The 57,671-nt window shown below is 59.9% G+C and carries 43 protein-coding genes, 3 tRNA genes and 3 pseudogenes (2 of these 49 running past the window's edge); 4 read left to right on the top strand and 45 right to left on the bottom strand.

The genetic code is table 11. The annotated features are described in order from the left end of the window. From XARJCFBP2528_RS02430 to thrS, 13 genes are all read right to left on the bottom strand, one after another. On the bottom strand, window positions 1–857 hold the 5' portion of the coding sequence (locus XARJCFBP2528_RS02430) for a hypothetical protein (RefSeq protein ID WP_026064514.1). It extends 430 nt beyond the left edge of the window; only the first 857 of its 1,287 coding nucleotides appear in the window; it begins with the start codon at window positions 855–857; its stop codon lies off the left edge, out of view. Between the two features lie 94 nt (window positions 858–951). Continuing rightward, complete coding sequence (locus XARJCFBP2528_RS02425; protein ID WP_026064515.1) at window positions 952–2,406, bottom strand: undecaprenyl-phosphate glucose phosphotransferase; 1,455 nt, start codon at window positions 2,404–2,406, stop codon at window positions 952–954. 243 nt (window positions 2,407–2,649) lie between these two features. Next, the gene (locus XARJCFBP2528_RS02420) at window positions 2,650–4,089 is read right to left on the bottom strand and encodes a GumC family protein (protein ID WP_026064516.1); all 1,440 of its coding nucleotides are present in this window, start codon (window positions 4,087–4,089) and stop codon (window positions 2,650–2,652) included. Next, on the bottom strand, window positions 4,071–4,769 hold the full coding sequence (locus tag XARJCFBP2528_RS02415; RefSeq protein ID WP_016903310.1) for a polysaccharide biosynthesis/export family protein: 699 nt from the start codon (window positions 4,767–4,769) through the stop codon (window positions 4,071–4,073). The genes XARJCFBP2528_RS02420 and XARJCFBP2528_RS02415 overlap by 19 nt, the downstream gene beginning before the upstream one ends. Window positions 4,770–5,242: 473 nt before the next feature. After that, window positions 5,243–5,319: transfer RNA gene (locus XARJCFBP2528_RS02410), tRNA-Pro, on the bottom strand. A gap of 60 nt (window positions 5,320–5,379) precedes the next feature. Continuing rightward, window positions 5,380–5,736, bottom strand: a complete 357-nt coding sequence (locus tag XARJCFBP2528_RS02405; RefSeq protein WP_005995911.1) for a MerR family transcriptional regulator — start codon at window positions 5,734–5,736, stop codon at window positions 5,380–5,382. After that, window positions 5,717–6,016 carry an integration host factor subunit alpha gene (locus tag XARJCFBP2528_RS02400; RefSeq protein ID WP_002811076.1) on the bottom strand — a complete coding sequence of 100 codons (300 nt, stop codon included), beginning with the start codon at window positions 6,014–6,016 and terminating at the stop codon, window positions 5,717–5,719. The genes XARJCFBP2528_RS02405 and XARJCFBP2528_RS02400 overlap by 20 nt, the downstream gene beginning before the upstream one ends. Window positions 6,017–6,037: 21 nt before the next feature. Beyond that, on the bottom strand, window positions 6,038–8,416 hold the full coding sequence (pheT, locus tag XARJCFBP2528_RS02395) for a phenylalanine--tRNA ligase subunit beta (protein WP_016903311.1): 2,379 nt from the start codon (window positions 8,414–8,416) through the stop codon (window positions 6,038–6,040). A 118-nt stretch (window positions 8,417–8,534) separates the two neighbouring features. Beyond that, the gene (gene pheS, locus XARJCFBP2528_RS02390; RefSeq protein WP_016903312.1) at window positions 8,535–9,530 is read right to left on the bottom strand and encodes a phenylalanine--tRNA ligase subunit alpha; all 996 of its coding nucleotides are present in this window, start codon (window positions 9,528–9,530) and stop codon (window positions 8,535–8,537) included. Between the two features lie 263 nt (window positions 9,531–9,793). Beyond that, window positions 9,794–10,153: a 50S ribosomal protein L20 gene (rplT, locus tag XARJCFBP2528_RS02385; protein WP_016903313.1), complete on the bottom strand. Its 360-nt coding sequence runs from the start codon at window positions 10,151–10,153 to the stop codon at window positions 9,794–9,796. A 10-nt stretch (window positions 10,154–10,163) separates the two neighbouring features. Beyond that, the gene (rpmI, locus tag XARJCFBP2528_RS02380; RefSeq protein WP_002811096.1) at window positions 10,164–10,361 is read right to left on the bottom strand and encodes a 50S ribosomal protein L35; all 198 of its coding nucleotides are present in this window, start codon (window positions 10,359–10,361) and stop codon (window positions 10,164–10,166) included. Between the two features lie 240 nt (window positions 10,362–10,601). Then, complete coding sequence (gene infC, locus XARJCFBP2528_RS02375) at window positions 10,602–11,144, bottom strand: translation initiation factor IF-3 (RefSeq protein ID WP_080591364.1); 543 nt, start codon at window positions 11,142–11,144, stop codon at window positions 10,602–10,604. Window positions 11,145–11,192: 48 nt separating this feature from the next. Further along, window positions 11,193–13,097 carry a threonine--tRNA ligase gene (thrS, locus tag XARJCFBP2528_RS02370; RefSeq protein WP_047124270.1) on the bottom strand — a complete coding sequence of 635 codons (1,905 nt, stop codon included), beginning with the start codon at window positions 13,095–13,097 and terminating at the stop codon, window positions 11,193–11,195. A 325-nt stretch (window positions 13,098–13,422) separates the two neighbouring features. Between thrS and XARJCFBP2528_RS02365 the strand changes: the two genes are divergently transcribed. Then, the gene (locus XARJCFBP2528_RS02365; protein ID WP_016901025.1) at window positions 13,423–14,544 is read left to right on the top strand and encodes a LacI family DNA-binding transcriptional regulator; all 1,122 of its coding nucleotides are present in this window, start codon (window positions 13,423–13,425) and stop codon (window positions 14,542–14,544) included. Window positions 14,545–14,691: 147 nt separating this feature from the next. Here XARJCFBP2528_RS02365 and XARJCFBP2528_RS02360 read toward each other — a convergent pair whose 3' ends face one another. The 3 genes and pseudogenes from XARJCFBP2528_RS02360 to XARJCFBP2528_RS02350 form a co-directional block, all read right to left on the bottom strand. Continuing rightward, window positions 14,692–16,353, bottom strand: coding sequence for an alpha-amylase family glycosyl hydrolase (locus XARJCFBP2528_RS02360; protein ID WP_162200816.1), 1,662 nt, complete (start codon window positions 16,351–16,353; stop codon window positions 14,692–14,694). An 11-nt stretch (window positions 16,354–16,364) separates the two neighbouring features. Continuing rightward, window positions 16,365–17,843, bottom strand: a complete 1,479-nt coding sequence (locus XARJCFBP2528_RS02355) for an MFS transporter (protein ID WP_047124268.1) — start codon at window positions 17,841–17,843, stop codon at window positions 16,365–16,367. Continuing rightward, window positions 17,840–20,025 (bottom strand): annotated as a pseudogene (locus XARJCFBP2528_RS02350) (alpha-L-rhamnosidase-related protein). The gene XARJCFBP2528_RS02355 and the pseudogene XARJCFBP2528_RS02350 overlap by 4 nt, the downstream one beginning before the upstream one ends. Before the next feature lie 242 nt (window positions 20,026–20,267). On the opposite strand from XARJCFBP2528_RS02350, the gene XARJCFBP2528_RS02345 reads away from it, so the two are divergent. Both XARJCFBP2528_RS02345 and XARJCFBP2528_RS02340 read left to right on the top strand, forming a co-directional pair. Beyond that, complete coding sequence (locus XARJCFBP2528_RS02345; RefSeq protein WP_047124267.1) at window positions 20,268–22,346, top strand: glycoside hydrolase family 97 protein; 2,079 nt, start codon at window positions 20,268–20,270, stop codon at window positions 22,344–22,346. Window positions 22,347–22,658: 312 nt separating this feature from the next. Continuing rightward, window positions 22,659–25,418 (top strand): TonB-dependent receptor, encoded by a 2,760-nt coding sequence (locus XARJCFBP2528_RS02340; RefSeq protein WP_047124266.1) that lies wholly within the window; start codon window positions 22,659–22,661, stop codon window positions 25,416–25,418. Between the two features lie 873 nt (window positions 25,419–26,291). Here the strand turns inward: XARJCFBP2528_RS02340 and XARJCFBP2528_RS02335 are convergent. From XARJCFBP2528_RS02335 to uvrB, 24 genes and pseudogenes are all read right to left on the bottom strand, one after another. Beyond that, window positions 26,292–27,908 (bottom strand): alpha-amylase family glycosyl hydrolase, encoded by a 1,617-nt coding sequence (locus XARJCFBP2528_RS02335; RefSeq protein WP_047124265.1) that lies wholly within the window; start codon window positions 27,906–27,908, stop codon window positions 26,292–26,294. Window positions 27,909–27,966: 58 nt separating this feature from the next. Next, window positions 27,967–29,069 (bottom strand): IS3-like element IS1403 family transposase gene (locus tag XARJCFBP2528_RS02330; RefSeq protein WP_102596355.1). Its coding sequence is split into 2 segments (ribosomal slippage): window positions 27,967–28,811 and window positions 28,811–29,069, totalling 1,104 coding nucleotides; the frame shifts between segments, so codons are not numbered across the junction. 319 nt (window positions 29,070–29,388) lie between these two features. Next, window positions 29,389–29,741: pseudogene (locus XARJCFBP2528_RS24040) on the bottom strand (hypothetical protein); the annotation flags it as partial. 39 nt (window positions 29,742–29,780) lie between these two features. Then, window positions 29,781–31,070, bottom strand: a complete 1,290-nt coding sequence (locus XARJCFBP2528_RS02320) for a peptidoglycan-binding domain-containing protein (RefSeq protein WP_047124454.1) — start codon at window positions 31,068–31,070, stop codon at window positions 29,781–29,783. 148 nt (window positions 31,071–31,218) lie between these two features. Then, window positions 31,219–31,986 carry a hypothetical protein gene (locus tag XARJCFBP2528_RS24035; RefSeq protein WP_230724083.1) on the bottom strand — a complete coding sequence of 256 codons (768 nt, stop codon included), beginning with the start codon at window positions 31,984–31,986 and terminating at the stop codon, window positions 31,219–31,221. A 39-nt stretch (window positions 31,987–32,025) separates the two neighbouring features. Further along, a complete protein-coding gene (locus XARJCFBP2528_RS21910) occupies window positions 32,026–32,526 on the bottom strand; it encodes a DUF4189 domain-containing protein (RefSeq protein WP_047124263.1) in 501 nt (166 codons plus the stop codon). Between the two features lie 13 nt (window positions 32,527–32,539). After that, the gene (locus XARJCFBP2528_RS02310; protein WP_047124262.1) at window positions 32,540–33,589 is read right to left on the bottom strand and encodes a TrbL/VirB6 family protein; all 1,050 of its coding nucleotides are present in this window, start codon (window positions 33,587–33,589) and stop codon (window positions 32,540–32,542) included. Window positions 33,590–33,628: 39 nt separating this feature from the next. Further along, window positions 33,629–34,924 carry a peptidoglycan-binding protein gene (locus tag XARJCFBP2528_RS23155; protein WP_146011206.1) on the bottom strand — a complete coding sequence of 432 codons (1,296 nt, stop codon included), beginning with the start codon at window positions 34,922–34,924 and terminating at the stop codon, window positions 33,629–33,631. 105 nt (window positions 34,925–35,029) lie between these two features. Continuing rightward, a complete protein-coding gene (locus XARJCFBP2528_RS21905; RefSeq protein WP_231103929.1) occupies window positions 35,030–35,722 on the bottom strand; it encodes an FG-GAP repeat protein in 693 nt (230 codons plus the stop codon). A gap of 322 nt (window positions 35,723–36,044) precedes the next feature. Beyond that, a complete protein-coding gene (locus XARJCFBP2528_RS21900) occupies window positions 36,045–36,539 on the bottom strand; it encodes a DUF4189 domain-containing protein (protein WP_231103930.1) in 495 nt (164 codons plus the stop codon). 23 nt (window positions 36,540–36,562) lie between these two features. Continuing rightward, window positions 36,563–37,642, bottom strand: a complete 1,080-nt coding sequence (locus XARJCFBP2528_RS02295; RefSeq protein WP_016901055.1) for a TrbL/VirB6 family protein — start codon at window positions 37,640–37,642, stop codon at window positions 36,563–36,565. A 96-nt stretch (window positions 37,643–37,738) separates the two neighbouring features. After that, on the bottom strand, window positions 37,739–38,488 hold the full coding sequence (locus XARJCFBP2528_RS02290; RefSeq protein WP_016901057.1) for a hypothetical protein: 750 nt from the start codon (window positions 38,486–38,488) through the stop codon (window positions 37,739–37,741). A 64-nt stretch (window positions 38,489–38,552) separates the two neighbouring features. Next, window positions 38,553–40,925 (bottom strand): annotated as a pseudogene (locus XARJCFBP2528_RS02285) (VirB4 family type IV secretion/conjugal transfer ATPase); the annotation flags it as partial. A 54-nt stretch (window positions 40,926–40,979) separates the two neighbouring features. After that, entirely contained in the window at window positions 40,980–41,390 is a 411-nt protein-coding gene (locus tag XARJCFBP2528_RS02280) for a TrbC/VirB2 family protein (RefSeq protein ID WP_016901064.1), read from the bottom strand. A gap of 58 nt (window positions 41,391–41,448) precedes the next feature. After that, a complete protein-coding gene (locus XARJCFBP2528_RS02275; RefSeq protein WP_016901068.1) occupies window positions 41,449–42,276 on the bottom strand; it encodes a lytic transglycosylase domain-containing protein in 828 nt (275 codons plus the stop codon). Window positions 42,277–42,338: 62 nt separating this feature from the next. After that, complete coding sequence (gene virB11 / locus XARJCFBP2528_RS02270; RefSeq protein ID WP_016901071.1) at window positions 42,339–43,379, bottom strand: P-type DNA transfer ATPase VirB11; 1,041 nt, start codon at window positions 43,377–43,379, stop codon at window positions 42,339–42,341. 14 nt (window positions 43,380–43,393) lie between these two features. Next, complete coding sequence (locus XARJCFBP2528_RS02265; RefSeq protein WP_016901074.1) at window positions 43,394–44,563, bottom strand: TrbI/VirB10 family protein; 1,170 nt, start codon at window positions 44,561–44,563, stop codon at window positions 43,394–43,396. Further along, entirely contained in the window at window positions 44,560–45,327 is a 768-nt protein-coding gene (locus XARJCFBP2528_RS02260; RefSeq protein WP_039516403.1) for a TrbG/VirB9 family P-type conjugative transfer protein, read from the bottom strand. Before XARJCFBP2528_RS02260 ends, XARJCFBP2528_RS02265 begins: the two co-directional genes overlap by 4 nt. Next, window positions 45,324–46,343 (bottom strand): VirB8 family type IV secretion system protein, encoded by a 1,020-nt coding sequence (locus tag XARJCFBP2528_RS02255; RefSeq protein WP_047124261.1) that lies wholly within the window; start codon window positions 46,341–46,343, stop codon window positions 45,324–45,326. The genes XARJCFBP2528_RS02260 and XARJCFBP2528_RS02255 overlap by 4 nt, the downstream gene beginning before the upstream one ends. Before the next feature lie 127 nt (window positions 46,344–46,470). Continuing rightward, window positions 46,471–46,881, bottom strand: a complete 411-nt coding sequence (locus tag XARJCFBP2528_RS02250) for a TcpQ domain-containing protein (RefSeq protein ID WP_016901077.1) — start codon at window positions 46,879–46,881, stop codon at window positions 46,471–46,473. 353 nt (window positions 46,882–47,234) lie between these two features. After that, window positions 47,235–48,908, bottom strand: coding sequence for a type IV secretory system conjugative DNA transfer family protein (locus tag XARJCFBP2528_RS02245; RefSeq protein WP_047124260.1), 1,674 nt, complete (start codon window positions 48,906–48,908; stop codon window positions 47,235–47,237). Between the two features lie 35 nt (window positions 48,909–48,943). Continuing rightward, on the bottom strand, window positions 48,944–49,186 hold the full coding sequence (locus XARJCFBP2528_RS02240) for a hypothetical protein (RefSeq protein WP_047124259.1): 243 nt from the start codon (window positions 49,184–49,186) through the stop codon (window positions 48,944–48,946). 527 nt (window positions 49,187–49,713) lie between these two features. Continuing rightward, window positions 49,714–49,788 (bottom strand) — tRNA-Val (locus XARJCFBP2528_RS02235). 104 nt (window positions 49,789–49,892) lie between these two features. Further along, on the bottom strand, window positions 49,893–51,914 hold the full coding sequence (uvrB, locus tag XARJCFBP2528_RS02230) for an excinuclease ABC subunit UvrB (protein WP_016901080.1): 2,022 nt from the start codon (window positions 51,912–51,914) through the stop codon (window positions 49,893–49,895). 140 nt (window positions 51,915–52,054) lie between these two features. Between uvrB and XARJCFBP2528_RS02225 the strand changes: the two genes are divergently transcribed. After that, window positions 52,055–52,597: a GspH/FimT family pseudopilin gene (locus XARJCFBP2528_RS02225; protein ID WP_026064032.1), complete on the top strand. Its 543-nt coding sequence runs from the start codon at window positions 52,055–52,057 to the stop codon at window positions 52,595–52,597. A gap of 51 nt (window positions 52,598–52,648) precedes the next feature. On the opposite strand, the gene XARJCFBP2528_RS02220 is transcribed toward XARJCFBP2528_RS02225, so the two are convergent. The 5 genes from XARJCFBP2528_RS02220 to XARJCFBP2528_RS02205 all read right to left on the bottom strand — a co-directional run. Further along, window positions 52,649–52,725, bottom strand: a tRNA-Asn gene (locus XARJCFBP2528_RS02220). 70 nt (window positions 52,726–52,795) lie between these two features. After that, window positions 52,796–53,218, bottom strand: coding sequence for a type IV pilin protein (locus XARJCFBP2528_RS02215; RefSeq protein ID WP_026064033.1), 423 nt, complete (start codon window positions 53,216–53,218; stop codon window positions 52,796–52,798). Window positions 53,219–53,226: 8 nt separating this feature from the next. Continuing rightward, window positions 53,227–57,006 (bottom strand): pilus assembly protein, encoded by a 3,780-nt coding sequence (locus tag XARJCFBP2528_RS21895; RefSeq protein ID WP_080591286.1) that lies wholly within the window; start codon window positions 57,004–57,006, stop codon window positions 53,227–53,229. A 9-nt stretch (window positions 57,007–57,015) separates the two neighbouring features. Next, window positions 57,016–57,543: a pilus assembly PilX family protein gene (locus XARJCFBP2528_RS21890; RefSeq protein WP_039526527.1), complete on the bottom strand. Its 528-nt coding sequence runs from the start codon at window positions 57,541–57,543 to the stop codon at window positions 57,016–57,018. Beyond that, window positions 57,533–57,671, bottom strand: the 3' portion of a protein-coding gene (locus XARJCFBP2528_RS02205) for a PilW family protein (protein WP_039526525.1). The gene runs 1,001 nt beyond the window's last position; only the last 139 of its 1,140 coding nucleotides appear in the window; the start codon falls outside the window, past its right edge; it ends in the stop codon at window positions 57,533–57,535. The genes XARJCFBP2528_RS21890 and XARJCFBP2528_RS02205 overlap by 11 nt, the downstream gene beginning before the upstream one ends.

The raw sequence follows: 57,671 nt of genomic DNA, 5'->3' as shown, positions 1-57,671 counted from the left end.
GCCGTGATCCCGGTGATCCACACCAGCAACCACGCCGTCATGATCACGAGCAGAAAGACCAGGAACGCCAGCCGTTGATCCAGGCGTTTCAATAGCGGCGACAGCAGCACCATCAGCACGCAGGTACCCGCCGCAAGTCGGCCGTCGGAGGCCACGACCATGAAACCGATCAAACCGACCGACAGGATCAGCATCGCCGGCCGCATCCAGCGCCAGAACACCAGCACGATCGCGGTAAAGAAGCAGATGTAGTTACCCATCGTCACCGGCTCGATGAACATCGAGGAGGCGCGGGGAAGATTGGAGCCGGGCAGGAAGTTACGCTCGCCCGGTCGCGTGGCGCTGACGAACAGGTTGCTGTCTTCGTTCCAGAACCCCTCCGCGCTCATGCCGCGCGCGTTGACGAAGAAGCTCTTCGGGTTGACCAGATCGCCATAGGCGCTGGGCATCGCCAGTTCGAACGCCGCAACCAACGACACGATGATGGTCATGCGCACGAACAGCTTGGGCACCGACCCGGTGTAAGCCGAACCAAGCACCACGAACGCAAACACCACCAGCGCGTCGCGAAAGAATTTCGGATCGATCTGCCAGTTCACCAGGAAGCGCACGAACATCAAGGTGACGATCAGCCCCAGGCCGCTGATGATCAATGCAATGCGCTTGCGGCTCATTGAGCCCAAGCCGAGCAGGAAACACGCGGCGTAGACCATGAACTCGACTGCGTAGGTGATCACCGGACGTACGGTGAACACGTTCGCGTTGATCAGCGCCAGCACCAGGTTGTAACCGACGCCGACCAGCAGCGTCAGCTCGATCAACAGGTTGTGCCAGCGAACGCGGGCCTCGTCGCTCATTCGGATCAGCATGCAGACGCCTGCTTGAGAGGGGCGGCTGCGATGCAGCCGCCCGCGGCGCTCGGCGCGCCAGGTCGCACACTCCCCGCCATCATCAGTACGCGGTCTTCTGTCCGAGCACACGCACTGCGGTCAGCACGATGATGCGGATATCCAACCACAGCGACCAGCGACGGATATAGTCCAGGTCGTACTGGATGCGCTTCTTCATCGTACGCAGCTCCGGGGTTTCGCCACGGAATCCATTGACCTGCGCCCAACCGGTGATGCCCGGCTTGACGTAATGGCGCTGCATGTAGTGATTGATCAGCTTTTCGTAATGGGTGTTGTGCTGCGCAGCATGCGGTCGCGGACCCACGATCGACATGCTGCCACCGAGCACGTTGAAGATCTGCGGCAACTCGTCCAGGCTGCTGCGGCGCAGAAACGCACCGAAACGGGTGATACGGGTGTCGTTCTTGGTCGCCTGCTGGATGGTGGTGCCATGGTCGTCATGCACACGCATCGAGCGGAACTTGAACATGTAGAACTCGCGCCCACCCAGGCCATGGCGACGCTGGCGGAAGAACACCGGACCCGGCGAGCTCATCTTCACACCAACCGCAATCGCAGCCATCAGCGGCCACAGGCCCATCAGCGCGATCACCGCCAGGATCTTGTCCTGCAGCGCCTTGGCGACCACGAAGTAGTTGTCGCGGTCCACACCGCCCTGGCGCAGGTTGATCACCGGCACGTTGCCGATCTGCTCGCCGGATTGGTTCAACAGACCGAAGTCGAACAGGTCCGGCACCAGCTTCACGTTGATCGGATAGCGATCCAGGCGCTGCAGCAACTGCTTGATGTGGTCACGTTCGCCCAGAGGCAACGAGATCCACACCTGCTCGACCTGGTTTTCCTTCAGGTACTCGATCAGCGCGTCCGGATCGCCCAGGCACGGCAGCGACTGACGCTGCTCGGTCACGGCGATGTCGTACGGCGTGCGGAAGTAGCCGACCAGGTTCATGCCGACCCAGGGATTGCGGCTGAGGTAGTGATTGATCTTCATCACCGGGTGACGCAGACCGACCACCACCACCCGCTGCACATCCACACCCTGGGTGCGCAGGTGATTCAGGAAGCCGCGCAGCACCGTGCGGGCCGCCACCAGCGAGGCCAGGCCACCGACGAACCACAGGCCGATCCAGCCGCGCGAGACCTGCTCGCCAACCTGCACGATCAGCGCATGCACCGCGAACAGCGCAAACACGCCACCGAATGCACCGCCGAGCACCATCAGCTCGCTCAACAGCCCGCGACCGCGCCAGCTGCGATACAACGGGAACAGCGCAAAGCAGATCACCGAGTACAACAACGTGGTGGCAATGGCGACCCGGTACGGTGCCGCAGGCACCCAGGAGCCGAAGACGATGCGATAGGCGATCAGCCCGGAGACCACGACCATGGTGAGGTCGAAGACGCGCAGGACCAGATCGGCTGCAGCCGAATACTTGGACAACAATCGCGGCGAGGATGTGGTGTAAGTCGCGCTACTCAAGTCTGCCAAAAGCATGGGGATGTCCTCCAAACTCGATACGGCGCATGCGGGGGAACATACGAAACGCACGCGAGCTTTCAATCATCTCCGTCGAACAATCACCGCGGTAATACCTACCGACCCCAGATCGCACGACAGCCCTTTGTTTCAACAGAGACAAACTTTCAAACGAAGGAGCCCGAAACATACGGGATCCAACCTTTTCCACGCTGAATCGGTTGTCACTTCAATTAACCATCGTTGTGCAACACGACGATGTCAGTCCAACCGCGTCTGCGCTGCCGTGCCCCGCAGGAAGTAGCGCACAAGAGCCACAGCCACGCCCAGGAATACGCCAAAGATGAAGCCTAAAGCGAGGTTCAATTTGAGTTTCGGCGAAGTCTTAGACGTAGGCACGTCTGCGGTATCGATGATGGTCACGTTGTTGGCGCCGACGTTGCTCGCCACACCGATCTCCTTGTAGCGCTGCAGGAGCGCATCGTAGAGCTGGCGGTTGGTATCGACGTCGCGCTTGAGCATGTTGTAGCGGATGCTGCGGCTCTGCAGATCGAGCTCATCGTTACGCAATCCGGCGATGCGCTGGTTGAGCAACTGCTCCTGATGCACCGATGCGTCGTAGGTCGCCTTCAGCGACTGGCGGATATTGAGGACCTCGCCATTGATCTGGCGACGCGACTCTTCGATCTGCGCCTTCAGGCGCTGCATTTCCGGATAGTCCGGCTTGAAGGTCGATAGCTTCTGCTGATACTCGGTGTTCAAGCGGATCTGTTCGCCGCGCAGGCTCTGGATCAGCGGGTTGCTCAGCACCTGCGGCAGCGACATCGCGTCACCGCTGCTGACCTGACGCCAGGCTGCCTCGGCCTTGATGCGGGTGTCCTGCGCCGATGCCAGCATCGCATTGAGGTCGCTGAGGTTCTGCGCCGGAAGCGATGGCTTGTCGTCGCCCACCGACACGATCTGCTCGTCGGTGGAATAGGAGACCAGATTCTTCTCCGAGTCCTCTACCTTGTCGCGCAACTGCTCCAGGCGCTCGGCCAGGAACTTGGTCGCGAACGAGGACGCCTTGATGCGGCGTTCCTGCGTGCTGACGATGAAAACCTTGGTGTAGGTGTTGGCGATCTTGGCAGCCAGCACCGGGTCCGGCGAATCGTAGTTGACGTAGACCAGGCGCGAATTGAGGATCGGCTCGACCACCAGCCCGGCCAGCAGCGTATCGGTCAGGCTGCGCTCGATGATGGCTTGGCGCGAGTCGACCGACTTGCCGGCTTCCGGATTCTTGGCAGCAGCCTTCTCCAGTGCTTCGTCGACCTGCTGCTTGAACGCCGGTTCCTGATCGAGCTTGGCTTCGCGGATCACCGCACGAGCCAGCGAGCGGCTCTGCAGCAGCTGGTACTGGGTCTGGTAGAAATCGCGATCCTGCGGCGATTCCACCGGCATCAGGTTGTCGACATTCACCACATTGAGCGAGTCGCGCTCGATCTGCAGCGTGCTGGTGGCGCGGTACTTTTCCGGCATCAGCAGAGTGACGCCAAACGCCAGTGCCACTGCCGCGACGGTGATCAGAATGATCAACCAGCGCTGCGACACCAGTGCGCGCCAGTAGTCGAGCAAGCCAACGTCGGCCAGCTCGAGATGCCCATGACGATGAGACGGGGAAGAACGATTGTCTGAATTCATACTCATCGGTAAGCGCGCCACACCATCACAAGGGGGGTCAGTTCCAGCATGGTGCGCAGCCAGACGCGTGCGTCCGAGCGGTACACCACAACGATGTCGCCGCCGTAGATCTCAGGGTCCGGGTTGGCCCCCTTCTCGATCTGGGTCAGATCGAATCTGGCGATCATCTTTTGACCATTGACGGTGCGAAACACGATGACGTTGCCGCGGCTGGCCACCGTGCTGACGCCCTTGGCCTGCGCGATGGCCTGCTGCAGGGTCAGGTTGGCGCCGATCACCGGATAGATGCCCGGCTCGTCGACCGCACCGGTCACCGTGACCCGGCGACCATTGGATTCCTGCACGAACACCGACACCTGCGGCTGCTGCAGATAACCGGCGGCGTAGCGTTCTGCCACCAGCTTTTCCAGCTCGCCGACACCCAGGCCGGCTGCCTTGACGTCGCCGATCAACGGCAGCGAGATGTGGCCGTTCTGATCGATGCGGACCTGCCGCTCCAGATCGTCGACCTGGAACACCTTGAACAACAGCAAGTCGCCTGGGGCGAGTCGATACTCCGGTTGCACTGCTGACATCGCGAGCGGATCCGGAAGCGGCAGGGAATCCGCCATCTTCGGACCGGTGCTGCATGCGCCCAGTGCCATCGAGCAGATCAACGCCAGGCTGAGGCCTTGGCAAAATCGTCCGATCAGTTTTTTCATGCGTGTGGCTGGCTGCCTCGGTTGGGTGGGACAGGACCTCGCGCAGCATTCAACCGGCCAACACGCCAGCAAGAACGTACGACAGAGAAATTCATCCCAAGACGCTTGGGATCACGACAGGTGTGACGTGTTGCAGTGCACTATGGCATAGAACCAACGCATCGCAAGACGCTGCTCGCCATTTTTTTGACGGCGTTGGACTATTGATTCAAGTTCGTCGTTGCGGCGTTAACAAAACGTGATCCAGTTACTAATCCAGCGCTAATGATCTGGAGCATTTTCGGATACTTAGCAGCGTTCCGTGACCCAGGTCCATAGCGAGCGGAACCGCAAACAACCGGGCTCGGCCGGTCGTTTCATGCTGCTCTGCAATATGCCGATGGACATATCGTGTCACCCACATGACAGGCCAGGAATTGCATGTTGCGGCGCAACAAAAAAGCCCACGTCCGTGAAGACATGGGCTCCGTGTTTGGTCGGGGTAGCCGGATTCGAACCGACGACCACTAGTCCCCCAGACTAGTGCGCTACCAGGCTGCGCTATACCCCGAAGATGCTGCATCCGCCGCGAGGGCGGCCTGCGATTATAGCGGCTTTGTGAAGCGTTTTCCTAGCGGCGCAGCAGTTGCAGGACCTCTTCCAGTTCCATGCGCACCTGTTTGATGATCTGGTTGCTCAGCGCCGACTCGCTCTTGGCGCCATCGCCCTCCAGGCGCAGGCGTGCGCCGCCGATGGTATAGCCCTGCTCGTACAGCAGGCCACGGATCTGGCGCACCATCAGCACGTCGTGGCGCTGGTAGTAGCGCCGGTTGCCGCGCCGCTTGACCGGTTCCAGGCTCGGAAACTCGGTTTCCCAATAGCGCAGCACATGCGGCTTGACGTCGCACAGCTCGCTGACTTCGCCGATGGTGAAGTAGCGCTTGGCCGGGATTGGCGGTAGTTCGCGATTACTGCCCGGATCCAGCATAAGCCTCCACCCGCTCCTTGAGCTTCTGGCCCGGACGGAAGGTCACCACCGTGCGCGCCGAGATCGGAATTTCCTCACCGGTCTTGGGATTGCGACCGGGCCGTTGATTCTTGCGCCGGAGATCGAAGTTGCCGAAACCGGACAGCTTCACCTGACGGCCCTGCTCCAGCGCATCGCGCAGCACATCGAAGAACGCGTCGACAAATTCCTTTGCCTCGCGCTTGTTCAGACCGACCTCGTCGAACAGACGTTCGGCCATCTCCGCTTTCGTCAATGCCATGCCAATCCCCTGGTTACCGCCTCAACTCCGGATCCGGGCGCGGTGCTCGCGCTCGATCACGGCCACCACATCGGCAACGACTGCGTCGACGTCCCGGTCGGTGAGAGTGCGCGAGTTATCCTGCAAAATCAAGCCCATAGCCAGACTCTTGAAACCTGGCTCGACCCCCTGCCCGACGTAGCGGTCGAACAGCTGCACCTCGCGCAGCAACGGTCCGACGGTGGTGCGTACGCTGCTCGACAGCGCCGCCCAGCTCACCTCTTCCGGGACCAGGAAGGCCAGATCGCGACGCACCGAGGGGAACCGCGACAGCTCGCCGGCACGCGGCAGCGCACGCTTGACCAACGCCGTCAGTTGCAGCTCGAACGCGATCACGTCCACGTCGATGTCCAACGCCTTGGCCAGGCGCGGATGCACTTGCCCGATCCAGCCGATGCAAACGCCATCGCGATGGATGTCGGCCGATCGCCCCGGATGCCCGAAGGGCTGGGCAGAGGGCTGGAATTCCAGCACCGCGCCACTGGCCGCGGCCAGCGCCATCAGGTCGCCCTTCAGATCGTGGAAGTCCACCTTGCGCGCGGGCTCGCCCCATTGCAGCGCCAGGGCATCGCCACACACGGCCGCGGCAACATGCTGCGACTCCTGCGGGGCAGCGCCGGCGTCGGACGCAGCCCTGAACACCTTGCCGAGCTCGAACAGGCGCACGCGCCCGGCCTGACGGGCGGCATTGCGGCCCAGCGTCGCCACCAGGCCCGGCAACAGGCGCGGACGCATGATCGCCAGCTCGGCGCTGAGCGGATTGGCCAACGGCACCAGGCCGTCGGTCAGCTGCCAGCGCTCCAGCAAGGTGGCGTCGACGAAAGCGTAATTGATGGTTTCCTGCAGCTCGCGCGCCACCAGCTGGCGCCGCACGCTGAGCTCATCGAGCTGGGTTTCGCTCGGCATCGCAATCCGGCTTGCGCCGCCCGGCAGCGTGGTCGGCACGCGCTCGTACCCGTGGATGCGCGCCAGTTCCTCGATCAGATCCTCTTCGATGGCGATATCGAAGCGACGGCTCGGTGCCATCACCTGCCAGCCTTCGGTAACCGCCTCCAGCTGCATGCCAAGCGCACTCAAAATGCGCACGACCTCACCATCGTCAATCTGGATACCGAGTACGCGCGCGATCCGTGCACGCCGCAGCAGGATGCGCGCCGGCTGCGGCAGATGCTCCGGCAATTGCGCATGCACCACCGGGCCCGGCGTACCACCGGCCAGTTCCAGCACCAGCCGCGTCGCCACTTCGATCGCTTGCGGCGGCAATGCCGGATCCACACCACGCTCGAAGCGATGACCGGCATCGGTATGCAGACCGAACTTGCGACCACGCCCCATGATTGCGGCCGGATCGAAGTACGCCGACTCCAGGAACACGTTGCGCGTGGTTTCGGTAACGCGGGTATCCAGGCCGCCCATCAGGCCGGCCAATGCGACCGGGCGGTCGGCATCGGTGATGGTCAGGAAGCTGTCGTCCAGCGTGACCTGACGCCCGTCCAGCAATGCCAGCTGCTCGCCGCTGCGCGAATGGCGCACGCCGATCGGGCCTTGCAGGGTGTCCAGATCGAACGCATGCATCGGCTGGCCAAGTTCCAGCATCACGTACTGGGTGATATCCACCAGCAGCGAGACCGGACGCACGCCGCTGCGACGCAGCCGCTCGGCCAGCCACACCGGTGTTTTTGCGGCCGGGTCGATGCCTTCGATCACCCGTCCGCAATAGCGCGGCGCGGCGTTGCCGGCATGCAATTCCACCGCCAGCGTGCGCGTGGACACCGGCGCCACCGCACCGGCGTCGAAGGCCACCACTGCGCTGGCGCATGCGGCCGCCACATCGAAGGCGATACCGCGCACGCTGAAGCAGTCGGCGCGATTGGGCGTCAGCTTGATCTCGATGCTGGCATCGGGCAGGCCCATGTACTCGGCCAGCGCCTGACCCACCGGCGCATCGTCGGGCAGCTCGAACAGGCCGGACGCATCGCTGTCCAGCCCCAGCTCCTTGGCCGAGCACAGCATGCCGTTGGACGCCACCCCGCGCAGCTTGGCCGCGGTGATGGTCAGCGCGCCGATCTGCGCACCGACCAGCGCCAGCGGTGCCACCAGACCGGCACGCGCATTGGGCGCGCCACACACGATCTGCAGCAACTCGCCCTGCCCTGCGTCGACACTGCAGACCTGCAGACGATCGGCTTCCGGATGACGCACCGCCTCGACGATACGCGCCACCACCACCTGCCCCAGCGCCTCGCCCAGCGGCGTGACTTCTTCGACCTCCAGACCGATCGCCGTCAGCGTCGCGGCAAGCTCGTCGCGGCTCGCCTGGATGGGAACGTGGCTGCGCAGCCAATTTTCAGAGAATTTCATGAGGAGCCGGGAATCGGGAATGGGGAATGGGGAATCGCAAAAGCGGGGCACCGGGGCTTAGAGATGGGATCCGCAAAGCGCGTGGCTTTTGCGATTCCCCATTCCCGATTCCCCGCCGTCAGGCGAACTGCCTAAGAAAACGCACATCGTTTTCGAAGAATGCGCGCAGGTCGTTGACGCCGTAGCGCAGCATCGCAAAGCGCTCCACGCCCAGGCCGAACGCGAAGCCGGTGTAGCGCTCCGGGTCGATGCCGACGCTGCGCAGCACGTTCGGGTGCACCATGCCGCAGCCGAGCACTTCCAGCCAACGCGTGCTGCCGTCCGGCTGCTGCCAGGCGATGTCCACTTCCGCGCCTGGTTCCACGAACGGAAAATAGCTGGGGCGGAAGCGCATTTCGAAATCGCGCTCGAAGAACGCTCGCACGAACTCGGACAAGGTGCCCTTGAGATCGGCGAAGTTGGAGTGCTCGTCGACCAGCAGGCCTTCGACCTGATGGAACATCGGCGAATGGGTCTGGTCCGAATCGGAGCGGTACACCTTGCCGGCCGCGATCATGCGCAGCGGCGGTTTGTGCGCATCCATGTAGCGCACCTGCACGCCGGAGGTATGCGTGCGCAACAGGCGGCCATCGCCGAAATAGAACGTGTCGTGCATCGCGCGCGCCGGATGGTGCGGCGGAAAGTTCAGGGCTTCGAAGTTGTGCCAGTCGTCCTCGATCTCCGGACCATCGGACAACTCATAGCCCAGGCGCGCAAAGATCTCGACGATGCGCTCGAGCGTGCGCGTGACCGGGTGCAATCCACCGCGTTCGCTGCGGCGGCCCGGCAAGGTGACATCGATCCGCTCCCCGGCCAGCCGTGCATCCAGCGCGGCGTTTTCCAGCGTGTGCTTGCGCTCGGACAACGCAGCGGTCAGCGCATCGCGCGACAGGTTGATCGCTTCGCCAGCGGCCTTTCGCTGATCGGCCGGCAGCGTGCCGAGCTGCTTGAGCTGGGCGGTGATGCTGCCGCTCTTGCCCAGCAATGCGACGCGCAAGGCTTCCAGTTGGTCCGGCGTCTGCGCGGCGGCGACATCGGCCAGCGCACGCTCGGTCAGGGATTGAATCTCACTCATTGCACTCGCGCCTCAACTGCGTCAACCGAACGGTGTTTCCGGATGCACCGGAACGCATTGCCACTCAAATCTGGTCTAGCCCGGCATCCAGTCAGCAATGCCGGCCATCTAAAAACGCAAAAGGGGAAGGACTCGCGCCCTTCCCCCTGCATATCTGCTTGCCCTCGCCGGAGACCTGCACACGAATGCGCAAGCTCCCTCGAGAAACTACCCCTCCAAAAGCCCGCACATGGATGTGCAAACTCTTGCGAAGGGACCTGCATTTACGCCGCCAGCGCGCCCTTGGCCTTCTCAGCCAGCGCGGCAAAGCCGGCGGCATCGTGCACGGCGATATCGGCCAGCACCTTACGGTCCAGGGTGATACCCGCCTTCAGCAGGCCGTTCATGAAACGGCTGTAGCTCAGGCCATTGATGCGGGCAGCCGCGTTAATGCGGGTGATCCACAACGAACGGAACACGCGCTTCTTCTGCTTGCGGCCAATATAGGCGTACTGCTGCGCCTTGATGACCGCCTGCTTGGCGACGCGGAAAACCTTGCGACGGGCATTGTAGTAGCCCTTCGCCAGGGTCAGAATTTTCTTGTGGCGGCGGCGCGCCTGCACACCACGCTTTACTCGTGCCATGGTTCAGTCCTCAGAGATAGGGAAGCATACGATCGAGACGGCCTGCATCCTCGGCGCGGACGTGGTTCGTCTGCCGCAGGTTGCGCTTCCGCTTGGTCGCTTTCTTCGTGAGGATATGGCTACGGTTTGCGTGGCCGCACTTGTACTTGCCGGAGGCGGTCTTGCGGAAACGCTTGGCCGCCGCCCGGTTGGTCTTGATCTTGGGCATTGCAATGTCCTTGATGGTCTTTTGTCACTGACCCGGGCGGCAGTCTTGCGACCACGCTTTCCATCCTTGCCCTTGCCTGCTTGTAAGTCCTTGATCGAACACGATCCGGACAGGTCCTGTACCGCTTGCGCGGCGCCCCGGCAAAACCGGGCCGCGCAGTATGCCCGTTACCGGGAATTCTTGCAAATGGCTGCTGTCGCCGGCCTGGCGGACCCATGAGGGCCCGTCCTGGCGCGGGAATCAGATCTTCTTCTTCGGCGCGATCATCATGACCATCTGGCGCCCTTCCAGGCGCGGACGCGACTCGATGACGATGTCGTCGCCCAGGTCGGCCTCGATCCGGGACGCCATCTCGCGCCCAAGTTCCTGGTGGCTCATTTCACGGCCACGGAAGCGGATATTGACCTTGACCTTGTCGCCCTCCTCCAGGAAGCGGCGCATGTTGCGCAGCTTGATCTGGTAGTCGCCCTCGTCCGTGACCGGACGGAACTTGAGTTCCTTGATCTCGACCTGCTTGGTCTTCTTCTTGGCCTCATTGGCCTTTTTCTGCTGCTCGAACTTGAACTTGCCGAAATCCATGATCTTGCAGACCGGCGGATCGGCCTGCGGCTGGATTTCGACCAGGTCCAGGCCTTCTTCCTCGGCCTTGGCGAGCGCTTCGTCGCGCGACAACACGCCGACCATCTCACCGTCACTGCCGATCACGCGGACGCGCGGCACACGGATTTCTTGGTTCTTGCGGTTCTGTTTGTTGTCAGGGGTACTGATATTGCAATCTCCCAGGGGAATCGAACCGGCGCATCCGGATCATCCAGACCGGCCGGGGTTGGCTCACGCTGCCTGCTCTGCCTGCAGACGTTCGATGAAGGCCGAGACCGTCATGGTCCCGAGGTCCTCTCCCGAACGTGTCCGCACGGCGACGGCGCCGTTTTCCTTCTCGCGGTCACCGACGACGAGGAGATAAGGCACGCGTTGCAGCGTATGCTCGCGAATCTTATATCCGATCTTCTCGTTACGCAAATCGGCGTTCACACGGAAGCCTTGATTTGCAAGGGTTTTCCGAACCGAGTCGACATAGTCTGCCTGGGCATCGGTGATATTTGCGACAACGACCTGGACCGGGGCGAGCCAGGCCGGGAAGGCGCCGGCGTGGTGTTCGATCAAGATGCCGATGAAACGTTCCATCGAGCCAACGATCGCCCGGTGCAGCATGACCGGATGCTTCTTCTGGCTGTGCTCGTCAACGTACTCGGCGCCGAGGCGACCCGGCATCATGAAATCGACCTGCATGGTGCCCAGCTGCCAGGTGCGGCCGATGGCGTCCTTGAGGTGGTACTCGATCTTGGGGCCGTAGAAGGCGCCCTCGCCCGGCAGCTCCTGCCACTCCACCCCGCACACGCCCAGCGCGCTGCGCAGCGCGGCTTCGGCCTTGTCCCAGGTGACGTCGTCGCCCAGGCGCTTTTCCGGGCGCAGCGCGATCTTGATCTCGATGTCGTCAAAGCCGAACGCGGTGTAGACCGCCAGTGCCTGCTGATGGAAGGCGGTGACTTCGGCTTCGATCTGCGATTCCAGGCAGAACACGTGACCGTCGTCCTGGGTGAAGCCGCGCACGCGCAGGATGCCGTGCAGCGCGCCGGAGGGCTCGTTGCGGTGGCAGGCGCCGAACTCGCCATAGCGGATCGGCAGGTCGCGGTAGCTGTGCAGGCCCTGGTTGAACACCTGCACGTGGCCGGGGCAGTTCATCGGCTTGACCGCGTAGGTGCGCTTCTCCGACTCGGTGAAGAACATCGCGTCCTGGTAGTTGTCCCAGTGACCGGATTTCTGCCACAGCGACACGTCCAGGATCTGCGGGCAACGCACTTCGCCGTAGCCGCTGTCGCGATAGACCTTGCGCATGTATTGCTCGACCACCTGCCACAGCGACCAGCCCTTGGGATGCCAGAACACCAGGCCGGGCGCCTCTTCCTGCAGGTGGAACAGGTCCTGCTGCTTGCCGATGCGGCGATGGTCGCGCTTGTCGGCCTCTTCCATGCGCAGGATGTAGGCGTCCAGCTGCTTCTTGTCGGCCCAGGCGGTGCCGTAGATGCGCTGCAGCTGCTCGTTCTTGGCATCGCCACGCCAGTAGGCGCCGGAAATGCGGGTCAGCTTGAAGGCCTTGAGGAAGCGCGTGTTGGGCACGTGCGGGCCGCGGCACATGTCCACGTATTCTTGGTGGTAGTACAGGCCCATCGCGGTGATGTCGTCGGACATGTCCTCGATCAGGCGCAGCTTGTACTCCTCGCCGCGCTGGGCGAATACCTCGATCACCTCGGCGCGCGGGGTGACCTTCTTGATCACCTCGTAGTCCTGCGCGATCAACTCCTGCATGCGCTGTTCGATCGCGGCCATGTCGTCCGGCGTGAACGGGCGTTCGCTGTAGATGTCGTAGTAGAAGCCTTCGGCGATGACCGGGCCGATCACCATCTTGACCTCCGGGTACAGCTGCTTGACCGCATGCCCAACCAGATGCGCGCAGGAGTGGCGGATGATCTCCACGCCTTCGGCGTCCTTGGCGGTGATGATGCGCAAGCTGGCATCGTGGTCGATGACGTCGCTGGCATCGACCAGCTGGCCATCGACCTGGCCGGCGATGGTGGCCTTGGCCAGGCCGGCGCCGATCGACTGGGCGACCTGCATCACCGAGACAGGGGATTCGAATTCGCGGCGGCTGCCGTCGGGGAGCGTGATGTTGATCATGGGCAAGAATGAGGTCTGTGCTGGCTGCAGCGCGACGACTGCAAGGGAGATCTGCCCGTTGCGGCGCAGGCTCGGATAGAGATATGGCGAGAAGTGGGGCGGAACGAACGCCGTACGCGCGCCTTGCGGACTGGCGCGGCCGGAATCAGCGGTGGGCGGTGGTAGTGCTCATGTCGCACGCTGGGCCGGCGCGGGGCGCGGGCCACCTTCTCGCAAGGGGTCTTGGAAGCGAATGGTAAACCAATCAGCCCGCTGTTGCGCATGCCGGCACGGGGCCGGCGGGCGCGTGGCATGATGCCGGCCACCTGTGCTGCCAGTACCGATCATGACCATCAAGGGTAAAGCCACCTCGCTGGATATCGCCTACCTGGCCGGCGTGTCGCAACCGACCGTGTCGCGCGCACTGCGCGGCAGCCCGATGGTCAACGAAGAAACCCGCAAGCGCATCCTGCGCATCGCCAACGAATTGAACTACAAGGTCGACAAGAACGCCTCGTCGCTGCGGCTGCGCAATGCCGGCACGCTGGCGCTGCTGTTCTTCGAAGACCCCACCGCCGACGATTCGCTGATCAACCCGTTCTTCCATTCGATGCTGGGCTCGATTACCCGCGCCTGCGCGCTGCAGGGCTACGACCTGCTGGTATCCTTCCAGCAGCTGTCCAAGGACTGGCAGGCCGATTACGAAGACAGCAACAAGGCCGACGGCATCATCCTGCTCGGCTACGGCGATTATCAGCAGTCGCGCCAGCGGTTGCAGCTGCTGGTCGAACAAGGCACCCACTTCGTCCGCTGGGGCGCGGCGCTGCCGGGGCAGCCGGGCATTTCGATCGGCAGCGACAATTATCAGGGCGGGCTGGACATCACCGAGCATCTGCTCGCGCAGGGCTGCCGCCGCATCGCCTTTCTCGGCCACGCGTCCAATCATTACCCCGAGTTCGAAGAGCGCTACCGCGGCTACGTCGCCGCGCTGGAACAGCAGGCCTTGGTGGCAGATCGCGCGCTGCAGTTCGATGCGATCACCACCGAGTCGTCCGGCCATGCCGCGTGCCTGGAGCTGCTCGACAGCGGCAAGGCGTTCGATGCGGTGTGTGCGGCCAGCGACCTCATTGCGATCGGCGCAATGCGCGCCTTGCGCGAGCGTGGCCTGCGGGTGCCGCAGGATGTGGCAGTAAGCGGCTTCGACGATATCGCATTGGCGGCGTCGGTGGCACCTGCACTGTCGACGGTGCAACAGGACACCAAGCAGGCCGGCACGCTCCTGGTGGAGAGCCTGGTGGCGCTGATCCGCGGCGAAGCGGCGCAGAGCCGCACCATTCCGGTGAAGCTGGCGCTGCGTGATTCCTCGCGTAGCAGTGGGCTGCAGCCCCCGCTTGGATGGAGACCGTCCGGCGCGGAGACCGGCGAGGCGGTGCTTGGTCGGGCCGCTGATGGGGCTGTCAGGCGTTGAGTCGGGAATTGGGAATTGGGAATCGGGAATCGTTGGAGCATGCGCGACAGGCTGCGCGGGATCGGCCGCAGCCATCGATGCCTCGTAGGAGCGCACCCGGGCGCGACGGGGTGTTCCCGGTAATGCCCCTCGCGCCCGGGTGCGCTCCTACCTGTTGCGGGCATCGCGCGCGGCTTGCTCGGCCATCTGCGCGTCGAGCTGCCTGCGCAAGGCCGGGTCGGTGATCGGCGCGTCCGAGAGCAGCACCCGCACCCCGTGTGCGGGCACCTGCGTCAGCAGCCGACGCTGCACCGGCACCTGCTCGCCACTCATCGCGTCGCGCCAGGTGCCTGGCTGCAGAAAATGCGTCACCTCGATGTTCGCCGCCACATCGCCCTTGTTGAGCAGCACCAGCGCCGTCTGGCTGGTGCCCGCATGCTGATAGACACGGAAGAACGCCGCTTGATCCCCACGTAGCAGCACATCCACCTGCACGCCGCGCTGCAATGCCGGGGTATCCCGACGCAACCGCGCGATCTGCTGCAACGGGCCGAAGATCGGGCTTTGCGGTGCAGTGCGGATGCGCTCGGCACCGAAGTAATTGCGGTTGCCGGCATGTTCGGCACGCCCGCGCATGAAGCCGGTCTCCGAGCCGTAATAGATCACCGGGATGCCGCGCGCGGTAAACAGCCAGTTGTGCGCGTCGATGAAGCCGGTGTCGCTGGCATCCAGGCGCGCCATGTCGTGGTTGTCGTAGAAACTCATCAACTCGTACGGATTGGCATACGGTCCCTGGCGCAGAAACAGCGGCGCGGCAAGCTTCTCGAACCCGGCCTGCTTATGCCCGAAGACAGCGGACAGCTGCTGCTTCAACGGGAAATCCAGCACGCTGACGCCGGCATTGCGCGCCCAGGTATGCCCGGCAATCTTGTTGGCGTCGTAATCGAAGGCTTCGCCGAACATGAAGAACCCCGGACGTTTTTCGCGGATGCGCGCAACGAAGGCATGCCAGAAACGGTCGGGCATCCAGCCGATGGTGTCGATACGAAACGCGTCGGCGCCCTGCTCCATCCACTGCAGATACGCGCCGGCCAGATAATCGAGCACGGCGGGATTGTTTTCGTTGAGATCGGACAACTCGGCCAGGCCGCCGCCGGTGTTGTAGAACGCGTGCAGCGGAACGTGCTGCGGATCCAGCTGCGCGGGCGGCAGATTCTGGTGATCGGCGAACAGGCGGCCATCGGCGTCGTACAACTTGCCGAAGCCCGGCTGTGCCACCGGCATGCTGTAGGCCGGCGAGCCGTGATTGCCCACGATATCCAGCACGACCTTCAAGCGGTTGGCATGCATGGCGCGGGTGAAGCCGGCAAAGTCCAGCCCTGGGCTGGGCAGATGCTCGTCGAGCTTGTAGAAGTTCACGCCCCAGTAGCCGTGATAGCCGGTCTTGCCGTGGTCGCTGAGCGTACTGCCGCAGCTGATCGGCTTGCCGCCGGTGAAAGCCTCATCCGGATTGTCGACGATCGGCGTGATCCATACCGCGCCGAACCCCAGCTCGCGGATGTAATCGGCATGCTCGACGATGCCCTTGAAGTCGCCCCCCAGGTAACCGATGTTGTCGCCGACCGCATCCGCGCAAGGCGTCGACACATCGAACGTGCGATGCGCACCGCCCTGGTCGCGCTGATCGTTGCCGGGGTCGCCATTGACGAAACGGTCGGTCACCACGAAATACACCGCGTCGGCAGCGAACGGTTCCAGCGTACCGTAGTAATCGCCATGTGCAGTCGCTGCGTTCGCCGCTCCTGCATACACGATCAGTCCAGCCATCATTACATGACGCATCACCGCCCTCCCGAAGCCACTGGAACCCGCACCACGCACACACCGGCAAGGAGCAAACTGGCGCCGCCGATGGCCAGCGCGTAGATCGGTTGACCGCCCAGCCAGACGTGCAGCACGAAGCCCAGTGCGCTGGCCGCGACCAGCTGCGGAATCACGATGAAGAAATTGAAGATGCCCATGTACACGCCCATCTTGGCGGCGGGCACGCTGTCGGACAGCAAGGCGTAAGGCAGCGAAAGGATCGAGGCCCAGGCAAAGCCGACACCCAGCATCGACAGCAGCAGCCACTGCGGGTCGCGGATCACCAGCATCGACAACAGCCCGGCCGCACCCAGCCACAGGTTGCACAGATGACTCCAGCGCAGGCCGATCGCACGCACCAGCAATGGAATGACCAATGCCGCCAACGCCGCAAAGCCATTGTAGGCACCGAACAACACGCCCACCCAGTTCGCGCCTTCGTTGTAGGCCGCCGATGCGGTGTCCTTGGCACCGAAGTGCACCTGGGTAACTGCGGCAGTGGTGTAGATCCACATCGCAAACAGCGCGAACCAGGAGAAGAACTGCACCCAGGCCAGGCGCCGCATCGTCAGCGGCATGCTGCGCACGTCCTGCACGATCGCCACCAGCATGCCGGTCGATGGCAGCACGCGCGCCAACGCAAGCACCGCACCGTAGGCGATGCACAGGCCGGCCAGCACGTAGAGCATGCGGTCGCCGTGCTGCCAGGCGATCGCAGCGGCGAGCAGCACACCGATGCCGCACCAGAGCACGCTCGCACGTTGCGGCGGCAAGGTGCCGGCGATCGCTGCAGCCGCTACAGGCGGATGCGCATCGTCGAAACCGGCCAGCTGCTGCGGGCTGTATTCGCGCGTGCGCAGCACCGTCCAGCTGATCGACAGGAACAGCACCGCGGCACCGAGGTAGAAGGCGTAGCGCACGCTGTCAGGCAACTGGCCTGGCGGTGCGGTATTGGCCACGCCCCAATGCGTGAGCAACCACGGCAGGAAACTCGCCACAATCGCCCCGACCCCGATGAAGAAGCTCTGCATCGCATAGCCGGTGGGCCGCTGCGCCGGTGGCAGTTGATCGCCGACCAGGGCGCGGAATGGCTCCATCGAGATGTTGATCGATGCATCCAGCACCCACAACGTGCCGGCGGCAATCCACAGCATCGGTGCGTTGGGCATCGCCAGCAAGGCCAGTGTGGTGAAGACTGCGCCGACCATGAAATACGGGCGCCGGCGCCCCCATCGGGTCCAGGTGCGGTCGGACAGGTAGCCGATGATGGGCTGCACGATCAGACCGGTGAGCGGTGCGGCGATCCACAGACCGGGCACGTCGTCGACCTGCGCCCCCAGGGTCTGGAAGATGCGGCTGGCGTTGGCGTTCTGCAACGCGAAGCCGAACTGGATACCGAGAAAGCCGAAGCACATGTTCCAGATCTGCCAGAAACTCAGGCGTGGCTTGGCGGTCATTGCGCAGCCTCCGTGCTCGCTGCGGGGCCGACCAGCAGCGCGCTCACCTGCGCGGTGTTGACCACGCCATCGCGACCGCCGCGGCCGCCGTTGTACTGCGCAAAATGGCGAGCGCGCTCATGTTGAAGCCATCTTCCAGCCGGAACCTGCACTGCTGCCCGGCCACCACAGTGAAGCTGACCTGCGTGGACAGCTGCTCGCCCACGCTATGCGGCATCACCACGACCTGCGACTGCGTGGCCTGCCCCGGGCATTCCAGCAGCAGCCGCTTGACCGCCGCAGTGACGCCGGTATTGATCGGCCCGTTGGGGTTGCGATAACGCAGCGATACGCGATGCTGGCCCGCGCGCGTGGCAGTCCAAACCCAGGCCTCGCTGCCCGGGACTTCCTGCAACGGACCGAGCGTCAACGCGGGACTGTGCAGCGACTCCAGGCCATCGGCGCGGCGGGTCAGGCTGAGCACGTGCAGCCGGCCGTCCTCGCGCAGGTCTAAGTGCCGCGTGGCGTCCAACGCATGCCCATCCATGTACAGCGTCGCCCCAGCCGGAATCACAACGCGATAGCCATCGCCCTGCCGTTGCGCGACGGGCGCCTCCGGCGTGCTGGGTGCGAACACCTGGCCTGGCTGCGGCGGTGCGGTGGTATCGGCCTTGCGACCGATCAGATGCACCAACGTGGTCTGGCCTTGTTGCTCGACCTTCCCCGCCACCAGCAACTCACCCGCACTCGCCGTCGGCCGCTGCAGCACATAGCGTCGGGCGCCCTGTTCAAGCACGATCTGCTGGCGATCGCCAAACAACAACGGCACCAACGTACGCGGCAATTTCGGCGTCACGCTGCCATCGGCGCCAATGCCGAACACGCCTTCCAGCACCGCGGAGAGATAGCCGGCAACCGACCACAACTGGCGTGGCGAATTCACTACCGGGCCGCTACGTGTGCCCTCCTCCACATGCACCGCCAGGCTCTGCATCTCGTAGTTTTCCATGTTGGAGCCGGCCAGCGCGCTGCCGCGCATCAACGACTGCAACTCCAGCGCAATGCGCGGCGCGTCGTCCAGCTGGCGTGCGGCGCGTAGCGCATACGCACTGACGAAAGGCCAGACGGCGCGATTGTGATAAATCGGCTGTTCGGCTTCCTGCGGCCACACCACCGGGCTGCCGCCGGCAACCAGCGGATACCTGCGCAGCGCGGCACGCGCACGCTCCTTCGGAAACACCTCGGCCAGCACGCCGAGCGACACGCCGAGCAGATCGACCTTGGCATAGCGCACCGGATGCGCCGCATTGCCCAGATAGCTCACGTACTGATTGCTGCGCGCATCCCAGAAGCGCGTGGCGATGGCCTGACGCAGCGCATCGGCCCACTGGGCGTACCTGGACGCGCGCGCATCGCCATGCTGGCGCGCCAGTTGCTCGGCCAGGCGCAGGGCATGGTAGTGCAACACGTTGGTGGAAAGGGCGAAGGACTCGGCGATGAAGCGCACATCCTGGCGCGTCCACTCCGGATAGGTCTGCTCGCGCCAATCCAGAAACGAGGTTTCGCCGCGGTAGAGGCCGATCTGCGCATCGAAGACCGCGTCACGATCCTGCGCGAGAGTGGCCTGCAACGCCTCCCAAACGTCTTCAGCGAACGCCTTGTCATCCAGCAGGCCGCGCGCGGCAAGAAACCACACCACGCGGTCGCTGCTGATCGGCCAGCTGCCACCGGAGCCGGTGTCCTGCGCAACAAACACCCCTGGCGTCCGCCCGTCGCGCGCCGCCGACAGCTTGAAGCGCAGCGCATTGCGCGTGCGCTCCGGCTCCAGCCGCGCCAACGCCAGATCGGCGGCGAAGCTGACATCGCGCGTCCATACGTAAGGCCAGCGCTCACCGGTTTCGAAACACGCGCACGGCACCGGCTTGCCGTCGTTGAAGGCCGGATCGCGGATCGCCTCGACACGGTCGTCGGCCATTTCCTGCTGCGCCATGGCGAACAGGGCGTCGAACAACGGACTGGCGGTATGGGTACGCATCGGCTGCGGCCCGATGCGGCGCTCGCCCTGCGGCCAGCGCAGCACGAAACCGCCGTCTTCTAGCGCCTGCGCTTGCGCACGGCGGCCCTGGAATTCCAGCTCATCGGCCAACACCGGCGAGCTTGCCGCAACGCCGAGCGTTGCAGCCATGCAGATCATCTTCAGCATCGAAGCGGCCAGACGGCTTGCACCGTCGGCCTCCCTCCCTCGTTGCACGCGTTGTAGTGCGCGGCACTGGCGTGCCACGGGCGCGGACCCTCCCAGGTGCCGTGACGCCATGGTAGACGCGCGCTCCGGGGTTCCGCATCAATGCATACGTATTCATGGCAATGGCTGCAGTGCAGCATGGTCCATCCACGCCACAGCGCTGCATAGTCGCCGCTGACGCAACGGCCGCCTTGGGAGGGGATATGCCGCTGGTTTCACATCGCGTGCGTTCGATAGCGCGCGCCGCACGCAGTGCGCCACTGCTTGTCCTGTTGCTTGGCAGTCTTGCAGGCATCGCGCAGGCCGAGCGCATCGCCATCAGTGCCGATTCGCCCGGCAACGTCCTGCAGGTCACACTGGAAGTGGACGGCGGCACGCCCTACTACCGCGTGCAACGCCTGGGCCAGCCAGTGCTGGAACGCTCGCGCCTGGGTTTCCAGTTGCGCGACGGCCGGCTGGACCGCGGCCTGGTCGTCCTCTCGCAAGCACGCCAAGCCCATGACGATACCTGGGAACAACCCTGGGGCGAGACGCGCCTGGTGCGCAACCACTACAACGAACTAAGCGTCAGCCTGGGCGAGCGCAGCGGCGCGCAACGCCGCTTCGATGTGATCTTGCGCGTGTACGACGATGGCATCGGCCTGCGCTATCACTTTCCCGAGCAAGCGGGATTGCGCGAAGCCATCATCGACGAGGAAGTCACCGAATTCGCCATCGCGCAACCGTCCGAGGCATGGTGGATTCCGGCAGGCGAGCCGATCCACTACGAATACCTGTATCAGCGCACGCCGTTGAACCAGGTCGCGCTGGCACATACGCCGCTCACCTTGCGTACCGAGAGCGGGCTGCATGTCGCGCTGCATGAAGCGGCGCTGGTCGATTACGCCGGCATGTGGCTGCGCCGCACCGAAGGCCGGCGCCTGCGCGCGCAGCTGTCGCCCGCTGCCGAAGGCTGGAAGGTGCGGCGCAAGCTGCCGTTCGATACGCCGTGGCGCACGCTGCAGATCGCCGACCAGGCCACCGGGCTGGTGGAGTCCAACCTGATCCTCAACCTCAATGCGCCCAACGCCTTGGGCGATGTGAGCTGGGTCAAGCCGTCCAAATACGTCGGGGTGTGGTGGTCCATGCATCTCAACCAGCAAACCTGGGCGACCGGGCCGACACACGGCGCCACCACTGCCAACACCAAGCGCTATATCGATTTCGCTGCGGCGCACGGCTTCCGTGGCGTGTTGGTGGAAGGCTGGAATCCGGGCTGGGACGGCGAATGGTTCGGCAACGGCGGTAGTTTCGATTTCACCCGGCCGACACCGGATTTCGACCTGCCCGCGCTGAGCAAATACGCCGCCGGCAAGGGCGTGCATCTGATCGGCCATCATGAAACGGGGTGCGCAGTGGATCATTACGAAGACCAGATTGCCGAAGCGATGGACCTGTACGCCCGGTTCGGCGTGGACTCGGTCAAGACCGGCTATGTCTGCGACGACGGCCAGGTGGAACGTCGTAACCCGGCAGGCGGCACACCGCTGCGCGAATGGCACGACGGCCAATGGATGGCACGCCATCATCTGCGCGTGGTGCAGGAAGCTGCCGCGCGCCACCTCGCAGTCAATGCGCACGAACCGATCAAGGACACTGGCCTGCGCCGCACCTATCCCAACTGGATCTCGCGCGAGGGCGCGCGTGGCATGGAATACAACGCCTGGGGCCAGCCACCGAATCCGCCCGAGCACGAGGTCAACCTTGTGTTCACCCGCCTGCTCGCCGGGCCGATGGATTACACGCCCGGCATCCTCAGCCTGAAAGGCCGCAACGGCCAGGCGATTCCCAGCACGCTTGCGCGCCAGCTGGCGCTGTACGTGACGCTTTACAGCCCGATCCAGATGGTCGCCGATCTGCCCGAGCATTATCTGCAGCACCGCGACGCCTTCCGCTTCATCGAAGACGTGGCGGTGGATTGGGATCAGACCCGCGCCTTGAATGGCGAAGTCGGCGACTACGTCACCATCGCGCGCAAGGACCGGCATAGCCGCGACTGGTTCCTGGGCAGCATCACCGACGAGCATGGCCGGCTGCTGCAGGTGCCGCTGGGATTCCTTGAACCCGGCGTGCGCTACACCGCGCAGATCTATCGCGACTGCGACGGTGCGGACTATGTCAGCAACCCGTTCGCCTTTGTCAGCGAACAACGCCAGGTCAGCAGCGCCGACACGCTGGAACTGCGTCTTGCGCCAGGTGGTGGGCAGGCGATTCGCTTCGTGCCGATGGATGGCAGGCGCTGACCTGGTCACAACGGGCTGAAGAGATCTTCAACGCGATCGAGTGCATCACGCAGCGGCGCGGCAGCCGCTGCAGATTGCGCCTTAGCGTTGCCTTACGACAGGCCAGGGGTCTTCCGCGCTGCAGCGAAGCCTGCGTGGAATCGATTCCAGCGCAATCAGCCGGGTTGAATACGTATGCAGTGCCCGTTTGCACCCAGGTGCCGTGTCTACCATACGTCGCAGTCGTAACGTCCGTAGTGGCGCGCGATGCAATGCATCCAGGCGTTTGCCGGATCGAAAAATCAAAGAACAACATGTACCTGGGAGGGGAAAATGTTGAAGCACAAGCGCTCTGCGCTGAGTATCGCCCTGGCCGTTGCCATGGCACCGACGTTGGCCGCCGCGCAATCGGCGACACCGGCGCAAGCTACCGACACCGAACAAACCGCCGGCGCGGTGACCGACTTGGACAAGGTCCAGGTCACCGGCCTGCGCCGCGCGATCGAAGGTGCCATCTCGGTCAAGCGGGATTCGACTTCGATCGTGGAAGCCATTTCGGCCGAAGATATCGGCCGGCTGCCGGACGTCAGCATCGCCGAATCGCTCGCGCGCCTGCCTGGCCTGGCGGCGCAACGTGTGGCCGGTCGTGCACAGGTCATCAGCGTGCGCGGGCTGTCGCCGGACTTCTCCACCACGCTGCTCAACGGCCGCGAAGTGGTCAGCACCGGCGATAACCGCAGCGTGGAATTCGACCAGTACCCGTCCGAACTGGTCAGCGGCGTCACCGTCTACAAGACGCCCGACGCCGGCCTGGTCGGCCAGGGCCTGTCCGGCACAGTCGACATGCAGACCGCACGCCCGCTCAGCTACAACGAGCGGGTGATCGCCGTCGGTGGTCGTTACCAACGCAATTCGCTGGGCAAGGCCGCCAACGTCGATCCGTACGGCAACCGCTTCAATGTCAGCTACATCGACCAGTTCGTCGACCGCACCATCGGCCTGACCATCGGCTACGCACACACCGACATGCCGATCCAGGAAAATCAGGTCGGCTTGTACGAACCATGGCAGCCAGTCAACGCACAGCGCCCGCGCCCCGGCGTGGCCGACGGCGTGTATTTTTCCGACGGCATCAAGGCATTGCGCCGCACCGGCAACCAGAAGCGCGACGGCGTCATGGCCACCTTGCAATACCGGCCGTCCAACGCCTGGACCAGCACGTTCGACGCCTTCCATACCAAGGCCGAGCAGATCGACACCGCCAACCAGTTCGAGCTCAATCTGAGCAACTACAACGGTGGCTACACGCCGGGTCTGAACATCAGCAACGTGCGCGTCAACGACAGCAACAGCTTCACCGGCGGCGACGCCAGTGGCGTCTACCCGCTGGTGCGCGGTATGTACAACAAGCGCGAAGACACCATCGATGCGTTCGGCTGGAATAACGAAATCACTGCCGGTGCGGTCAAGATCACTGCCGATCTCAATTACTCCAAGGCCACGCGCGACGAACTGAACCTGGAAAACAATCTTCAACGTGCGCCCATGCCGCAGCTGGATACCGTCGGCGTAACGGTTGTCGGCAACGGCTTCTCCCAGCTTGCGCCCGGAATGGATTACTCCAATCCCGATCAGCTGTTTCTCACCAACACCATCTACGGCTCCGGCTACGGCAAGGTGCCGAGCGTGGAAGATGTGCTCAAGGGCGCACGCCTGCAGGCCAGCTTCCCGATGCCCGAAGCGCTGAGCTGGTTCTCGGATCTGGATGTGGGCGTCAACTACGCCAATCGCGAAAAACAGAAAACCCAGCCGGAAGGCAACATCACCCTTGGCGCGCAGGGCGAATCCACCATCGCACCGGACCTGCAATACGCGCCGGTCAACCTGGGCTTTGCCGGCATCGGCACCCTGCCCGCCTGGAACGTCCCGGCGGTGGTCTCGCGTTACATGCTGTTCAATCCCAGCGACGATGCCTCGTTCCTGGTGTCCAAGGCCTGGACCGTCGAAGAGAAGATCACCACCGCCTGGCTGCGCGCCAATCTCGATACCGAATGGGGCGATGTCGGCGTGCGCGGCAATATCGGCGTGCAGCTGCAGAGCGCCGACCAATCCTCGCGCGCAAACTATTGGGACGCGTCGCAGCCGGCAGGTAGCGAAGTGCGCCCGATCGACGACGGCAAGACCTATCGCGACTGGCTGCCCAGCCTGAATCTGGCCTTCCAGTTCCCGTACGAGCAGACCCTGCGCTTTGCGATGGCAAAGCAGGTCGCACGCCCACGCGTGGATCAGCTGCGTGCCTCGCTGGAATTCGGTGTCGACACCTCCACCGGCCGCCCCGGTGCCAGCGGCGGTAACCCGATGCTCGACCCCTGGCGCGCGAACGCCATCGACCTTTCCTACGAAAAGTATTTCGCCGAGCGCGCCTACGTGGCCGCCGCATTCTTCTACAAGGACCTGAAGAGCTACATCTACACCCAGAGCCGCGACAACTACGACTTCTCCGCGCTGGTGGCCGGCTATGTGCCGCCGCCGGGCTCGGCGCCAGTACTGACCACCGGCACCTTCAGTGCCCCGTTCAACGGCAAGGGCGGCACGCTGCGCGGCGTCGAACTCACCGCTTCGCTGCCGCTGGATCTGGTCTTCGCTCCGTTGGAAGGTTTCGGCATCCAGGCCAGCGCCACCTTCAACGACAGTGACGTCAAGATCCGCGACCCGGAAAGCGCCTCCAGCGTCGGTGACGGCGAAATCAGCCTGCCCGGCCTGTCCGAACGCGTCTACAACCTCACCGCCTACTACGAGCACAAGGGTTTCGAGGCACGCGTCAGCCAGCGCCGTCGCTCGGATTTCATCGGCGAGATCGGCAACTTCAACGGCAACCGCACGCTGCGCTATGTGGTCGGCGAGAACATCACCGACGCGCAAATCAGCTACAGCTTCAACGACAGCAGCGACCTTGCCGGCCTGACCCTGCTGCTGCAGGCCAGCAACCTCAGCAACTCGCCCTACCGCACCTATGCCGAAACCAAGGACCGCCCGCTCGAATACATCGAATGGGGCCGCACCTTCGTGCTGGGCGTCAACTACAAGTTCTGATGAGCTGTGAACTGCAAACGATGCGCTGATTGGCTACATATTTATCTGTGGCCACGACGTTACCTGGCCACATCGTTATCTGTGGCTACGGCGTTACCTTTGGCCACATCGCTAACTGTGGCTACGCTACCTACGTGACAACCGGCGCATCACCGCGCTGGCTGGTCCCGACGCCAACCATCTCCACCGGGACACCAAGGCCCCTCTCCCACCGGGAGAGGGGTTGGGGTGACGGTTCGGCACAAGCACGGCGTGCATCCACCAAGCACAATCCCGCCGCTCTTCTACTTCATGCGCCGTCACTTTGGATACGACTCTGTTGCCCATAAAGCATCGAACGTTTCTCTGAGCAGGGGCAGCAGCAACATCGAACAGAGAAAACCCGCGGACGTCATACCGGCGGGTTTTCTTTGATCCAGAATTTTCAGAATCCAAGCTTGCATCGCCCTCTGCAAAGCGCACAGGGTCGGCCGCCAATCACGCAACCCTTGCGCATCAGCACTCCCCTGCGCATAGCAGTCGCTTGTAGCACTAAAACGGAACCAATCCAGGCACCATCAGCGCCTACCTGCACCAACACGAATCCAAGCCACTGCTACAAGGCCGCCGGTAACACTGACGTCCTCACAGTCAATCGCAATCTCTGTGCGGCCTTCTGGTCAAAACACCCGACTGGCGTGGAGAACAGCACACTGCCTCATCCACAGAGCAAGGACCTGATCGACAGGGAATAGCCGCACAGCTGGCTTAACGCTATGAATGCTTGGCAAACCAAGCAATCGTCAACTACAAAAGAGCGAGGCATTCCCCAAAGGAATGCCTCGCTGCGTTCCAGACAATCACGCACCAACAGTTAGCTGGCGCAACACACCGTCAACCACCCTCGATTGCGCAAACCACCGCATACCCGGCCAGGCGCAGGTAGCCATGTTCGATCGCTCCGCGCTCCACGCCTGGCACATCGACCTGCTTCCAAGCGCCAGCCGGCAGCCCAAGCTCGGCTGCATAGGCCGACAGATTGAATGCCAGCAACATCACCCGGCCGGCGTGCCCGCGCCGGAACATCAGCACAGGTTCGGCGGTGTCGTAGAACGTGATCGCCCCCTCGCGCAACGCAGGCTCGCCCTTGCGCCAAGCTAGGAACTGTCGCACCGCACTGAGCACGGACAACGGATCGTCCTGCTGCACGCTCACCGCAGCCGCACGATGCTCCTCAGCCAGCGGCAACCACGGCTTGCCGCTGCTGAAGCCTGCCGACGGCGCATCCGTCCATGGCATCGGCGTGCGGCAGCCATCGCGACCCTTGAAGGTTGGCCAGAAGGTGATGCCATAGGGATCGCGCAGATCCTCGAACGCCACCTCCGCCTCGCCCAGGCCCAGTTCCTCGCCCTGGTACAGGCAGATCGACCCGCGCAGCGAGCACAGCATCGCCACCACCATCCGCGCGAACGCCGGCGACGCATGGGCCCCGCCCCAGCGCGTCACCGCGCGCACCACGTCGTGGTTGGAAATGGCCCAGCATGGCCAACCTTCCAGCATCGTGGCTTCGAGCCGGCTCACCGTCTCGCGGATATAAGCAGCACTGTAGTCCTGCACCAGCAGCTCGAAGCTGTAGCCCATATGCAGGCGGCCATGAGCGGTGTACTCGGCAGTGGTCGCCAGCGAGTCTTCCGACGAGATCTCGCCAAGGCTCACTGCATTCGGATAAAGATCCAGCAGTCCGCGCAAGCGCTCAAGGAACGCCAGATTTTCCGGCTGCGTGTTGTTGAAGTAGTGGTACTGATACGCGTAAGGGTTGTCGGCACTGAACCCACGCCCCACCCGCTTGTCGGCCGGCTTGGCCGGGTTGTCACGCAGCTGCGCGTCGTGGAAGCAGAAGTTGATCGCATCCAGGCGGAACCCATCCACCCCACGATCCAGCCAGAAGCGCACGATATCCAGCGTCGCCTGCTGCACCTCTGAGTTGTGAAAATTGAGGTCCGGCTGATCCACCAGGAAGTTGTGCAGGTAATACTGCTCACGCCGCGGCTCCCATTGCCACGCCACCCCACCAAACAGCGACAACCAGTTGTTCGGTGGCGTCCCGTCGTCACGCGGATCGGCCCACACGTACCAATCCGCCTTTGCGTTGGTCCGGTCCTGCCGGCTCTCCTGGAACCATGTATGCGCGATCGAGGTGTGGCTCAACACCTGGTCGATCATCACCTTCAAGCCAAGGCCATGCGCCTTGTCGAGCAGCCGATCGAAATCGTCCAGCGTCCCGAACAGCGGATCCACTGCACGGTAGTCCGCGATGTCGTAGCCGAAATCGGCCATCGGCGACTTGAAGAACGGCGAGATCCAGATCGCATCCACGCCCAACCCGGCGATGTAGTCGAGTTTGGCGATGATGCCGGGCAGATCGCCCACCCCATCGCCATTGGAATCCAGAAAACTACGCGGATAAATCTGATAGATGACGGCCCCGCGCCACCATGGTGTCTGCGACATGTACGCCCCTCCCGGGCCAATGTGGGCGACATCCCCCCGCCCTGAGTAGCGGCTTGGTTTAGAGTCCCGGGTTAATGATATCGGTGTTTGCCAGATGTTGGGCATACGCAGCCGGCGTCATGCCGCCAATTGCTTTCTTGGGTCGGTCCTCGTTGTATTCGCGTCGCCAGCGTTCGATCTCGGTGCGCGCGTGCAGCAACGTCGGGAACCAGTGCTCGTTGAGGCATTCATCGCGTAGCCGGCCGTTGAAGGATTCGACGTAGGCGTTCTGGTTCGGTTTGCCTGGTTGGATCAGCCGCAACTGCACGCCACGGGCATGCGCCCAGGCGACCATTGCCTTACCGCAAAACTCCTTGCCGTTGTCGGTGCGGATCACCTGCGGCAGGCCGCGACTGTGTGCCAACCGATCCAGGACGCGCGCAACCCCGTGCCCAGAGATCGCGCGCTCCACCTCGATGGCGACCGCTTCGTGCGTTGCGTCGTCCACGATCACCAGACACTTGATCACTCGGCCTTCGGCGGAGCGGTCGAACACGAAGTCCATCGACCACACCTGGTTGGCCTGCGCTGGCCGCAGCAGCGGCTGACGCTCGCCTATTGGCACTTTTTTGCGCTTGCGCCGTCGGACCTGTAGCTGCTGTTCGCGGTACAACCGCTCCACGCGTTTGTAGTTCACGATGCGCCCTTCCTGTCGCAGTTTGAGATAGATCATCCCCACGCCATAGCGACGATGGCGATGCGCCAGCGCAAGAATGCGCTCGCGCAGTTCGCCGTTGCGGTCTTGGCGTGGGCAATAGCGCAGCGCGCTGGCGCTCATGCCGATCACTGCCAGCGCACGACGCTCGCTGGCACCACGCCCGATCCACTCGCGCACCAGCATACGACGCGCCGGTGCGCTCACCACTTTTTTCGCAACGCATCCTTGATCAGGTCGTTCTCGAACAACTGCTCGGCCAGCAACTTCTTCAGCCGCGCGTTCTCGGCCTCAAGGTCCTTGAGCCGCTTGGCATCGGGCACGCTCATGCCGCCGAACTTGCTACGCCACAGATAGTACGAGGCCTCGCTGAAGCCATGGCGCCGGCACAGATCCTTGATCGCCACGCCGCCTTCGGCTTCGCGCAGGAAGCCGATGATCTGCTCTTCGGTAAAACGCTTCTTCACGTCCAATCTCCTTGGGGTAGGGAATTGGACTCCAAACTGAGGTGCTACTCAAAATTGGGGGGACGTCGTGGGCACAGAGATGAGCACCCAGCCAAGAGCGTTAGCGTAGCGGCGTAATAGACCCAGAGCGTGCCCGTGCATACGTATTCATGGGCAGCCACATGTGTAACGGCTCAGCGGCTTTTTGCTCAGGTCACGCAGTTAATCAAGCGGCGCATGCGGCATGGGAGCATCGTCTGCGTGCCTGAAAATAGACATATTCTGCACGCTGAACGATATACACGGGCAACCAAGTAATGGTTCACCAACCACAATAAACGATCGCCTCATAAGGACTCTCAGAGTCACCGTCACCGTCTGCGTGATCACCGAGCTGATCCCGTCGGTCATCGTCTAGTACAACTGCGGAGAGCCTTTGGCCATGCTAGTAGCCAATCCGATGATCAGCGCCGCCCGTAGTGCCGTCACCACCAACCCCATCGCCGCTTCGCACGACTGGCCGATCACGATGCGGTAGCCACGGATGAAGATTCGAAGCGTCAGTACGTCAATGACACCGTACCGACCCAGGCGGTCGTGCGCTGCAACAACTTCCCATTGAAAGATGGAAATTTCGTCGCGCAGGTCGCAGGAAATAGAGCCAAGGCGGACATTCCTGACTGCCTTGGCGATTTACCAGGTCGCTGAAGCGCAACGACCAACACGCCCGATTTACATGGACATCGAACGTGAAGCAGTTTCCTGTGCCTGCACCTGAGTGGCCTGACGCTGGCTTTCCTCGGCTGCTTGCCGGCTACTGTTTTCCAACGATTGATTCTGCGCTTGGTTGCGATCCACAAAAACCCGCTGCATTGCCGGGTCGGTCATCTCGCCCTGCACTGCAAAGAAGCCGTCGCCGCTCTTATTGGGCACCACATGGTCGATGCGTTGGAGACCGCTGACCTTGGACTCGAACACGATTTGCCCGGCTGCCTGCTCGAGTTCTTTGCGATTGGCAAAGCCGCCACGTTCACCCAGCGCTTCGAGCTTGCTCACTGCGCCGTTGTACATCGCGTTGTCGGGATGGCGAGGGTCAGACAAGAAGGGGCTGGAGGATGCCTGTGCCGGCGCAGCAGGAGCGGGAGTGTGCTCAGCTTGCTTGGGTGTCGCCTGGGTCAACACCTTGGCCAAAGCGGCCTGAGTCTGTCGACCTGCGACGCCGTCTATCTGCAACCCGTGCTCGCGCTGGAATTGCTCGACCGCATATTTTGTGTTGCCGCCGAAATCGCCATCAGCGTGCAGGGGCTTGCCATCGCGGCCAACAGCGCCAAGCTGAGCAAGCTGGCCTTGAAGTTGCTTCACCTGCTCGCCGCGCTCGCCTTGCTCTAGTTTGCCGTCATGCGATGCATCGCGCTTCGGCTGCTGAGGCACAGCCGAGGTATTCGCATGCATGGCATGCGAACGACCCGGCTGCATGTATTGATCCATCCCATCACGATTACGTGTGATGTCGTGCATGTAGTCGTAGTTGCTGGTGCCGTTGCTGTCGCTGATGACCCGCCCGCCAGTGACAGCTTCGCGCGCACCACCGTAGCCTGAGATATGGCGGGCTTTCAGAAAGCCTGCCACCTTGGCTGGATCATCACCTTCGTCCAACACGCCATTGCGGATCGCTTGGCTATAAGCCTTGTCGCTGTTGATCTTGAACGCACCATCCTGCAATGCGGCCGATGACTTGTATTGCTCAAAGCTCAACCCGTTCTTCCAGTTAGAGGGGTCCTCAAGAAAACGGGTCATACCACCGCTACTCGCCCACTTCCATTCCGCACCACGTACCTTTTGTGGATCGAAACCGGCATCAGTCATCGCGTCGTTGAGCTTGGCACGGTCTACATATCCCGCATCGGCTAACCAGCCTGCCCCTGCTTGATAACGACCGACGTAACCCTGTTTATTAGTAATCCGCAAATCGCCGCCATTGCTTTCGGTCATGACGGTCGATGCAATCAGACGACGCGTCATCGCGTCATCGAGCCCCGCGATGTTGCCTTGATCGTAGCTTTGAGCGGTGGCCGCCGCTTTTTCTCGTCTATCAGCCATGATGCATGTCCTCTGGATATGACGGTTAGGAAAAACACCAGCCTTCTACTGGTGCCTGGGGGTGACTACTTCACAACTCTTTACATTGCAGCGCTTGAATTCTTTTTTGTGGCTTGGTTTTCGTAAAAACGAACGTCGTGGAGCCTGGCCCACGCGTTTCTGTACCATCGTCCAGATAGGCCTCTACAAACGCCTCACCTGCATCAAGACCGATCGCATAGAACTTGGTCTGCAATGAATCAGGCCCACCGTCATCGTCTCCCCCACACTTATCTGCGATCAATCGCACCGATTTAGCAGCCGGCAACTGGCGCTTCAAGACTTCGGCATACTCTGGACTAGCGTAGAACTTCTTCACTGCAATGGAATGCACACTGTGCGCATCGCCATTGAGCGTGATGCCTGACTCGCCTTCATTGGCTTGCTTCGCCCCCCCATCTGCACCATGGCCTCCATCCGGCACATCTACTGCCCCGAATCCATCGAGCAGCAAGGTCCCGCTGCGATACTGCGCATTCTGTGGGTCAGTGCTATCGGAATTAACTTTCGGGGAGGCATCCCTCCATTGCACACCGGGAACCGCATCGAAGCTCGCCCAAGGCGCACCGCTCCGGGCAGCAAGTAACGAAACGACCTGATAAAGCGATGTCATTCGTTCTTTTTCTCCTGAATTCTTGGCCTGCAACACGGGCTCACTTTGATTTTCCTGCGAATTTTTCCGTCTACTTGAGGACGTGTCAGCTGCTTTTTCTGGAGTGGCCTCCTGCTTGCATGCCGCCAGCAACAGAAAACCACTGAACATCAAAACTGTGGATAGTTTTCGCGAAGAATTAATCACCCTGGCTCTCGCTTAAATTATTCAAGTACTCTTTATATGTTAGTACTTTTTAAATATTGGATCAGTACATTTTGAGAGTGTAATTCTGCACTGACGCCTCGATTTTTTCTCACATTGACTCATTGCCAATCGGGAAGCTTGTCTTATGCTAGCAGCACTAAAAATAGAACCTTCACCTTGTCCAGAGTCTGCTGCAGCAACGCACTGATTAAAGAAAGCCATACTCACTTTGCAGGTACCTGAGCCTAGACCTTCGCAACTCGCAATTGCGTCATTTTCCGCTTGGTCTTTGGTTATACGCCCAGAACTCACCCCCGAATCACCGCTTTCAGAAGTGGCAACAGCGCCCCATGTTTTAATCCATTCTCCTGTCGGCCTAGGCGGAGGAGTTGGAGTAACTCCTCTTGAAGTACCAGAGTCGGGACCGCATTGCGGACTTCCTGGAGCAACTCCTGCCGGGCAAGCAGTTTGGCCAAAAGCTTCAATAGAAAATGCACCCAAGAGCAACAGGATAGAAAATATCACAGGAAATTTCTTCATAACGCTTTTAACCTCAAGTAGCGGCTTTGCCAAGCTTACCAGTTTGGTTATTACTGTCAGATGGAGCATCGGAATAAGCAGTACGCCCACCTGTTGACTGGTGGGTGTTCTGAGTTTCGGTATTTCTAGCCGGCGCAGCTGGCGTTTGCGGCCGTCCACCGCTGCCGTCCTGGCTGGCACGATCCAACTGCCCCAGCGCCGAGTACGCCGTGAACTGGCCCAGCGTGCCTTGGAAGAACGCTGCCGCCATCGGTGGCGCGGTAAGTATCAAGGTAGTCAACACCAAGCCCACTCCTCCCTGCTGCAGCGCCATGCTGCTGATGCCTTCGCCGTTGCCGCCGCTGACGGCCCACTTGGCAAGAAACGCCACACCCACCGCACCGACGACCTTGGTTGCCAAGCTCACCGTAAACGTCAGCACCGAAAGTGAGAACATCGTGCCTAATCCGTATAGCAGCCATTTGCTGAACAGCGACTTGGTCGCCTGGAACAACAGGCACAGGATGAACAGTGGCCCGAAGCCCACCACCAGCGCCATCGCCAGTTTGTTCAACAACAGCATCGAGCCTGCCACCACGCCAGGCCCCGCCATGCCGATACCCGTGAACCAACGTGCGCGGTTCTTGGAATCCTCGCTTTCTTCATCACCGCCCGTCTTGATCTGGTCCAGACCCGCAAGCGCCATCTGCATCAGCATCAGATTCTGGTCGATCGCCTCGTAGGGACTCTCCGAGTCCCCGGTCACTGTCTTGGTAATTGCCGAGCTGATCCCGTCGGTCAGTGTCCAATACAGTTGCGGCGAACCCTTGGCCATGCTCGTGGCCAATCCGATGATCAGCGAGGCGCGCAACGCCGTCACCACCAACCCCATGGCCGCCTCGCGGGACTGACCGGTCACGATGCGATAGCCCTGGATGAAGATCCACAGCGTCAACACTGTTAGGGACACCATCCCCACCCAAGCCGTGGTGCGTTGTAACAACTCCCACTGGAAGATCGCAATCTCATCGCGCAGGTCGTTGCAAGTATATCCAAGGCGAGCATTCCTGACCGCCTTGGCGATTTACCAGCTCGCTGAAGTGCAACGACCAACACTCCCGACTTACATGGACATCGAGCGCGAAGCAGTTTCCTGGGTCTGCACCTGGGTGGCCTGACGCTGGCTTTCCTCGGCTGCTTGCCGGCTGCTGTTTTCCAACGGCTGATTCTGCGCTTGATTGCGATCCACAAAAACCCGCTGCATTGCCGGGTCGGTCATCTCGCCCTGCACTGCAAAGAAGCCGTCGCCGCTCTTATTGGGCACCACATGGTCGATGCGTTGGAGACCGCTGACCTTGGACTCGAACACGATTTGTCCGGCTGCCTGCTCGAGTTCTTTGCGGTTGGCAAACCCGCCACGTTCCCCCAGCGCTTCGAGCTTGCTCACTGCGCCGTTGTACATCGCGTTGTCGGGATGGCGAGGGTCAGACAACAAGGGGCTGGATGCTGCCTGAGCCGGCGCATCAGGAGCGGCCGTCTGCTCAGTTTGCTTGGGTGTCGCCTGGGTCAACACCTTGGCCAAAGCGGCCTGAGTCTGTCGACCTGCGACGCCGTCTATCTGCAACCCGTGCTCGCGCTGGAATTGCTCGACCGCGTGCTTGGTGTTGCCGCCGAAGTCGCCGTCAGGCTTCAAGGGTTTGCCATCGCGACCAACGGCACCGAGTTGCGCAAGTTGGCCTTGAAACTGCTTCACTTGCTCGCCGCGCTCGCCTTGTTCGAGCTTGCCATCATTGGACTTCGAAACTTGATGGGATGTCGAACCAGACGTCACGCTGTGCTTGAGGTCGACACCATCGCGCTTTACGCTTTCGATCAAATCGGGAACGCGACGTTCCCAACTGCCCACATACTCCTCGCATTCCTTTGCTGCCTTTACGCTCCAGGGTTTGCTAGGAGTAACTCCGTTAACCACGCGCCGCGCGTTGTAGACGTCGTGGCTATCATTATCGATGTAGCGATCAAGAGGCTTGCCTGTAAATAAGCCGTCACGCATGCCGACAACCAGGACCTTCGCAGCGATTTCCGGTTGCTTGGCCATGTCCGGGTTGCGGACCATTTCACCGTTAAGGCCTAGCAACTTATCGAACTTCGCATAGTTGTAGTCGTGGGTAAGATGTACGTAACCACGGCCATAGAACTCCTCGCCGCCGCTATATCCAAGCTTGCGCGCTTGGCTGCGTCCGAAATCTTCTTCAGGCGCCTGAAAATTACGCGTCTCATGTTGAGCCGTCGCCAACATGTACGATATTTGCTTTGGATCTGTCACACCGTTCTCAAGAGCAGTTTTGACGATCAACCTAACAGAAGACTCCCGATCCACACCAAAGCCTTCGGTGCTCCGACCACGTCCATCGCTCATAGTATTCTCCGTACGTGCATATCATTAGAATTTGTTGTTACATCTACCGGCATTGCAGACCCGAAGATGCGTTGCATGTACTCACTACAAATTACCAATCACGTCCTAATTAGACACCTCCTTCATTTCACCGTCTTGAAGCCGCTCGATCTTTTTCTTCGGACTGGCCGGATCATTCGTATCTTCGGTTAATCGCTCTATCAGCACTGCTTCGTTATTCTTAAGCTCGTAGGTATCGAAGACGTGGATACAACATCCATCACCAGAAGTCGACGTCAGCACATTTCCTTTCACCGAGAATAGTCCATTGGCCATTACCGTAATATCGGATAGCCACCGATTGAAAACAAGGCGTTGCTGCGCAGCATCGAAAAGATAAACACTGTAAGAGGGACCACCATAATTACCCTCTTTTCCGGACCACACAACTACATCTTCGTGTCCGTCGCCATTAATATCGGTTAAAATGATTGAGTGGCGGTTTTTCTTGTAAGTATCATCTAGCGGACCACGATAGAACGTGGAATTACTATCCACGTACAATGCCTCAGGCTCCAGTGCAATCGACTTGGCTCCTGGGAAGGTCACCTCCACGACCGGCGAACGGTTACATAGCATGATCCCTGGACTATCTTCGCTACAGCCCTGCGCCTTGATTGAAATAGCAATGCCGCTGATATCGGCGCTTATCTCGCCCTGGTCGTTGAGCTTGGCATTGACAGTAGATGGCATTTTCAGGTCCTTTTGCGGCGAGGATTCAGGCCTTGTGCTAGCTTGACCTTCACCGGGAAATTTCACTCCGTCAGCCTCTGCGGATGGAGCATTCCCAGGACTGCATGCTGTGATCGACACGACGCAAGCTAAATACATAGCTCCCACCACGGCTCTTGCTAGTGCACACCTCTTCATAGAAAAACCCTTATCATTCAAATCAATTTTTATCAAAATACCGGTTGCGCACATCGAAATACATTACCTTACAAGATTCAGCGCCACCTTTTTTGCAAGTCTTCCGCGCTTATAACTGCACTCCGCATCTTCGATATGCGATTTACATCAATCACTCAATCTTCCCATAAAATAAACCCTACAATATATGGATTTTTCGCTATTGCAGCAATTAATTTTTGATAAATATTGGCTTGGTACATTCGGAATACACAACGTTACATGGGCCACTATTACTTGCTTTGCAGCTTTTTTTCGCCAAATTGATCGCACGGACCTCGGTCGGAGAAGCCTGAAAAAAACTCTCGGAATCTGAAGCAACTAAAGCTGAACATTGATTTTTATAAGTCAATTGAACCTTACAATCACCCGCTCCGCCGACAGCGCATTGGCGGAGAGCTACCCTCTCCGCCTCTTCTTCGGATAATTTACCAACGGCGCTCCCAGCCTCTCCAGTGCTATTTGAGTTGGCGATTGCCCCCCATGTCTTAATCCATTCGCCTGTCGGTGCCGAACTAGGTGTTAGCTCCCCACGCATTTCAGGAGTATCCGGAATACATTGCATACTTCCCATTTGAGTGCCAATGGGGCATCTAGTCTGCCCAGATGCGATCAGGGGAACTGTAAGACAGTTTGAAATAGCAATCATCAAAACTAGACGATTCATTGGGATTACCTAAATAGTTAACTCTATTTCTGTGCCAGGCCACGGCTACCAGAGCTTGATTCTGAAGTTGAAGACGACTCTTGATGCATGGTGGTGATAGCTACTTCTCTATTACCAACAGCGGTATTTCCGGAGCTCGTAGCCGGCGGGGCCATCTGCGCATTCGGTCCCTGCCGATTCGCGTTGGACGCCGCATCAGACGAACCCAGTGAGCCGATCGCCGAATAAGGGGCGAACTGACCTAACGTGCCCTGGAAGAACGCCGCCGCCATCGGTGGTGCGGTAAGTATCAAGGTAGTCAACACCAAGCCCACTCCTCCCTGCTGCAACGCCATGCTGCTGATGCCTTCACCATTGCCGCCGCTGACGGCCCACTTCGCAAGAAACGCCACACCTACCGCACCCACGACCTTGGTTGCCAAGCTCACCGTAAACGTTAGCACCGACAATGAAAACATGGTGCCTAATCCGTATAGCAGCCATTTGCTGAACAGCGACTTGGTCGCCTGGAACAACAGGCACAGGATGAACAGTGGCCCAAAGCCCACTACCAGCGCCATCGCCAGTTTGTTCAACAACAGCATCGAGCCTGCCACCACGCCAGGCCCCGCCATGCCGATACCCGTGAACCAACGTGCGCGATTTTTGGAATCCTCGCTTTCTTCATCACCGCCCGTCTTGATCTGGTCCAGACCCGCAAGCGCCATCTGCATCAGCATCAGATTCTGGTCGATCGCCTCGTAGGGGCTCTCCGAGTCCCCTGTCACTGTCTTGGTGATTGCCGAGCTGATCCCGTCGGTCAGTGTCCAATACAGTTGCGGCGAGCCCTTGGCCATGCTCGTGGCCAATCCGATGATCAGCGATGCGCGTAGCGCCGTCACCACTAACCCCATCGCCGCCTCGCGTGACTGGCCAGTCACGATGCGGTAGCCCTGGATCAAAATCCACAGCGTCAGTACCGTCAGTGCCACCATGCCCACCCAGGCCGTCGTCCGCTGCAACAATTCCCATTGAAAGATGGAAATTTCGTCGCGAAGATAGTCGTTGATCAGACGAAAAAATTCGTAATTACCGATATTCGTCAGGAAATCACTGAGTTTCATAATTCACCACATCCACTGAAACGGCTGCGCCGTGGGGCAACTGCTGCCCGATGTTGAGTCCATTGCCATACACGCTTCCACTACAGTGAGTGCGCATTACTTCTTCTTATCGATCATCAATGGCTTATAGCCGTCAGGCTCCTTGCTCTTGATGGTCTCGAATGCCACCTTCATCGCTGCACCGGCGATCGCCGTCTTGCCGAGACTCCACAAATCGCCAGTGATCTGAGACCACCAGGAGGATTCGCCCTCCGGATCCGGTGGCTTGGTGCCACTCATCGCTGCCAACGCCGCACCGGTCTGCTTGTCGGTTAAATAGGCCAGACGCCTGTCGTAGGCAAACATCGCCGACTCCATCTGCTGACGGTCGATATCCATCATCGCCTTCAACGCCAGCAGCTTATTGGTGTTGCTCTCGAGCAAACCAACTTGCCCATCCGTGATCCCCGCCCGGTCCTTCTCAAGTTTGCGCAGACGCTTCAAGCGCTCGGTGGTGATCTCATTCATCGCCACCATGTAGTTGTACTGTGCATTGCGCGTGCGCTGGGTCAACTCGCAGACCTGCTTCTGCACGCTGGACACCGGGGTTCCAGACGTGGAGGACGCACACCCCGAAACACCAAAGTCGTCAGCCACCTTCTTTAGCGCCTCCTTCGGCTTTTCGACCTCCTTGCCACTGGACTCTTCGCCCTCGCCCTTGCCGACCTCCTGATTCTCAAGCATCGTCTCGGTCGTCTCATTCAGCTTTTTATCGATAACTTCCCACTGCGCACTGGCGGCTCCGGCCATGCAGAGCAGCACCAGTCCCGTGAACACGCGAGAAAAATGTCTGAACTTGGTTGCCATGGTGTTTTTGCCTCCTGACACAGATGAAGTTGATGCGTGAAAAGTGTGCTGCCGATGATGGGGACTACGCATCTTCGGCTTCCTTGTCTTTGACGGCTTTGCGCTTCCCTGAGCCCTTGCGGTTGGCATAGAAGTCCTCCAGCCACTGCTCCGGGGTCAGTTGGTCAACGCTCACGCCTAACTTGTCGGCCTTGCGCGACAGAATCTGATGCATGATCTCGATGTTATCGGTCGAGGACGAAATGACCGACAGTGCGTCGTCCATCCCACGCAGATTGAGCTGGCATACCGCAGAGGCGTGGCCTTGCTTGACCAGGAAGCAGCGCGAGCGCTCGTCGAGCGAGACCACCACCTGGTACTCGGCATCGGTCAGCTTGAGGCCTTCGATGTAATCGTCGCGGCTGGCGTTGGGGTTGGGCAGCAGCACCATCGTGGCGGTCTGCTCGATCAGTGCCGCAGCGATGTCGCTGGCCAGGGCGTCTTCCGGGCTCTGCGTGGCGAAGATGCCCAGGCCGTTTTGTTTACGGATGGTCTTCTGCTTGTTCTTGGCGAACTCCTTCAGGCCGCCCTTGCCGTCCAGGATCTTCCAGAATTCGTCCATCACGTAGATCAGCGGACGGCCGTCGATCAGTGCCTCCAGGCGGTGCAGCAGATAGTTGATCACCGGCACGCGCACTTCGGCGTTGTCGATCACATCGGTGTAGTCGAAGCCGATGATCGATGCGCGCGTCAGGTCGATGGTGTCCACCGGGTTGTCGAACACCCAGCCCAGCGAATTGCCGGCGGTCCAACGGCGCAGGCGCGCATACAGCCCGTCGTCGCCCATGTTGGGCAGGCTCTTGCGGAAGTTGCTCATGCTGCGCAGATGCATCGGCGTGTCCAGCATGCCTTCCACCGCGCGGTAGATGTCTTCCTCCTCGCGTGCGCTGTATTCGGGCTTGCCACCGAGCACCTTGATCAGCTCAGCAAGGAATTGAGTATTGGCCTCATTGCGCTCGCACTGGAACGGGTTAAAGCCGGTCGGGGAGCCATTCTCCAGCGCCAGGTAGTTCCCGCCACAGGCACGTACGAAGATCTCCGCGCCGCGATCCTTGTCGAAGAAGAAGATCGTCGGGATCGGATCGAACTTCTGCACCTGACTCAACAGGAAGTTGATCAGCGCCGTCTTGCCGGTACCAGACTTGCCGATGACCATCGTATTGCCGATCGCCTTCTCACCCAGGGAGTTCTCGGCCGGGTGGGTCGCATGGAAATTGAAATAATACGGCTGGCCGTTAGTGGTCTGCAGGGTGGTGACACAATCGCCCCAAGGGTTGTTGTGCTGTTTGCCCTGGGCAAAGTTATGCAACGGCGACAAACCGAGGAAGTTGAGCGAACTCAAGTTGGCGATACGCGTGCGGAAGCGCCAGTTACCCGGCAGCTGCGCATAGAACGACGAGGCGATCGCCAGATCCTCCTTGGCCGAGACGAAACCGGCATTGGAGAGCTCTGCGCGCGTCGTCGCGATCTGCCTTGCCAACTTCTCCTGGCTGTCGGCATACACCGCCAGGGTGAAGTGGTACTCGCCCAACACAAAATTGCCGGAGGCCACGTCATCCATCGCCAGGTCCAGGTCGCGGATCTGACTGGAGGATTTGTCGCCCGACGAAATCATCATGCCCTTGGTGCGTTCCAGCACCTTCAGCGCGTCGTGGCGGCCGACCGGGCTGAAGGAATGCGTCATGACATACTCGTAGTCGAGATACTTCAGACCGTTGAGAATGCCCGGATAGGTTCCATCGGCGTACTCCTTGATATTGAGGATGGCGCCGAAGTGATTAATGCCATCCGGTGTGCGAATGACAAAATCGCCGGTCTTGTTGGCAAACATATGCTTGCTGACAGGCAGATAAGCCGGCACAGGGGCTTGCAGCACCGGAACAGGCTCGTCGATCCGGTTGAGCAGGTACCCGAGAAACTCAAGCGTCTCGGAAAACACCACACCATTCTTGGCCTCATACATGCCAAGCCGGTAAGGTGAATAATCCTTCAGTACCGCCTCGACGTTAGTGGCCAACTCGACGATCTTGGAGATGGCCTGCTCTTCCTCCGCACGAATCCTGTCAGGATTTGCAGATTTCTCGACCATGCGCCGCCCCGTCACCACCGGGCGATAGATCATGCTGAAGTACAACTCGTTCTGCATGATTTTTTGCGAGGATAGCGATGCGTAATACTCGTCGGACAGGGTCTGATTAAACGGTTGCTTGAAGCGCCCGCCGATGCCGATCTTGCGACGACGGCGAACGTCATGAACCCAGAACGCGATATTGGCGAAGTCCGGTGCACGCAAGGTTTGCAACAACCGATTGAACGTATTGTGCCGCTGCTCAAGTTCAAATTCGTCCCGCCCAACGAAGGGCAGGCCGGCCAGATGCCAGATCAACAGATAGTCGCCACCAGGGCAGCTCTAAAAACCCCCGATCCTTGGCATCATAGTTCGAGTACGTCTTTATGCATAGTGCTGAACGATCTGCATCAGCGAGGCACCGACTCCCGAGCAGTCCGCGGCGTTCGCGTCCTTGTTCTGCAGGATCATATTGGCAATCTGGGTAGCAGCACCGATCAAAACGCCGCCGATGAGGATGGGGGACACTTCGGAGATGCGCTTGTGTGCGAAGGCGATCTGGTAACCAGCCACGATAACCGCGATGGTAACCACCGCGATCGAACCCATGTTCAGCAGCTTCTTCACGTTGTTCAGAAAGCCGCAGACGCGCGTATCGGTTTCTGCGAGACCGTTTCCATCAGCCGCTGCGCCACCTGCCACCATCAGCAGCGAAATGAACACCAGTGCCTTCAGCGCCTGAGTGCCAACCATCTTGGCATCTGCCATTGTCTTCTTGTCGATTTCAAACTTCATGTCTAACTCCTTGGGAACAGAGGGGGTCCAGCAGCCATATCCTTGGCGATCTTCCATCCTAAAAAACAAATGCGCTATCTACTTGCGGAGCCGTCTGTGGGGCACGCGGCACGGAGACGGGAGTTACGGGTTGGTCGGTCTGCGTCAAGGCTTGCGGTGCGACAGCGGGCAACGCTACCCCACGCCCTTGGCCCGTCGGCTTTATCACATACAACTCCTTCTCCGCTGCTGGAGCCACAGGGGTGGCCCGACTCGGCAGAGAGTAAGGTGCTGAAGGTGCGGATAGCATAGGCCCCGACGGTGAAGCCGCCGTGTGGCCCGTACCGGAAAAATCCTGAATACGCCTTGACACGATCGCATCTGCCAGTTCGGCGGCCGCTTGCCGCAACGGATTGGCAGGCCGCAACTGCACCTGGCGTGTCGGCACGACCGCAATGGGCTCGGCTCCAGAGGAGGATGCTACCGACTGACGAATGGATGCATAGATCTTTTGGACATAACCGTGCTTGAAGCCGGTCTCGAAGTTGCCGGAGTAGTAACAGCTGAACGACTTGCCCCAATTGGCGCCGGAGCGCGAATGGCACTCCGCCAGAATCCTCGAAGCAGCGACCAGATTGGGGCATTTATCGAATGCCATCTCATAACTGGTAAGCCCGTATTTTTGCAGGTTGTAGCGATTGACCTGGCCTAGTCCGAGGGAGAAGTTGTAGCCCTTCTGCTCCAGCATCTTGGCAGTGGCCACTGCTTCAGCCAACCCCCGTGGCTCACGCACCAACCGCCCGCCAACCACGCCGATGGCATACGGATTGCGCGACGACTCGACATGGACAACGTGCTGCATCACCTCGCCAGGAACAGCAAGTCCAGTGCACCCCATCAGTTCCATGCCAGGCAACATGTCATTACTCCTTGCAAAACCGAACCAGCCCCAACCAAAGGATTGACCTTTCAACCACCGCGCAAGGTTCTCAAGGGATCGAAGTCGATGCCCGTGATGAACCGGCGCCCCGCATGTGCCTTGATATGAACCACGATATCGATGGTCATTCTCAGCAAGCGCTTGATCACCTCGAATTCCAGACCGGAGCCTTCGCTCGATGCCTTCACCATCAACGCCAACTGGTCCCACGTTTGCTCGACACTTCCGGCGTGGCAGCTGGTAATGGAACCCGGATGCCCGGATGCGCAGTTACGGATGAAGTAGAACGACTCATCACCACGCAACTCGGCCAGGATAATGCGATCCGGCTTCATGCGCAGACAGGCTTCCATGCAGCTTTTAGCCGTTACGTTGCTGGTACTCTGCCCGCCCTTCGAGTACAGCAGGTGCACGGAATTGGGCTGACTGATGAACAACTCACGTGCGTCCTCGATCGTCACCAGGCGCTCTTCGCTCGGAATGTGATTGACGAGCGCCTTCATGAAGGTAGTCTTGCCGCTACCGGTCGCTCCGGCAACGACGACGTTCTTCTTGTACAGCACGCACTTTTTGAAGAATTCTGCGTAATCGCGCTTTCGGCGCAGTTCCAGCAGTTCCTGATCGTGATCGCTGACATCGGCCGATTGCTCCAGCACCTCATCGAAGAACCCGTCGTGCTTGTATTGCTCGAGCGATTTGGTGTGCTTGGAAGGGAGCCGGATGGTGATGGACACCTTGCCTGCATCGCACGCGGGCGGCATGACAAACTGCGCACGCTGCCCTGTAGGAAACGTCAGCGAGACCACGGGATCTGCATCGGTAATGCGCTGCCCGGTGTTGCTTTCGTTCACCACCGCCGTGCAGAACTGGCGGGCACGGTCATATGTCAAGGATGGCACGTCGACCCGCTGCCACCCATGGATCGTTTCAAGATACAGCTCGCCAGGCCGATTGATGCATATTTCAGTCACGTCAGGCGAATTCAGGTAGTCCAGGATGCCCAGCACCGAGTACTGGTAATCCAGGAAATCATTCGAAATGCGCGCCGTCGGGGAATCATCGATCGTCATGGCAGGCTTTTCATTCACTTCGGCAGGACCGCCGAGAAATCGACGTCCTTGGCAACATAAACGTTCAACACGGTGCCCTGATTGATCGTCAAGGTTGCCGGACGACGCCCAGACTTTTCCACAGCCTGCTCGGCGAGCTGCTGCATGCTGCGAGCAGTATTACTCTCGAAGGGCTGCTGAGTGACGATTCCGCTGCCAACACCGATTGTCGTCGTTTCTGGACCATATTCAGCAGCCGCATACTTGAATGCATCGCTCAACAAGCTGATGAACAGCGCCGATGCAATCTTGTTACCCCAATGCGCGCTGTAATCACCCGGATGGCCGGCGCTGCCGAGCGTATCGATGCCAGGGCCGACCAGTGTGACATCCAGCCCGGTCGGCGTGGTGACCCGATCCCACACGACCTGCAGGCGCCTGGTCGTCGGCTCTCCGGCGCCGTACTGGCCGAGCATCTTGGAACCCTTCGGCAAGAGCAGGTTGTGGCCGTTAATCGAGTACACCGGCTCGGTCACGATGCACGAGGTGTAGCCACCGAAATCGGAAATGATCCGGGTCTCCAGGATGCAACGGATGTAGGTGCCACGTACCAACAAACCATCCGGGTTGCTGATCGGCTTAGCCAGCGTAACAGGACTTTCTTCTTGGCCAGGTGCGGGCTGAGCGGCCGTTTGCCCGGGCATGCCGGCGCCGTTTGCGGCAGATTCGGCAAGGATACGGCGCTCCAGCAATGTCGGGCCGCGCTGACGCTCCGGCGCTGAGCTGCCCTCTTCGCTGTCATCAGTCGGCATTGGCGGCAGGGGCGGCAAGCTGGGTTGCTGGGCGAGTGGAACTGGCGCCTCATCCACCGGCGCAGTCATGTTCTGCGGCAACGCTGGCGCAACCACCGTCTCCGTACGCTGTTTCGGCGGGGGAGAATCCTCTCCGCTTTGTGTCGCCAGCCAGAAGATGACGAGAATCAACAACGCGGCAATGGCAGCCAGAAACACCAACGCCTTGCGATTCAGACGCTTGATGTCGCTGGAACGCAACACCGGTTCATTGGCGTCAAGGTCCGGTTCGGCACCTGCCTGCTGACGCGCAAAGTAAGGATTGTTGCGCTCGTTGTACTCACCGTTGCGCAGCTCTTCCCCGCCATTGTTCGGGGAGCGCTCATCAGGGCTGTTTGGAATATTCGAGTTCACTTTTGCTTGTTCCTTCGCAGACCGACGACGTTATCGCCATGGCGAACCACCAGGAAAGGGTAAGTCCCGTGCACGATCAGGGTGTTGCCCTCCACCGTGGTATTGACGAGAAAATCCTCCGCGTGTTCCTTTTCGCGGGCAAAAACTGCCGGGAAATTCCCGGTCGGAAACCGCGTCAAATCCATATTGATATAGGTGAACTTGCCATCGTCATAGACGCGGCTTGGAATAAGCCAGGACTTCTTGGCACGTGTCGCATAGTCGTAGTCGTAGTAATAACGCCGATCTTTCAAAATCTTGGCATTCAACAACGGGCCTTTCTTCGACGTATCCGCGTCTTCGACATTGTTGAAGCTTGTGTCCTTCGGATAGGTGAACACGACCTTGTATTGAACGCCAGCCTGCTTCGCCTGCTCGAGGCGCTGCCAGTCAGTTGCAACCACCTTGAGCTCAAGAATGTAGGAATGCGTTGCCGTACGAATCATCATGTTCGTATCGACATCGACATTCTTGGGCTTGAGATAAAAAACATTCTCGCGCCGCGTCAGTTCCCAACCACCAGTAAAGCCTGTGCTGTAATCCAGGATCTTTTCGTTCGGGCTTAGCTCGACCTGAGTGGTAATGCCAAGACCGGTGCGTACCTGGTAGATGCGGTCCGGAGCATACTCATACTCCTGAACCACTTGAGCGGCAGCCGAGAAAGCGCATATTGCAAGTGGCAGTGCTGAAAATAACGCAGCGCTGTACCGATTAAAAAGTTTCATCGACCACTCGCTCCATTGACATTGTTCTGCATCCCCTGGGGTTGAATCGCGGGCTGCGCCGCAGGCTGAGCTGCTGGCTGCATTTGATCGGGAAAGGCGGGCTGCACCTGCTGTTGAGGCACGCCACCCTGCGGAAGTGCTCCCTGCTGCAACGGGACGCCCCCCTGCTGAACTGCACCAGAGGCGTTTGCCGCGCCAGGATCGATCATGCCAGTACCAACCTGCTGTGCCGCTGACTGAGGCTGCGGGTTGATCACGGCCCCACCGGCAGGAGCAGCTGGCAACGAGGAGTAGTCGTTGTCTACCCGGTAATCAGTTACTCGGAAGCCTAGAGGATTTTCGACTCGCAGGCTGTCACTCATCTCCAGATTATCTTGGTAGACAAAGCCCATTGTCGCGATCTTGTTGTCAAGCAGCGTAGAGACCGTCGAATTCTTGTCGTACACAGTCCGTTGAAAACGTACGGTCGCCCCTTTGTAGGGCTGTCCTTTTCCGCCAATCAACGTAATACTCAGAATATTGATGCGAATGGCACGCAGCTTTCCGTACGTATTCAAGGGCCGCAACGGATTATTCGCGGAGTGCAGCGCCCGATATTCATTCACAACATTCGTGGCACCCATTGCCGATACAGTATTCCAGTCGCGCTGACCGATGATGGAGAGATCGAATGATTCACGGGCAATAATGAAACGCGCGATATTGCTGCGCGCTAGCGCCTCACTGGTACTGATCGTCCGACCACCAAAATTCGCCTCGAGTTTTGCGATCGTGCTGGTTCCCGAGTAGGCGTCCGCCATTACCAGGTACGGCACCTTCTCTTTCAGCGGCAGCATGTAGTAATAGCCGCCGGCCGTCATAACGGTAATGATCATGGAAACGGTCGCTACCATCCATGCACGCTTTTCGCTGCGGCGTGCGAGATCGGCGATGCTGACCTCGTAGTTCACCGCTTTCTGGACGGCCGCACCCACTTGGGCAGATCCGTCCTTTTCACTGACCTTCTTACGCAACATGTCTAGATCCGTCACCGTAGGGCCTTGTCAGGCCTGAAACTATTGCCGCGACGTGCGCGGACACATGGGAGGCTTGAGCTGGCTCACCGACCCGAATGCTCGGAGCATCGGATCAGCAGTTCAGCTCTTAGAGCTTGGCTCCAGACGACACCGGCACCGGCTGTACCAGCAACTTGTTGGCGGAGACCGAAACCGACACACCTTGCGCTGCGTACACCGCGCTCAGCTCGGTGGCGGCTTGCTGCACGCTGGTGGTGCTGATATTGGAAACCGGGGCGATCAGGGTGTAGTCCGAAGGCAGGTTGTAGGACAGCTGCATGTTGGAATCCGTGGCCCACCGTTCCAGCATCGTCTTCAACGTGCCGTCCATCGGCGTGGCCTGATACGTATAAGAGGTGTAGAGCGGAATTTCGGTAGGTGCTTCGTCAAAGTGATTGACGTGCTTCCAACGTCCACCAAAATCGGGAGCAGGCTTGGTCGCGCAGGCCCCAACCAACGCAGCGACCACCAAGACCAGCGACAGCTTGGACACAGACATCGGATTCACTCTGACTTCTCCAACTCATGAGATTTCGGGCTTAAGACGGACAGCACAACAGCTCCGCTCACCTTCGGGTGACGGAGGGGATCTGCCGTTGATGACTCGATCGAGTGTGCGCGGCCGCCCGAACCAGCCCGAACAGGCCAGTCAGTCAGCGCCATGCATGCGCACACCCGGTAAAAATGAATACGCCGAAGAACCATCCATAGCCTTACTCCTGTACGACCCCGTCCGGCGCCGCCCCTCTTAACAAAAAATCAACACTGCGCGAATTCTGGGTAACTTTGCCCTTAACGAACACATGAGTCAAGAATTACCGGCGCCCCTTCGCAGCCGTTGTGCGACGACCGTCACAGCCTGATGGAAAGCGTTTTCACGTCTGTCTTGGGCAGCAGGCGCGCAGTGAAATAGCGGTCTTCGTAGTAGCGGATCTTGTCGCATTTCACCGGATGCGGGATGCCTTCGTACAGGAAGACTTCCTTCTCGTTGCCCATCGCCTTCAGCTCCTGCGGAAGCATCAACGCACGTCGCTCCTCGGAGACACTTCGGGTGGTTTCCCTGCCTCGGGTGATGTTCTTCTTCTTGATCGTCGTGTAGCCCAACATCTCGGAGTAGTCGTTCGCATCCTGCTGCTCGCGCGGCGCGTACAGGATCTGCAGCGCGTGGTTGGTGATAATGGTGCGCGACAGGTCCTTGCCATAGGTCGCGTCCAGCTGCGCCATGCTCTGAATGATCGGCAGCAGACGAAGGTTGTAACCCGCCATGTAGGCTACCGCGGTGGCAATGATGTCCACTTTGCCGATCGAGGTGAATTCGTCCATCAACAGCAGGCATTGGTACTTCAGCTCCGGATTGGACTTCGGAAGCTCGCGGGTGTTGAGGTTGATGATCTGACTGAAGAGCAGGTTGATGATGAGCCGACTTTCGGCCAGCTTGTTTGGCTGGATGCCGATGTAGATCGTCATCTTCTTCTTGCGCAGGTCGGTGAGCAGGAAGTCGTCTGCGCTGGTGGCCGCATCCAGGACCGGGTTGATCCATGCGTTGAGCGGCTCTTTCAGGGTGCCCATGATGGACGCAAAGGTCTCATCCGCCTGTGACAGCATGTTGGCAAATGCCGAGCGCGCATTGCTGCTGAGGAATCTTCGTTCGGACAGCGACTTGAGGTACTTCTTGAGGTCTGTGCCATCCCCGGACGAGAGGCGATAGATGCCGCCAAGCGTGGGAGCCCCTGCCCCACCCGGGAAGCCGAGCGACAACTCTTCGTCCTGGTTTTCGAACAGATACAGGGCGAACGCCATGAAGGCATTACGCGCCTGGCTGACCCAGAACTTCTGGTCATCCGACCCGTCCGGATACAGCATCGCGGCAATGCTCATCAGATCCGACACGCGGAAGGCGGGGTCACTGGACACGTAGGTCAGCGGATTCCAGCGATGCGTACGACGGTCTTCGGCGAAGGGATTGAAGAGGAACACCTCATGCCCCTGACTGGCGCGCCAGCCACTGGTGAGGTCGAAGTTCTCCTGCTTGATGTCCAGGACCACTACCGATTCCTGGTACTCCAGCAGGTTGGGAATGACCACGCCGACGCCCTTGCCGGAGCGCGTTGGCGCGGCAAGGATCACGAACTGTTGCCCGCTCAGCCGTACAAGCTTGCCGTTGAACTTGCCCACCACGATGCCGTTGCCGCTCGGCTTGAACAAACCGTGCTTGGAAAGGTCTGCCGCTCCGGCAAAGCGCGCGTCGCCATGCAGCGCCCGCGCCTTCGGCTTGACCAGGAGCACGACTGTGATGGCCCAGATGATCCCGGGCAGACCAAAGCCGAGAATGCCGGACATCTTGATCTTGGTTGCGTAAGGCGCCACTTCCGGCAGGCCAAGCGCCTTGACGTAGCGGTAGTAGGTATCCCACGCGTACAGCCCGGTATCGAGCCGCAACAACAGAAGCGTCAGATATCCGGACAGGAAATATCCAACAAGCAATGTCACCACGGTGGCGATTGCAATTATTTTGGCTTTGGACACGCGCCCCTACTCCTTGGCTTACTTCTCAACGGCACTTAGCGACGGACGACGGGTTTGTGATCGACCAGATCCGACCTGCGTCCACCACTCTCGCTTTCGACGAGCGAGTCGATCCAGACTCTGGCCTGATCCAGGGAAAGATCCGGCGTGATCCGGGTTCCGGCAACCGTCACCACGGCATAGGCCACCACGGCGTCGGGCGCGTAGGTGTCTTCCCGGGTGATTGCCACGACACGGTACCCGCCCCTGGTCAGCACCGTGTGCTGATACTCGTCCATCGCCAGCCTTCCTTTTCGTCAGCGCGGAGGCGATGCTAAAGCAAGACGTGTGATGGAGAAAGCGGTTTCGGCCAAGCCGGCACAACCGCGCGCGCATTCGAGGCGAGGCGACGATCGGGATGCGTCACCGCCGGTGGAATTCAGTGAGCGCTTGAAGTGCTTTCAGAGTCACGCACGTGCCTGGCGTTAAAAAGAACTACCTGCCGCTTCGTGGATGGGTGACCAGCGCTGCGACGAAATGACACGCGAAGCGGAAGCTTGGCCTGGCGCCAGGACCTATTACTCAGGAGCGAAAGAGCGCCTGGCTTGCTAGGCCACCGCTCCGCCGCCGGCAATGCCCGACCGCCGCACGAAATTCGTCCAACACGCCTGGGCGATGCACACAAGGAAGTGAAAGCGATCGTCGAAGACGAAATACAGGACACGCGGAAGCTGCAAGAGCTGCTGCGTAATCACTTTGGGATCTGCGGCAGCAGTCGCTGCCGATGTTGAAGCCACTCAAGTCGCCGTGCCGTCTGGACTTGGAGTGGTGGGCGGTACAGGGTTCGAACCTGTGACCCCTACCATGTCAAGGTAGTGCTCTACCGCTGAGCTAACCGCCCGTTTCCTGCGTCAGCATTGCGCTGTGCAGGGCGCGCATTCTAGCGCAGGGTTTGGATCACCACAAGCCCTCCCTGCGCTCGAACTTTCGTGCTGTCGCCCTGCCCTACGCCAGGCTGGCAGCTTTGAGTTTTTGGATCTGGTCGCGAATCTGCGCGGCCGCCTCGAACTCCAGGTCCTTGGCGTGCTGGTACATCTGCTGCTCCAGGCTCTTGAGCTTGCCGGCGATCTGGGCAGGCCCCATCGCGCGGTAATCGGGCATTTCCTCCGCCACCTGACGCGACTTCGAGCGCCCCTTGCCTGCCTTCTTCTCGGCGGCATCCTCGCGCGCACCTTCCATGATGTCGGAGATCGGACGCGCCACCGACTTGGGCGTGATGCCATGCTCCAGGTTGTACTCGACCTGCTTCTCGCGGCGGCGGTCGGTCTCGTCGATCGCCGCCTGCATCGAACGCGTGATCTTGTCGGCATACAGAATGGCCTTGCCGCGCAGGTTGCGCGCGGCGCGGCCGATGGTCTGAATCAGCGAGCCGGTGGAGCGCAGGAAGCCTTCCTTGTCCGCATCCAGGATCGCCACCAGCGACACTTCCGGCATATCCAGGCCTTCTCGCAGGAGATTGATGCCGACCAGCACATCGAACTTGCCCAGGCGCAGGTCGCGGATGATCTCCACGCGCTCCACCGTGTCGATATCCGAATGCAGATAGCGCACGCGAATGCCGTGCTCGCCGAGGTACTCGGTGAGGTTCTCGGACATGCGCTTGGTCAGCGTCGTCACCAACACGCGGTCGCCGAGCTTGATGCGCTCGTGGATTTCGGACATCAGGTCGTCCACCTGCGTTCCGACCGGGCGGATCTCGACCACCGGATCGATCAGGCCGGTCGGGCGCACCACCAGCTCGGTGATCTCGCCCGCGGACTCGCGCAGCTCGTAGGGACCCGGTGTGGCCGAGACATAGATGCTGCGTGGCGAACGCGCCTCCCATTCCTCGAAACGCAGCGGCCGGTTGTCCAGTGCCGACGGCAGGCGGAAGCCGAATTCCACCAGCGTCTCCTTGCGCGAGCGGTCGCCCTTGTACATCGCGCCGATCTGCGGAATGGTCACGTGCGACTCGTCGATGACCAGCAACGCGTCCGGCGGCAGGTAGTCGAACAACGTCGGCGGCGGCTCGCCAGGCGCTTTGCCGGTGAGATGCCGCGAGTAGTTCTCGATACCGTTGCAGAAGCCGACTTCGGCCATCATTTCCAGATCGAACTGGGTGCGCTGCGCCAGCCGCTGTGCTTCGACCAGCTTGTTCTGCGAATACAGCTGCTCCAACCGCTCCTTCAACTCGTCCTTGATCGTATCCACCGCACTCAGCGTGCGCTCGCGCGTGGTCGCGTAATGGGTCTTGGGATACACGGTGTAGCGCTGCAGCTTGCGCAGCGTTTCGCCGGTCAACGGATCGAACAGGGTCAGCTGCTCGATGTCGCCATCGAACAACTCGATACGCAACGCCTCGGTGTCGGATTCTGCCGGGAACACGTCCAGCACTTCGCCACGCACGCGGAACGCGCCACGGGTCAGCTCGAATTCGTTGCGGGTGTACTGCAGATCGGTGAGATGGCGGATCAACTGCCGCTGGTCGATGTGCTCGCCCACCGACAGGATCAAGCGCAGTGACAGATAGTCTTCCGGCGCGCCCAGGCCGTAGATCGCCGACACCGTGGCCACCACCAGCGAATCACGACGCGACAGCAAGGTCTTGGTCGCCGACAGACGCATCTGCTCAATGTGCTCGTTGATCGAACTGTCCTTCTCGATGAAGGTGTCCGACGACGGCACATAGGCCTCGGGCTGGTAGTAATCGTAGTAGCTGACGAAGTACTCCACCGCGTTGTGCGGAAAAAACGACTTGAACTCACCGTACAGCTGCGCCGCCAGCGTCTTGTTCGGCGCCATCACCAGGGTTGGCTTCTGCACCTGCTGAATCACGTTGGCAATAGTGTAGGTCTTGCCGGAGCCGGTCACACCCAACAAGGTCTGCTTGGCCAGGCCGGCCTCGAAGCTGGCCACCAGCTTGTCGATGGCGGCAGGCTGATCGCCGGCTGGGGAGTACGGGGATACGAGCTGAAAACGGTCGGTCATGGAGCGGGTCTCGGGGGAGGACTGCACGAACGGCGGAGGCCACCTTCGGTAAAAGTCTGACCCGTCATCACGTGAGAGCCGACCTTACCTGAGCCATAGACGCCGTAGAGACTGCTTGTTCCGAGCCAGGGAGCAGGACGGTGAAAGCAGTGACTCGTTCGTGCGAAAAAGGGTACACGGCACTACAGCTAGTGATCGTGATGGCGATCATCGGGATCGTGGCAGCCATCGGCCTGCCCAGCTTCAACGCTTTGATCGAGTGGCAGCGAGCACAGGCAAGGGTTCACTTACTCACCGCACATCTGGCGATGGCCAGAAGCCTGGCTGTCACGCATCGCTTGCCGGTCAGCATCTGCCCGTCTGGTGATGGGGCAAATTGTCGATCTGGAAGGGACTGGAGCCAGGGTTGGATCCTTTTTAAGGATCCGCTGCGCACTGGCCAGCCTGCAGATACGGACTCGGTCCTGCAGGTTGAGCAGTACGCTGCGAGCGACAACATCAGTATCACTGGAACGACCGGCCGATCGCTTGTCCGATTTCTTCCGAACGGCCGCAACAGCGGCACCAACATCACGATCAGCCTCTGCACGCGTGCGCAGCGTCTGGCAGATGTCATTGTCAACAACTCAGGGCGAACGCGGTCTGTTCGCTACAGGCAACCAACCACATGCCCCGCACGGTGAGCTACAGCAAAAACAAAGAGGCCGCGACTAGTCGCGGCCTCTTCAACATCTTGGCGCCCGAAGTTGGACTCGAACCAACGACCCCCTGATTAACAGTCAAGTGCTCTAACCGGCTGAGCTATTCGGGCGGGGAGGCGAATTGTACAGAGGCCTCGGCACTACTGGCAAGCGTTTTTTTTCAGGATCTGTGTCAAGCGCTCACCAACAGTCAGCAACACTTCCTCCGCTAGCCGACTTCGCCCCTGCCTGATTGAGGGAGAGCGTACCGCACTTGTCCTTGGCTTGATCGCCCTGCGGCGTGGCGACAACAGAAAAGGTGGAGGAGCTCGGTGCAGCGGCAAGGGAAAGCAGGTAGCGCGCAGCCCCCCCCTCCTTGGGAGATTGGGTGAACCCCCCACTACCGCTCAGTGAAAAATTCGCAAACGTCCCATTCGCCGTATGGAAACGCTCCGCTAATTGCGCCAACTCAACCAAATCAGCCTTCGCTTGAGCCCGACGAGACTTCCTGACGTGTTCGATATAGGACGGATACGCCACAGCGGCGAGGATAGCCACTATCGCAACAGTGATCATCAGCTCGATCAATGTGAAACCGGTCGTTACGCAGCGCCCGTTTGACATGCTGGCCTTCACTTGATCTGCCTCCAGGATTGACGTCCACAGGCGCGCGCCATGAACAGCGTCTTAGAGCCGGGAAGGTTAATCATCATCTGGCATTGCCTCGATAGTGCGTTGTCAAGGTCGCTACTGGACGCATCGGATGTGAGAGGCCCCTGCCGAGGCATCGTCATCACAGCAACGTCCTTCACAGGCGACGACCCTTCAGTCTTGAGTGCCACTGCCCCAGTGCCCGAGGAGTAAGCAGGACCAGTCGGCGCACCAACCCTCACCCCGGAGAGTTGCGCTGCCCCGGATAGCGCACTGAGTCCGTACAGCCAATTGGTACCGCCAGGCAAACAACCGTCCGTGGAGCCAGGTTGGAACGTCGGGAAAAAAACGATGCCATTTTGGATTGCAGGATTTCCCACAAAACGCTCACCCTGGCCTGGCAAATCGAGATACCACCCCAGACCTCCTGCAGGCATGGCCAAGGTGGTCGTTTCGCGGCTGTCCACCGAACTAGAGACGGTTCTTTGCTGCAGGAGGTCGGCGCGCTGAATTGTGGTGGCGCTGCCGCGGTCAAGCACACCATAAAGTGTCTGCTGAGAAGTATCAGACGCGTCACTTCGGAAAGAGAATCCCCCAGTACCAAAGAACAGCATCACGCCGCCCCCCGGCCCCGCAGTCGCACGCAAACCACCTAGAACAGGCTGGCGGGCTCCCTGAGCATCCTTGGCGACAAACAACGGCAGCGCCAGCGTTGCAGCCGTCTCCGGCGTGGCGGGATTTGATGCAAGGCTACGAAGATCAAATTTCCAAATCGCCCCAAGCTGGTCAGCTGCGTAAACCGTATCCGCAGAGCCATCACGTCCACTTTCGGTACCTGTCGATCCGGAAAAACGATCCAAGACGACAATATTTCCCAGGCCATTTGCGTTATTGATTCCAGCTTCAATTGCGGGGATTAGATTCACCCTTCCACTCAAGATATCAACAACAAACAGCACAGCTCTACCATTGGCACTTCCGTAACCATTTCCAAAAATTGCCTTCCATCTAACGACGCCGGATGAACTACGCACTGGGACAATGACAGGTTTACCTAGAACGTTGCCGATATTTCGCGAAATTGCCGCATTGGAGTTTGAGTCACTCAACTCCCAAAGGCGACTATTCGCCGAGAAGCTTGAAGGGCTTGTAACATTCAGGGCAAAAACACTCTTACCACCGGCGCCAGCAGTTCCTACAAGCACTGTGGACCAACTATCAACAGCAGATGCGACATCGGAAACAGCAACTGGTCCATCCACATAATAACGATGCTGGAAATACTGATTGTTCTTATCAGCTGCGTTGTACGGAAACAGCAAATTCCCCATGTGGCCTAAGGCTGTTTGCGGAATATAAGCAAACTGCTCAACACCGTTACTGGCATTGAAGCCGTGCAGCATTCCGTCATTAGCACCTACATACACCATACTGCGACCACCCGCAGCCTTTGCCTTCAAGTAAGCGGCATAGTTATAGGGGTCAAACTTATTGGAAGCCGCGTCATACATTGACCGATAACCAAAGTCATCTGTCGGAGACTCGATCACCGGAGTAGAGTTGACAATATCACCCAGCCGCGTTGTACGTTTACGCAACGGCGTGGTGCTAGATGTCTCCAAGGCTTGATTCCCACGCAAGTAATCCACGGCCTGGGTAGCATCGACCTTTAGTCGCGTCGTGATCACCGCATCGGTACAGGTAGACATGCCCGAAGCCACATTACTGCAAAGATCCGCCAATTTTACGTTAGTAGAGTTAAAAGGTGCCACACCGGTTGACGTGCCATAAAAAATAGTACGAGACGTGCTCTGCGGAATCAGCGCACCCGCCTCCCAGATATCCGTATAAGCAAGATCACCACTTGCAGTGGAAGCAGCCACCCGTTGGGCGGTCAACTTCCCGTACCAATCTGTGCCACTATTGAGCGCTTCGTAAAAGGGAACTACGGTGAATGAACCTGAACCAATGCGAGCTCCGGTAAGAGCGATACTACCTGCGGGCGAAGCACCGGACGCCACACTGGAAAGAATTCTGCGCATCGCAGCAGTCACTTCGTCCGGCGTTTTGGCATTTACGAATTCACCGCGCGAATTGATTGTTGCATGCCACAACTCGTCAATCACAGTCCCGTCATCGGTAAGGCTTGGATTCGGAAGATTATCCCAGACCGGTGGATTCGCATAGGGATCTGCAGTTGCTGCCGCATTGACTTCATAAATGCGCCCCTGAGCACCCAACGTGATCCCATAGAAGTTCATGTGAAGATCGGTCTCACAGTCCAGGCGCTTCCAGTCCGGACTGGTAGTGGCCAACGTAGCGCAGGCGTCGGGAGCCCTGACTCTTCCAGCTGCAAACGTACCACCCGTTCGCAGTGGCACACCGGAACCTTCGTAGTATTTGGACGCCAGATCAGCGATTGTCCCTGCGTACTTATCAGAAAATGGAGTGCTGAGTGAACCATCTTCATTGTCGACTGTCGAATCATCATTGCTATTGGTATAGCCGTCCGTAAACAACATCCCGGCATTCTTCTGACAGGACAGCTGCACCGGCGCACCGGCGTCAGTACGACGGAACTGTGCTCCCAGGAAGCCTACTGCGGAGCGATTCGGGGTGCCACCATTGAGCGTCAAGGTTGTTATCGCAGAATACAGATTGGGCCGTTCGTTAGGCATTTGATACATAACGACGTCATTACTTCGAGAATTGATAGTAAAATACCCAATCCGCATGTTATTAATATTAGCCAAAGATTGGGTCATTGACCCAATCATGGCCAACGTGCGATTGCGATGATATTGAAACCAGTTAGCAAAGTTTTGGATCGCTGCATTATAAGCAGCTGCATTATCGTAATTTTCCAGCTTGATTTGATATCGCCTTAGATTACAGCCAGGCCCACAGGCATTCACTGCCAACGGCCGGTTGACATCAGCGATTTTATACCCAGTGGGTGCAGCACTCGCCGCAGGAAGATAAAATGTGGCTGGAAAATAATCGAACGAATAGAAGGCATTTCCTATTGCATTCCCGGAAGAATCATTTTCCCCGTTATTCCCCCTACCACTGGTACCACTGAAAGTCCGTGCAGCGGTCGACCAATTGTTATTAAATCTATACCGCACCCCTGTGCCCGCAAGATTAGGCACAGCAGTATTCCGCGGAATATAGAAATACTCTGATGTCGACGACCGATTAGATGTCAAGTCATACACGACGCCATAAGGCACTGTCCTATCAGACCTGGGATCAGCACGAGTCGCAGCAGGAGTCGCGTTGTCCCAAAGCGTCCCATCCGCCTTGCGCCAAGGCGAATAGGCCGTAGAAGGATCAAAATAGGTTTTATTATATGCAGGCGATCGCGCAAAACCAAACTGGTCCAGTGGCGGCATTGCACCACCACCATAAGCCTTATCGAAATCCGCATGTGGGAAAAGGTAGATGACGCTACCAGTATTTATTGCGCAATCATTATCACCGCCCGAATAAAAAACACCTGCACTTGAGAAGAAGCTTCTCGTGCAAGAGTTCCAGCGCATGTTCAAATCACCGATGCTTGTCAACATCTCGAATCCCATCGAATTCGAATCGTCGACAGCCATAATGAATGCTGCCTGCGCTGGGCTCTGTGTGTTCATCGGCGCTTGGGCCAAATCCCCCTGCCCCTGCGCCGACAGCGCTGCATAGATGCCATAAGTGCAGAGCGCAGCAGCTGCAATCAGGGCCAATACATTTAGATTAAAGCGACGAGCCGGCATATGTGTGCCTCAAGGGCGGAAAATAGTGTCGACAGCGGCATCGGCAGCGTCGCTGTCAACCCCGTCCGTATTGTAGGCAGTGACTTGATAGATAGGATTGGGATCTTCATTGACTGCCTCTCCCATGCCAAAACTGGAATAACCAGAGATACATGGGCCCAGCAATCTAACATTCGTCCCAGAACCATTGGCAGGCTTTAGGTTCATTGCCCAACTAGTCGCATCGAACACCTGATCGCACACCTTTATATCGGAGACTGCGGTGCAGCCGGCGACGTTGGTCCGATTAATTAGATTCTCAACTCCACACTCGGTAGAGCGGGCAAGCTGTTCGGCGTTCTGAAATGCAACATTTGTGGACCGATAATTGAAGGCCATTCGTTCTTGCAGGCCTGTCACCTGCATCCCCGCGATTCCGAGCAACGCAAGAAGAATCAGCATGATCAAGGCGACATAAAGCACTGCCCCTGACTGATTATGTCTCGACGTCAGATATAGCCGCCCTCCTTGCTGCATTCTATTCAGGCTAGTTTCCATACAAACGATTCCTCAGCGCCGCTGTCGTTTCGTAGACACCTCGCACCCTCCCATCAAAGGAAGATGGTGGAGCAAACTCTACTCCAAGCACACGTGGGCGATTTGCGACAGCAGGTGCAGTCGCTGCG

Source organism: Xanthomonas arboricola pv. juglandis (assembly GCF_001013475.1).
Classification (GTDB): domain Bacteria; phylum Pseudomonadota; class Gammaproteobacteria; order Xanthomonadales; family Xanthomonadaceae; genus Xanthomonas; species Xanthomonas arboricola.
This window is presented reverse-complemented; position numbering and strand designations above follow the sequence as displayed.

Bases quoted from the DNA above. Each gene is read 5' to 3' on its own strand.
- XARJCFBP2528_RS02425 (WP_026064515.1), bottom strand. From the start codon at position 2,406: ATGCTTTTGGCAGACTTGAGTAGCGCGACTTACACCACATCCTCGCCG.
- XARJCFBP2528_RS02415 (WP_016903310.1), bottom strand. From the start codon at position 4,769: ATGAAAAAACTGATCGGACGATTTTGCCAAGGCCTCAGCCTGGCGTTG.
- XARJCFBP2528_RS02405 (WP_005995911.1), bottom strand. From the start codon at position 5,736: ATGCTGGATCCGGGCAGTAATCGCGAACTACCGCCAATCCCGGCCAAG.
- XARJCFBP2528_RS02400 (WP_002811076.1), bottom strand. From the start codon at position 6,016: ATGGCATTGACGAAAGCGGAGATGGCCGAACGTCTGTTCGACGAGGTC.
- pheT (WP_016903311.1), bottom strand. From the start codon at position 8,416: ATGAAATTCTCTGAAAATTGGCTGCGCAGCCACGTTCCCATCCAGGCG.
- pheS (WP_016903312.1), bottom strand. From the start codon at position 9,530: ATGAGTGAGATTCAATCCCTGACCGAGCGTGCGCTGGCCGATGTCGCC.
- rplT (WP_016903313.1), bottom strand. From the start codon at position 10,153: ATGGCACGAGTAAAGCGTGGTGTGCAGGCGCGCCGCCGCCACAAGAAA.
- rpmI (WP_002811096.1), bottom strand. From the start codon at position 10,361: ATGCCCAAGATCAAGACCAACCGGGCGGCGGCCAAGCGTTTCCGCAAG.
- thrS (WP_047124270.1), bottom strand. From the start codon at position 13,097: ATGATCAACATCACGCTCCCCGACGGCAGCCGCCGCGAATTCGAATCC.
- XARJCFBP2528_RS02365 (WP_016901025.1), top strand. From the start codon at position 13,423: ATGACCATCAAGGGTAAAGCCACCTCGCTGGATATCGCCTACCTGGCC.
- XARJCFBP2528_RS02360 (WP_162200816.1), bottom strand. From the start codon at position 16,353: ATGATGGCTGGACTGATCGTGTATGCAGGAGCGGCGAACGCAGCGACT.
- XARJCFBP2528_RS02355 (WP_047124268.1), bottom strand. From the start codon at position 17,843: ATGACCGCCAAGCCACGCCTGAGTTTCTGGCAGATCTGGAACATGTGC.
- XARJCFBP2528_RS02345 (WP_047124267.1), top strand. From the start codon at position 20,268: ATGCCGCTGGTTTCACATCGCGTGCGTTCGATAGCGCGCGCCGCACGC.
- XARJCFBP2528_RS02340 (WP_047124266.1), top strand. From the start codon at position 22,659: ATGTTGAAGCACAAGCGCTCTGCGCTGAGTATCGCCCTGGCCGTTGCC.
- XARJCFBP2528_RS02335 (WP_047124265.1), bottom strand. From the start codon at position 27,908: ATGTCGCAGACACCATGGTGGCGCGGGGCCGTCATCTATCAGATTTAT.
- XARJCFBP2528_RS02320 (WP_047124454.1), bottom strand. From the start codon at position 31,070: ATGACGCGTCGTCTGATTGCATCGACCGTCATGACCGAAAGCAATGGC.
- XARJCFBP2528_RS21910 (WP_047124263.1), bottom strand. From the start codon at position 32,526: ATGAAGAAATTTCCTGTGATATTTTCTATCCTGTTGCTCTTGGGTGCA.
- XARJCFBP2528_RS23155 (WP_146011206.1), bottom strand. From the start codon at position 34,924: ATGAGCGATGGACGTGGTCGGAGCACCGAAGGCTTTGGTGTGGATCGG.
- XARJCFBP2528_RS21900 (WP_231103930.1), bottom strand. From the start codon at position 36,539: ATGAATCGTCTAGTTTTGATGATTGCTATTTCAAACTGTCTTACAGTT.
- XARJCFBP2528_RS02295 (WP_016901055.1), bottom strand. From the start codon at position 37,642: ATGAAACTCAGTGATTTCCTGACGAATATCGGTAATTACGAATTTTTT.
- XARJCFBP2528_RS02290 (WP_016901057.1), bottom strand. From the start codon at position 38,488: ATGGCAACCAAGTTCAGACATTTTTCTCGCGTGTTCACGGGACTGGTG.
- XARJCFBP2528_RS02280 (WP_016901064.1), bottom strand. From the start codon at position 41,390: ATGAAGTTTGAAATCGACAAGAAGACAATGGCAGATGCCAAGATGGTT.
- XARJCFBP2528_RS02275 (WP_016901068.1), bottom strand. From the start codon at position 42,276: ATGGAACTGATGGGGTGCACTGGACTTGCTGTTCCTGGCGAGGTGATG.
- virB11 (WP_016901071.1), bottom strand. From the start codon at position 43,379: ATGACGATCGATGATTCCCCGACGGCGCGCATTTCGAATGATTTCCTG.
- XARJCFBP2528_RS02260 (WP_039516403.1), bottom strand. From the start codon at position 45,327: ATGAAACTTTTTAATCGGTACAGCGCTGCGTTATTTTCAGCACTGCCA.
- XARJCFBP2528_RS02255 (WP_047124261.1), bottom strand. From the start codon at position 46,343: ATGTTGCGTAAGAAGGTCAGTGAAAAGGACGGATCTGCCCAAGTGGGT.
- XARJCFBP2528_RS02250 (WP_016901077.1), bottom strand. From the start codon at position 46,881: ATGTCTGTGTCCAAGCTGTCGCTGGTCTTGGTGGTCGCTGCGTTGGTT.
- XARJCFBP2528_RS02240 (WP_047124259.1), bottom strand. From the start codon at position 49,186: ATGGACGAGTATCAGCACACGGTGCTGACCAGGGGCGGGTACCGTGTC.
- uvrB (WP_016901080.1), bottom strand. From the start codon at position 51,914: ATGACCGACCGTTTTCAGCTCGTATCCCCGTACTCCCCAGCCGGCGAT.
- XARJCFBP2528_RS02215 (WP_026064033.1), bottom strand. From the start codon at position 53,218: ATGTCAAACGGGCGCTGCGTAACGACCGGTTTCACATTGATCGAGCTG.
- XARJCFBP2528_RS21895 (WP_080591286.1), bottom strand. From the start codon at position 57,006: ATGCCGGCTCGTCGCTTTAATCTAAATGTATTGGCCCTGATTGCAGCT.
- XARJCFBP2528_RS21890 (WP_039526527.1), bottom strand. From the start codon at position 57,543: ATGGAAACTAGCCTGAATAGAATGCAGCAAGGAGGGCGGCTATATCTG.